Annotated in this window: 41 protein-coding genes and 1 pseudogene (1 of these 42 running past the window's edge); 24 read left to right on the forward strand and 18 right to left on the reverse strand. The window is 71.5% G+C overall.

The window, feature by feature from the left end:
• The 6 genes in view from ACH4VX_RS13565 to ACH4VX_RS13590 are tightly spaced (at most 49 nt apart) and all read right to left on the reverse strand, a layout consistent with a single transcriptional unit that may run on beyond the window.
• A protein-coding gene (locus ACH4VX_RS13565) for an NAD(P)/FAD-dependent oxidoreductase (RefSeq protein ID WP_398367548.1) crosses the window boundary here: on the reverse strand, positions 1-120 show its 5' portion. Its footprint begins 1,299 nt before the window's first position; only the first 120 of its 1,419 coding nucleotides appear in the window; the start codon lies at positions 118-120; its stop codon lies off the left edge, out of view.
• Between the two features lie 36 nt (positions 121-156).
• Positions 157-984: an ABC transporter permease gene (locus ACH4VX_RS13570; protein WP_398367549.1), complete on the reverse strand. Its 828-nt coding sequence runs from the start codon at positions 982-984 to the stop codon at positions 157-159.
• A complete protein-coding gene (locus tag ACH4VX_RS13575) occupies positions 985-1,911 on the reverse strand; it encodes an ABC transporter permease (RefSeq protein ID WP_398367550.1) in 927 nt (308 codons plus the stop codon).
• The gene (locus ACH4VX_RS13580; RefSeq protein WP_398367551.1) at positions 1,908-3,101 is read right to left on the reverse strand and encodes an ABC transporter ATP-binding protein; all 1,194 of its coding nucleotides are present in this window, start codon (positions 3,099-3,101) and stop codon (positions 1,908-1,910) included. Before ACH4VX_RS13580 ends, ACH4VX_RS13575 begins: the two co-directional genes overlap by 4 nt.
• Before the next feature lie 4 nt (positions 3,102-3,105).
• Positions 3,106-4,353: a spermidine/putrescine ABC transporter substrate-binding protein gene (locus ACH4VX_RS13585; RefSeq protein WP_398367552.1), complete on the reverse strand. Its 1,248-nt coding sequence runs from the start codon at positions 4,351-4,353 to the stop codon at positions 3,106-3,108.
• A gap of 49 nt (positions 4,354-4,402) precedes the next feature.
• Positions 4,403-5,938 (reverse strand): gamma-aminobutyraldehyde dehydrogenase, encoded by a 1,536-nt coding sequence (locus ACH4VX_RS13590; protein WP_398367553.1) that lies wholly within the window; start codon positions 5,936-5,938, stop codon positions 4,403-4,405.
• Positions 5,939-6,136: 198 nt separating this feature from the next.
• Between ACH4VX_RS13590 and ACH4VX_RS13595 the strand changes: the two genes are divergently transcribed.
• Positions 6,137-6,706: an NADAR family protein gene (locus ACH4VX_RS13595; RefSeq protein ID WP_398367554.1), complete on the forward strand. Its 570-nt coding sequence runs from the start codon at positions 6,137-6,139 to the stop codon at positions 6,704-6,706.
• 64 nt (positions 6,707-6,770) lie between these two features.
• Here ACH4VX_RS13595 and ACH4VX_RS13600 read toward each other — a convergent pair whose 3' ends face one another.
• Both ACH4VX_RS13600 and ACH4VX_RS13605 read right to left on the reverse strand, forming a co-directional pair.
• Positions 6,771-7,229, reverse strand: coding sequence for a DUF4190 domain-containing protein (locus tag ACH4VX_RS13600; protein ID WP_398367555.1), 459 nt, complete (start codon positions 7,227-7,229; stop codon positions 6,771-6,773).
• 194 nt (positions 7,230-7,423) lie between these two features.
• Positions 7,424-10,264, reverse strand: coding sequence for a glycoside hydrolase family 3 C-terminal domain-containing protein (locus ACH4VX_RS13605; protein ID WP_398367556.1), 2,841 nt, complete (start codon positions 10,262-10,264; stop codon positions 7,424-7,426).
• 359 nt (positions 10,265-10,623) lie between these two features.
• On the opposite strand from ACH4VX_RS13605, the gene ACH4VX_RS13610 reads away from it, so the two are divergent.
• The 7 genes and pseudogenes from ACH4VX_RS13610 (at position 10,624) to ACH4VX_RS13640 (ending at position 19,736) form a co-directional block, all read left to right on the forward strand.
• On the forward strand, positions 10,624-12,318 hold the full coding sequence (locus ACH4VX_RS13610; RefSeq protein ID WP_398367557.1) for an extracellular solute-binding protein: 1,695 nt from the start codon (positions 10,624-10,626) through the stop codon (positions 12,316-12,318).
• Positions 12,319-12,345: 27 nt separating this feature from the next.
• Positions 12,346-13,380, forward strand: coding sequence for an ABC transporter permease (locus ACH4VX_RS13615; RefSeq protein WP_398367558.1), 1,035 nt, complete (start codon positions 12,346-12,348; stop codon positions 13,378-13,380).
• Positions 13,377-14,312: a carbohydrate ABC transporter permease gene (locus ACH4VX_RS13620; RefSeq protein WP_398367559.1), complete on the forward strand. Its 936-nt coding sequence runs from the start codon at positions 13,377-13,379 to the stop codon at positions 14,310-14,312. The genes ACH4VX_RS13615 and ACH4VX_RS13620 overlap by 4 nt, the downstream gene beginning before the upstream one ends.
• Positions 14,313-14,541: 229 nt before the next feature.
• Positions 14,542-14,811, forward strand: a pseudogene (locus ACH4VX_RS13625) (1,4-beta-glucanase); the annotation flags it as partial.
• Entirely contained in the window at positions 14,811-16,781 is a 1,971-nt protein-coding gene (locus ACH4VX_RS13630; protein WP_398367560.1) for a beta-galactosidase, read from the forward strand. The pseudogene ACH4VX_RS13625 and the gene ACH4VX_RS13630, both read left to right, overlap by 1 nt.
• On the forward strand, positions 16,778-18,988 hold the full coding sequence (locus ACH4VX_RS13635) for a glycosyl hydrolase family 95 catalytic domain-containing protein (RefSeq protein ID WP_398367561.1): 2,211 nt from the start codon (positions 16,778-16,780) through the stop codon (positions 18,986-18,988). The genes ACH4VX_RS13630 and ACH4VX_RS13635 overlap by 4 nt, the downstream gene beginning before the upstream one ends.
• A gap of 34 nt (positions 18,989-19,022) precedes the next feature.
• The gene (locus tag ACH4VX_RS13640; protein WP_398367562.1) at positions 19,023-19,736 is read left to right on the forward strand and encodes a hypothetical protein; all 714 of its coding nucleotides are present in this window, start codon (positions 19,023-19,025) and stop codon (positions 19,734-19,736) included.
• Between the two features lie 65 nt (positions 19,737-19,801).
• Here the strand turns inward: ACH4VX_RS13640 and ACH4VX_RS13645 are convergent, their stop codons facing one another.
• The gene (locus tag ACH4VX_RS13645; protein ID WP_398367563.1) at positions 19,802-20,812 is read right to left on the reverse strand and encodes a LacI family DNA-binding transcriptional regulator; all 1,011 of its coding nucleotides are present in this window, start codon (positions 20,810-20,812) and stop codon (positions 19,802-19,804) included.
• Positions 20,813-21,130: 318 nt separating this feature from the next.
• Between ACH4VX_RS13645 and ACH4VX_RS13650 the strand changes: the two genes are divergently transcribed.
• From ACH4VX_RS13650 to ACH4VX_RS13680, 7 genes are all read left to right on the forward strand, one after another.
• Entirely contained in the window at positions 21,131-23,080 is a 1,950-nt protein-coding gene (locus tag ACH4VX_RS13650) for an acyl-CoA dehydrogenase family protein (RefSeq protein ID WP_398367564.1), read from the forward strand.
• 110 nt (positions 23,081-23,190) lie between these two features.
• On the forward strand, positions 23,191-24,453 hold the full coding sequence (gene dxr / locus ACH4VX_RS13655; RefSeq protein ID WP_398367565.1) for a 1-deoxy-D-xylulose-5-phosphate reductoisomerase: 1,263 nt from the start codon (positions 23,191-23,193) through the stop codon (positions 24,451-24,453).
• 8 nt (positions 24,454-24,461) lie between these two features.
• Positions 24,462-25,754, forward strand: coding sequence for a M50 family metallopeptidase (locus ACH4VX_RS13660; protein ID WP_398367607.1), 1,293 nt, complete (start codon positions 24,462-24,464; stop codon positions 25,752-25,754).
• Positions 25,755-25,938: 184 nt separating this feature from the next.
• Entirely contained in the window at positions 25,939-27,096 is a 1,158-nt protein-coding gene (gene ispG, locus ACH4VX_RS13665) for a flavodoxin-dependent (E)-4-hydroxy-3-methylbut-2-enyl-diphosphate synthase (protein ID WP_398367566.1), read from the forward strand.
• Between the two features lie 201 nt (positions 27,097-27,297).
• Positions 27,298-28,146 carry a GNAT family N-acetyltransferase gene (locus tag ACH4VX_RS13670; protein WP_398367567.1) on the forward strand — a complete coding sequence of 283 codons (849 nt, stop codon included), beginning with the start codon at positions 27,298-27,300 and terminating at the stop codon, positions 28,144-28,146.
• Between the two features lie 27 nt (positions 28,147-28,173).
• A complete protein-coding gene (locus ACH4VX_RS13675; RefSeq protein ID WP_398367568.1) occupies positions 28,174-28,740 on the forward strand; it encodes a GNAT family N-acetyltransferase in 567 nt (188 codons plus the stop codon).
• 79 nt (positions 28,741-28,819) lie between these two features.
• On the forward strand, positions 28,820-30,520 hold the full coding sequence (locus ACH4VX_RS13680; protein ID WP_398367569.1) for a proline--tRNA ligase: 1,701 nt from the start codon (positions 28,820-28,822) through the stop codon (positions 30,518-30,520).
• 214 nt (positions 30,521-30,734) lie between these two features.
• On the opposite strand, the gene ACH4VX_RS13685 is transcribed toward ACH4VX_RS13680, so the two are convergent.
• Genes ACH4VX_RS13685 through ACH4VX_RS13695 form a run of 3 tightly spaced genes read right to left on the reverse strand, consistent with a single transcriptional unit; the run spans position 30,735 to position 32,686 of the window.
• Positions 30,735-31,640, reverse strand: a complete 906-nt coding sequence (locus tag ACH4VX_RS13685) for an aminoglycoside phosphotransferase family protein (protein ID WP_398367570.1) — start codon at positions 31,638-31,640, stop codon at positions 30,735-30,737.
• Between the two features lie 45 nt (positions 31,641-31,685).
• A complete protein-coding gene (locus ACH4VX_RS13690) occupies positions 31,686-32,165 on the reverse strand; it encodes a ferritin-like domain-containing protein (RefSeq protein ID WP_398367571.1) in 480 nt (159 codons plus the stop codon).
• Positions 32,162-32,686 carry a hypothetical protein gene (locus tag ACH4VX_RS13695; RefSeq protein ID WP_398367572.1) on the reverse strand — a complete coding sequence of 175 codons (525 nt, stop codon included), beginning with the start codon at positions 32,684-32,686 and terminating at the stop codon, positions 32,162-32,164. The genes ACH4VX_RS13690 and ACH4VX_RS13695 overlap by 4 nt, the downstream gene beginning before the upstream one ends.
• Positions 32,687-32,890: 204 nt before the next feature.
• Between ACH4VX_RS13695 and rimP the strand changes: the two genes are divergently transcribed.
• From rimP to ACH4VX_RS13740, 9 genes are all read left to right on the forward strand, one after another.
• Positions 32,891-33,391 (forward strand): ribosome maturation factor RimP, encoded by a 501-nt coding sequence (rimP, locus tag ACH4VX_RS13700; RefSeq protein WP_398367573.1) that lies wholly within the window; start codon positions 32,891-32,893, stop codon positions 33,389-33,391.
• Positions 33,392-33,394: 3 nt separating this feature from the next.
• Positions 33,395-34,381: a transcription termination factor NusA gene (nusA, locus tag ACH4VX_RS13705; RefSeq protein ID WP_398367574.1), complete on the forward strand. Its 987-nt coding sequence runs from the start codon at positions 33,395-33,397 to the stop codon at positions 34,379-34,381.
• A 102-nt stretch (positions 34,382-34,483) separates the two neighbouring features.
• Positions 34,484-34,765 (forward strand): YlxR family protein, encoded by a 282-nt coding sequence (locus tag ACH4VX_RS13710; protein WP_398367575.1) that lies wholly within the window; start codon positions 34,484-34,486, stop codon positions 34,763-34,765.
• 185 nt (positions 34,766-34,950) lie between these two features.
• On the forward strand, positions 34,951-38,064 hold the full coding sequence (infB, locus tag ACH4VX_RS13715; RefSeq protein WP_398367576.1) for a translation initiation factor IF-2: 3,114 nt from the start codon (positions 34,951-34,953) through the stop codon (positions 38,062-38,064).
• Positions 38,065-38,267: 203 nt separating this feature from the next.
• Entirely contained in the window at positions 38,268-38,561 is a 294-nt protein-coding gene (locus ACH4VX_RS13720; RefSeq protein WP_398367608.1) for a DUF503 domain-containing protein, read from the forward strand.
• Positions 38,562-38,610: 49 nt separating this feature from the next.
• Complete coding sequence (gene rbfA / locus ACH4VX_RS13725) at positions 38,611-39,060, forward strand: 30S ribosome-binding factor RbfA (protein WP_398367577.1); 450 nt, start codon at positions 38,611-38,613, stop codon at positions 39,058-39,060.
• Positions 39,057-39,962 carry a tRNA pseudouridine(55) synthase TruB gene (gene truB, locus ACH4VX_RS13730; RefSeq protein WP_398367578.1) on the forward strand — a complete coding sequence of 302 codons (906 nt, stop codon included), beginning with the start codon at positions 39,057-39,059 and terminating at the stop codon, positions 39,960-39,962. Before rbfA ends, truB begins: the two co-directional genes overlap by 4 nt.
• Before the next feature lie 249 nt (positions 39,963-40,211).
• Entirely contained in the window at positions 40,212-44,126 is a 3,915-nt protein-coding gene (locus ACH4VX_RS13735) for a trypsin-like peptidase domain-containing protein (RefSeq protein WP_398367579.1), read from the forward strand.
• Positions 44,127-44,190: 64 nt separating this feature from the next.
• Positions 44,191-45,144: a bifunctional riboflavin kinase/FAD synthetase gene (locus ACH4VX_RS13740; RefSeq protein ID WP_398367580.1), complete on the forward strand. Its 954-nt coding sequence runs from the start codon at positions 44,191-44,193 to the stop codon at positions 45,142-45,144.
• A 264-nt stretch (positions 45,145-45,408) separates the two neighbouring features.
• Here ACH4VX_RS13740 and ACH4VX_RS13745 read toward each other — a convergent pair whose 3' ends face one another.
• The 6 genes from ACH4VX_RS13745 to ACH4VX_RS13770 form a co-directional block, all read right to left on the reverse strand.
• Entirely contained in the window at positions 45,409-46,395 is a 987-nt protein-coding gene (locus tag ACH4VX_RS13745; protein ID WP_398367581.1) for an ABC transporter ATP-binding protein, read from the reverse strand.
• Positions 46,392-47,399 (reverse strand): ABC transporter ATP-binding protein, encoded by a 1,008-nt coding sequence (locus tag ACH4VX_RS13750; RefSeq protein ID WP_398367582.1) that lies wholly within the window; start codon positions 47,397-47,399, stop codon positions 46,392-46,394. Before ACH4VX_RS13750 ends, ACH4VX_RS13745 begins: the two co-directional genes overlap by 4 nt.
• Positions 47,396-48,310: an ABC transporter permease gene (locus tag ACH4VX_RS13755; RefSeq protein ID WP_398367583.1), complete on the reverse strand. Its 915-nt coding sequence runs from the start codon at positions 48,308-48,310 to the stop codon at positions 47,396-47,398. The genes ACH4VX_RS13750 and ACH4VX_RS13755 overlap by 4 nt, the downstream gene beginning before the upstream one ends.
• A complete protein-coding gene (locus tag ACH4VX_RS13760; protein ID WP_398367584.1) occupies positions 48,307-49,380 on the reverse strand; it encodes an ABC transporter permease in 1,074 nt (357 codons plus the stop codon). Before ACH4VX_RS13760 ends, ACH4VX_RS13755 begins: the two co-directional genes overlap by 4 nt.
• A 16-nt stretch (positions 49,381-49,396) precedes the next feature.
• Positions 49,397-51,259: an ABC transporter substrate-binding protein gene (locus ACH4VX_RS13765; RefSeq protein WP_398367585.1), complete on the reverse strand. Its 1,863-nt coding sequence runs from the start codon at positions 51,257-51,259 to the stop codon at positions 49,397-49,399.
• Positions 51,260-51,518: 259 nt separating this feature from the next.
• A partial coding sequence (locus tag ACH4VX_RS13770) for an AAA family ATPase (protein WP_398367586.1) occupies positions 51,519-53,342 on the reverse strand: 1,824 nt, incomplete at its 5' end.

Below are 53,342 nucleotides of genomic sequence, written 5' to 3' on the forward strand. Positions count from 1 at the left end.
GGTCTCGGTGCCGGTCAGGGCGGGCTCGGGTCCGGGCCTGCCGGGATCGTCCAGCCAGTAGGGGACCGGCCGGGCTTCGGAAAGGGATCTCGTCCAACGGCTCATGGCGCTCGGGGCCATGATTTCAACTCCCTACAGGGGACAGCGGCTGTGTTTCTATGCCTTCTGCCGGTTACGGCGGTTGCCGACGACCATGGAGAACAGGACCAGGAGAACGGCGATGACGAACATGGCCGTACCGATGACATTGACCTGTACGGGAGTTCCGCGCTGCGCGGAGCCCCAGACGAACATCGGGAAGGTGACGGTCGAGCCGGCGTTGAAATTGGTGATGATGAAATCGTCGAAGGAGAGCGCGAAGGCGAGCAGCGCGCCCGCCGCGATTCCGGGGGCGGCGATCGGCAGCGTGACCCGGAGGAACGTCTGGACCGGGCCGGCGTACAGGTCCTGCGCGGCCTGCTCGAGGCGGGGGTCCATCGACATCACGCGCGCCTTCACGGCGACCACGACGAAGCTGAGGCAGAACATGACGTGGGCGATCAGGATCGTCCAGAAGCCCAGCTGGGCACCCATGTTGAGGAACAGGGTGAGCAGCGAGGCCGCCATGACCACCTCGGGCATCGCCATCGGCAGGAAGATCAGCGAGTTCACGGCGCCGCGGGCACGGAAGCGGTAGCGGACCAGCGCGAAGGCGATCATCGTGCCGAGGAGCGTGGCACCGAGCGTCGCCCACAGCGCGATCCGGAGGCTGAGCGTCAGCGAGCCGCACATCCCGGAGACACCGCAGGGATCTCGCCAGGCCTCGGTGGAGAACTCCTGCCACTGGTAATTGAAGCGCCCCTTCGGATTGTTGAAGGAGAACACCGTGACGACGACGTTCGGCAGGAGGAGATACGCGAGGGTCAGCAGTCCCGCGATGACGACGAGACGGCGCTTGAGCCAGTTGACGCTCGTGCCGAATATACGACTCTGTCGTGTGTCCATTTAAACCAGATCCTCCGTCCCGGACCTGCGAATGTAGAGGGTGACCATGATGAGGATCGCGGCCATCAGGATGAACGAGAGCGCCGCCGCCGTCGGATAGTCGAGGATCCGCAGGAACTGCGACTGGATGACGTTGCCGACCATGCGGGTGTCGGTGGAGCCGAGCAGGTCCGCGTTGACGTAGTCGCCGGTGGCCGGGATGAACGTCAGCAGCGTGCCGGAGACCACGCCCGGCATCGACAGCGGGAAGGTGACCCTGCGGAAGGTGGTCGACGGCTTGGCGTACAGGTCGTTCGCCGCCTCGTGCAGCCGGGGATCGATCCGCTCCAGCGAGGTGTAGAGCGGCAGGATCATGAACGGCAGGAAGTTGTACGTCAGACCGCAGACCACCGCGAGCGGCGTGGCGAGCACCCGGTCGCCGACGGTCCAGCCGAGCCACGCCGTGACGTCCAGGACGTGCAGCGTGTCCAGGGCGCCGACCAGCGGACCGCCGTCGGCGAGGATCGTCTTCCAGGCGAGCGTGCGGATCAGGAAGCTGGTGAAGAACGGCGCGATCACCAGGATCATGATCAGGTTCCGCCAGCGTCCCGCGCGGAAGGCGATCAGATACGCCAGCGGGTAGCCGAGCAGCAGGCACAGCACGGTCGCGGAGGCCGCGTAGAGCACCGAGCGGACGAACTGCGGCCAGTAGTCGGACAGGGCGTCCCAGTAGGTGGCGAAGTGCCAGGTGACCTGGTACCCCTCCTCCAGGGAGCCCGTCTGCACGGACGTGGAGGCCTGGTAGATCACCGGCAGCGCGAAGAACACGGACAGCCAGAGCAGGCCGGGCAGCAGCAGCCAGTACGGGGTCCAGCGGCCCCGCTTGCGCGGTGGTTTCCGCTCCGGCGGGGCGGGCGCCAGGGGCGGCGCCTCGGCGACCGTCGTCATCGGGCGACCTCTTCCTCGACCGTCTCGACGCCCGCGGAGCCCACTGTCCCGGCAAGCAGGGACTGGGCCGCGTCCAGGCCGAAGGTGTGCGCCGGGTTCCAGTGCAGGACCACCTCGGCGCCGGGCGCCAGCCGGGCGTCGCGGTCGATGTTCTGGACGTACACCTCGAAGTCGGCGCAGACCGGGCTGTCGACGACGAACTGCGTGGAGACGCCGATGAAGCTGGCGCCGGCGATCCGGCCGGTGATCCGGTTGCGGCCCTCGGGTATCCCGCCGGCGTCGTCGGTGTGGGTGAGGGAGATCTTCTCCGGGCGCACCCCGACCAGCACCTTGCCGCCGGTCGTCGTGGGCGCGCTGTTGCGGGCCTCGGGCAGCACCAGCTTGCCGCCGCCCGCCTTGAGGATGATCTCGTCGCCGGACCTGGTGTCGACCTCGGCCTCGATGAAGTTGGAGGTGCCGAGGAAGTTGGCGACGAAGGTGGTCCGCGGATTCTCGTACAGGTCGGTGGGCGGGCCGAGCTGCTCGACCCGGCCGACGTTCATCACGGCGACCGTGTCGGCCATGGTCATGGCCTCCTCCTGGTCGTGCGTGACATGCACGAAGGTGATGCCGACCTCGGTCTGGATGCGCTTGAGCTCCAACTGCATCTGGCGGCGCAGCTTCAGGTCGAGGGCGCCGAGCGGTTCGTCGAGCAGCAGCACCTTGGGGTGGTTGATCAGCGCGCGGGCGACGGCGACGCGCTGCTGCTGGCCGCCGGAGAGCTGGTGCGGCTTCTTGCGGGCCTGTTCACCGAGCTGCACCAGCTCCAGCATCTCCTCGACCTGCTTCTTCACGCTCTTGATGCCGCGCCGGCGCAGACCGAAGGCGACGTTCTCGAAGATGTCGAGGTGCGGGAAGAGGGCGTAGGACTGGAAGACCGTGTTCACCGGCCGCTTGTACGGCGGCAGCGCGGTGACGTCCTGGTCGCCGAGGTGGACGGTGCCGGACGTGGGCTCCTCCAGGCCGGCGATCATCCGCAGGGTGGTGGTCTTGCCGCAGCCGGACGCGCCGAGCAGGGCGAAGAAGGAGCCCTGCGGCACGGTCAGGTCCAGCGGGTGCACGGCGGTGAAGGAGCCGTACGTCTTGCCGATGCCGGTGAGGCGGACGTCCCCGCCGTGGCCGGTCGTGGTGGTGTCTTCGGTCGTCTTCATCTCGTCACGCCCCAGTGAGCTTCGCGAACTTCTCTTCGAATTCCGTTTCTTCCTTGGAGCTCAGGGAGCGGAAGGCACGGGACTTGGCCTGCATGGCCCGGTCGGGGAGGATCAACGGGTTGTTCGCCGCGTCCTCGTCGATCTTCGCGAGGTCGTCCTTCACTCCGTCGACGGGACAGACGAAGTTGATGTAGGCGGCGAGCTCGGCGGCCGGCCGCGGCTCGAAGTAGTAGTCGATCAGCCGCTCGGCGTTCGTCTTGTGCCGGGCCTTGTTGGGGATCAGCATGTTGTCGCTGGACGTCATGTAGCCGCTGTCCGGGATCAGGAACTCGATGTCCGGGTTGTCCGCCTTGAGCTGGACGACGTCACCGGCCCAGGCGAGACAGGCGGCGAAGTCGCCCTTGGTGAGGTCGGCGGTGTAGTCGTTGCCGGTGAAGCGGCGGACCTGCCCCTTGTCGACGGCCTTCTGCAGGCGGGCGATCGCCGCGTCGTAGGCGTCGGCGGCGAACTTCGCCGGGTCCTCGCCCATGTCGAGCAGGGTCATGCCGACGGTGTCGCGCATCTCGGTGAGGAGGCCGACGCGGCCCTTGAGCCTCGGGTTGTCCAGCAGGTCGGAGAGGGTCTTCACCTCGACGCCGTCCAGCGCCTTCTTGTTGTAGGCGATGACCGTGGAGATGCCCTGCCAGGGGTACGAGTAGGCGCGGCCCGGGTCCCAGTCGGGGTTGCGGAACTGGGCGGACAGGTTGGTGAAGGCGTTCGGGAGGTTGGACGGGTCCAGTTTCTGGACCCACCCGAGACGGATCAGGCGGGCGGCCAGCCAGTCGGTGAGGACGATGATGTCGCGTCCGGTGTCCTGGCCCGCGGCGAGCTGCGGTTTGATCTTGCCGAAGAACTCGGTGTTGTCGTTGATGTCCTCGGTGTACTTGACCCTGATGCCGGTGCGCTTCGTGAACGCGTCCAGCGTGGGGTGCTCGCGCCCGCTGTCGTCGACGTCCATGTACTCGGTCCAGTTGGAGAAGTTGACGGACTTCTCCTCCTTCGAGTGGTCCTCCGCCGGGACGCCGCCCTGGGTGTTTCCGGCGGCGGGGATGCCACAGGCGCTCAGTGCGCCGAGCCCGCCGACCATCAGCGCGCTGCCCGTGGAGGCGCGCAGCAGGGAACGACGGCTCAGTGCCGCCCTTCCGTTGCGGAAACTGCGCCGTACAGCGGCCTCCTGGGCCGGTGAGAGGCGGTCGGGCTCGTACTGCTCCATGCGCGTGGTGCCCTTTCGGGAGGGTGGCCGCGGTCGGGCGGCCTGGCTGCTATCGGTCCCCGAAGATGGTGCGGTGCCAGTCCTTGCGGACCACCGCCGTGTTGTCGAACATGACGTGCTTGATCTGCGTGTACTCCTCGAACGAGTACGCGGACATGTCCTTGCCGAAGCCGGACGCCTTGGAGCCGCCGTGCGGCATCTCGCTGATGATCGGGATGTGGTCGTTGATCCACACGCATCCCGCCTTGATCTCCCGGGTGGCCCGTCCCGTCCGGTACACGTCCCGGCTCCACGCGGAGGCGGCGAGCCCGTACGGGGTGTCGTTGGCCAGCGCGATGCCCTCGTCGTCGGTGTCGAAGGGCAGGACGACCAGCACCGGACCGAAGATCTCGGACCGCACGACCTCGCTGTCCTGCGCCGCGTCGGCGATGAGGGTGGGGCGATAGTACGCGCCGTTCTCCAGCTCGCCCAGGGGTGCCTCGCCGCCGGTCACCACGCGCGCGTAGGCGCGCGCCCGGTCGACGAAGCCGGCCACGCGGTCGCGCTGGACGTGCGAGATCAGCGGGCCCAGGTCGGTGCCGGGGGCGAAGGGGTCACCGAGCCGGACGGTCTCCATCAGGGCGGCTGTGCGCTCGACGAACGCCTCGTAGAGCGGGCGCTGCACATAGGCGCGCGTGGCGGCCGTGCAGTCCTGCCCGGTGTTGATCAGCGCGCCCGCCACGGCGCCGTTGACGGCGGCGTCGAGGTCGGCGTCGTCGAAGACGACGAAGGGGGCCTTGCCGCCGAGCTCCAGGTGGAGGCGCTTGACGGTGGCGGTGGCGATCTCGGCGACCCGCTTGCCGACGGCGGTGGAACCGGTGAAGGAGGTCATGGCCACGTCGGGATGACCGACCAGGTGCTCGCCCGCCTCCTTGCCGGTGCCGGTGACGATGTTGATCACACCGTCCGGGATCCCGGCGTCGGTGGCGGCCTGCGCGAAGAGCAGCGAGGTCAGCGGGGTGAGCTCGGCCGGCTTGAGGACGACGGTGTTGCCCGCGGCGATCGCCGGGAGGATCTTCCAGGCGGCCATCTGGAGCGGGTAGTTCCAGGGGGCGATGGAGCCCACGACACCGATGGGCTCGCGGCGGACGTAGGAGGTGTGGTCACCGGAGTACTCGCCGGCCGACTGGCCCTGGAGGTGGCGGGCGGCCCCGGCGAAGTAGGCGATGTTGTCGATCGTGCCCGGGACGTCGAACTCGCGGCTCAGCTTCAGGGGCTTGCCGCACTGGAGCGACTCCGCGCGGGCGAAGTCCTCCGCGCGGTCGGCGACCACGGCGGCGAACCGGTGCAGGGCGTCGGACCGCTCACCGGGAGTGGCACCGGCCCACCCCGCAAACGCCTCCCGCGCGGCGGCGACGGCCGCGTCGACGTCGTCGGTGCCGGCGAGTTCGTACGTGTACACCTCCGCGCCGGTGGCCGGGTCGACGACCGTGTGGGTGCGGCCGGAGGTGCCCTTGGCCGGGCGGCCCGCGATGAACTGCGCGCCGTCCGCGAACCGGTCCTGGGCGGGGCATCGTTCCGGGGTGGTGCTGCCCGGGTTGTACATGTCGCTCTCCTCCGTGTCCCCGAAGGGGGCGGCGTGGCTCCAGCTCGATTTGAGTGCCGATCCTGACAGAGCGATGGGACTCCAACAAGTGATTCCGTTGTTGCCTTTTGGTTACGCGACGGAATCTGTCGACCAGGTGTCGAGTGACTGCGGAAAAGGCAGGACGGAGTGTCCGTGGTTGCTGCCAGACTCGCGTGCATGGAGAGGATCACGGGGGCGATGGAGTCACGGGAGACGCTGATCGAGGCGGTCCGCGCCGGGGCGAGGATCAAGTACCTGCACTTCTGGGGGCACCGGCCGCTGCCCGACGGCCGGATCGGGGCGAGCTGCCTGAGTCAGTGGTGGCCGTCGCCGTTCACGGTGGACGGAGTGGAGTACGCGACCGCCGAGCACTGGATGATGGCGGCCAAGGCCCGGCTGTTCGGTGACCCGGAGGGGGAGCGGCGGGTGCTGGCCGCGGGGCACCCCTCGCAGGCGAAGAAGGCGGGGCGGCTGGTGCGGGGCTTCGACGAGGAGATGTGGCGGCGGGAGCGGTTCGGCATCGTCGTCGAGGGCAGCGTGCACAAGTTCGCGGCCCGTGAAGACCTGCGGGGTTTCCTGCTGGGCACGGGCGAGCGCGTACTGGTCGAGGCGAGCCCGGTGGACCGGGTGTGGGGCATCGGTCTCGCGGCGAACGACGAGGGGGCGATGGACCCGGAGCGCTGGCGCGGCCCGAACCTGCTGGGATTCGCGCTGATGGAAGCGCGCAGACGACTGCGGACCGGCTGAACGGGAGCCTTCGCACACGACGCGGGGCCGGTCCGTTCGGACCGGCCCCGCGTCGGAGGGGCGTTCAGGACGCGGCGCCGATGCCTCCCATGACGCTGGCGAACAGCAGGACGCCGAGCAGCGGCAGGATCACCGTGGCCACGATGCCGCAGATGAGCCCGGCGGTCGCCGGGCCCTTGTTGGTGGCCTCACCGCGGTTCGCCTTCCCCCGGCCGACGGCGCCGAAGATGATCGCCAGGATGCCCAGGATCACGCCGAAGAACCACAGGAAGAAGGTGAGGCTGCAGACCAGGCCGATGATGCCCAGCACCAGTCCGGCGGTACCCAGGCCGTTGCTCGGCTGCATGGGCATCGCGTAGCCGGGCGTCTGCGGATAGGGCGCGGGGGGCATGCCCTGCGGGGCGGGAGCCGAGGGGTAGCCGTAGGACGGGGCGGACTGCGGATAGCCGTAACCGGGACCCGGCTGCTGCGGGGGCTGGGACGGCGGCCCGAACCCACCGGGTGCGGGATTGGTGCCGGACATGAAAACGCTCTCCCCTCCGTTAAACCTGACCCCGGCATCATAGGGACTGCGCGGCTTCCCCAAGAGCGGATTCCAGGGGCCCGGACCGCCTCCCGAAGCGGCGTCCGGGGAGGGTCCTCGCCCGACGGAAAGGGGCCCGGCACCGGTTCCCACCGGTGCCGGGCCCCTTCATCGCGCCGGCCGCGTCCGGACCCTCAACCGGAGAAGCCGACGTGCGCGAGCCGCAGCGGGCCGCGCAGTCGCAGGCGCACGTCGTGCACACCGTCGGCGACGGTGAGGGACGCGCGGAGCGTGCTGTAGTCGTACGGACCCGGCGTGGGCGCCTGCGGGGACAGCTCGGCGAGCACCGGGCCGCCGTCGAGGGACAGTTCGACCGTGCCCTCGCCGGAGACCTCGACGGTCACCTCCGTCACCCCGCCACCGAAGTCGCAGCCCCGGAAGAGGAGCTCGCCCTCCTTGCCGGCCACGGGGGTGACCGCGTCGCCCGCCTGCCTGCTCCGGTCGACGATCTCGGTGCCGCTCTGCTCGTCGAAGTCGGCGCCGTCCAGACCGCGGTCGAGGAGGGCGCGCGGAGCGGTCGGCTCACCCTCCAGCGTCAGGGTGGCCCGTGCCCGCACGTCCTTGCTGGAGGCCCCGGCCAGCAGTTCGTACGCCCCCGGCTCCACCCGCCACCGGCCCACCGCCACGTCCCAGAACGCGAAGGCGGACAGCGGCAGCACGAAGGACAGCTCGGCCGACTCCCCGGGCGCCAGCGTCACCCTCCGGTGCGCCAGCAGTTCGCGGCGCGGACGCGGGACCGAGGGGTCCACGGCCCGGGTGTAGAGCTGGGGCACCTCGTCGGCGGTGACCTCACCGGTGTTGGTGACGGTGAAGGAGACGTGCACCGCCGGCCCGACGACGTCCGCCGTCAGCTCCCCGTAGGAGAAACCCGCGTACGACAGGCCGTGCCCGAAGGGGAACAGCGGCGCGCCCTCGAAGTACAGATAGGTCTGCCGGCTGCCGATCACGTCGTAGTCCAGGAGGTCCGGCAGGTCGGCGTCGTCGGCGTACCAGGTCTGCGGCAGCCGGCCGGCGGGGGAGACGTCACCGGCGAGCACCCGGGCCAGCGCGGTGCCCGCGGCCTGTCCGCCGTGCGCGGTCCACAGCAGCGCAGGGAGGTCCGCCGCGTCCACCGCGTACGGGTAGGCGGAGGTCAGCACCAGCACCGTGTTCGGGTTGGCGGCACGGGCCGCGCGCAGCAGCAGCTCCTGCTGGGCGGGCAGCCGCAGCGTCGTACGGTCCTCGGTCTCGCGCCCGTTGATGTGCGGATCGTTGCCGGCGACCACCACGACCACGTCGGCGCCGGCCGCGGCGCGCGTGACCGCGTCCTGACCGCGCTCGACGACGACCAGCTCGAAGACCTCGGGATCCTCCTCGGCAACCTTCACGCCGTCGGCGGCGACCTGCACGTGGCGTCCTGTCCCCACATGCCGAAGGAGGTGACCGTCCCCGTGCGGTTCCAGCCGGAACGTCTCCTGCACGATCCAGCCGCCCGGCTGGTCGGCGGAGGCGCGGACGTACCCGTCCTCGGCGACCGAGAGGTAGCGGCCGTCGGGTGCCCGCAGGGTGAGCACGCCCTCGCCCCAGTCGGCCAGGGCGAGCTCGGTGCCGTCCGCCCCGGCGGTGAGCGGCGGCAGGTCGGTGCGGCCCGCGAGCAGCGCCGGGTCGAGGGCGCCCTCGGCGCCGCGCGCCGTCTCGGGGGCCTCGGGGGCCGGCGGGACGTGCAGAAACGTACCGGCGGAGGTCTTCAGCAGCACCCGGTCCATGCCCTCGGCGAACTCCACGCGCTCGGCGCCGAAGCGCTCGTAGAGGCCCTCCAGCGGGGTGACGCGGTGGATGAGGCTGCCGCTGTACCAGTCGAGCTTGCACTCGTCGGCGAGCAGTCCGACGACCGCGACGCGGGTGTCCGGGGCGAGCGGCAGCGGGCCGTCGTTCTTCAGCAGGACGATCGCCTGCTCGGCGGCCTCCTGGGCGAGCGCCCGGTGCTCCGGGGTGTCGAAGGGCTGCTCCCCGGTGTACGGGTCCGCGCCCGGGTCGAACTCGCCGAGCCGGAACCGCACCGAGAGCTGGCGGCGCACGGCCGTGTCGATGTCGGCCTCCGTCAGCAGGCCCCGCTCCAGCGCGCCCCTGATACGTCCGATGATCGTCGAGCTGTCGGTGCCGTGGTCGGTGAAGCTGTCGACCCCGGCCCGCAGGGCCGCCGCGGTGGCCTCCTCGTGGGTGTCGAAGTAGTGCTCGGAGTCGACCAGGTTGGACGGCGCTCCGGCGTCCGAGCAGACCAGCAGGTCCTCTTCGGTCCAGGCGCGCAAGTGCTCGCGCAGATACGGCGACACATGGTTCGGGCGGCCGTTGACCAGGTTGTACGCCGGCATCACCCCGGCCACCGTGCCCGCCTCGACCGTCTCCCGGAAGGCGCGCAGGTCGTACTCGTGGAGCACGCGCGGGCGGACGGAGCTGGAGGTGGTGTCGCGCTCCGTCTCGTTGTTGTGCGCCAGCCAGTGCTTGAGGACGGGGGCCGTGCGCCAGTAGGCCGGGTGGTCGCCGCGCAGGCCCTGGGTGTAGGCGGTGGCGATCGCCGAGGTGAGCTTCGGGTCCTCCGAGTAGCCCTCCTCGTTGCGGCCCCACAGGGGGTGGCGCAGCAGGTTGACGGTCGGCGCCCAGACATTGAGGCCGACGCGGTCGTCGCGGGTGCGCATCGCGCGGGTCTCCCGGGACACCGCCTCGCCCACCCGGCGCACCAGCTCCTGGTTCCAGGTGGCGCCCAGGCCGACGGCCTGCGGGAACACGGTCGCCGGGCCCATCCAGGCGACGCCGTGCAGGGCCTCCTGTCCGGTGCGGAAGGCGGCGACGTCCAGGCGCTCGACGGCCGGCCCGAACTGGTGCAGAAATCCGATCTTCTCGTCGAGGGTGAGCCGCGACAGAAGGTCGTCGATGCGCTTCGCGAACGACAGAGTCGTATCGCGGAAAGGCGGCGTAGGCGGCGTTTGTGCGGTCACGTGGAGTTCCCCTCGGGGTGGAGCGGCGAGGCGCTTTCGAAGCGCTTCGATGCTCATTCGCGGTGGGGGTGGGTGTCAAGGGATCCGAGGGCAACAGATCGGATGCTTTGTGGACGATGTGTGCCTGATATGTCCGCATCGCCATCGCGCATACATCCGAGGAATCTTGGATGCGACCCTTGTGTGCCCCCAGGTGTTCACTTAACCTCGCAGCAACATCGAAGCGCTTCGACTGCGAGGCCCGCCTTTCCGGCGCACCTTCCGCCGAACCACCGCTTCGGCTCAGCGAGTTCCACTGAAGACACCACAGCCGACAGCCACCTGCCGGGTGTCCTGGTGCGCCATGAAGGGTTGACGCAATGACGCCGAACGCCGCCCCCAACTCCTCCGGGCCCAGCCGGAGAAGCTTCCTCGCCTCCACGGCGGTCGCCACCGCAGCGGTGGCGGGAGGAATGCCGCTGCTCGCCGCGTGCGGCGGGTCCGACGGAGGCTCGCGGGACGGCACCACGTCGGGCAAGGACGCCAAGAAGATCCTCCCGGCGTACGTGGCGAGCAACGTGGTCACGCCCGACATCCCCAGCAAGAACGGTTCCGCGGTCGGCTTCACAGGCAAGCTCGACCTGGCGGGCCTGAAGACGTCGGTGCCGAAGAAGCTCGGCAAGGGCGGCGAGGTCACCATCATGTCGCCGTTCTGGGGCTCCCCGCCCAAGGACGGCAACGCCTACTACACGTCGATGAACGACCTCATCGGCGTCGACGTGGTCTGGCAGAACCAGGACGGCAACACCTACGACCAGAAGCTCGGCGCCGTCCTCGCCTCCAGCGAGGTGCCCGACGTGGTGGTCGTGCCCGGCTGGAACATGACGGGCAAGATCCCCAGCGCCATCATCGGCAAGTTCGCCGACCTCGGCCCCTACCTGTCCGGCGACGCGGTCAAGGACTACCCGAACCTCGCGGCGATCCCCACCGACGCCTGGCAGCGCTCCATCTTCGGCGGCAAGCTGCGCGGCCTGCCCATGCCCTCCTCGTACGTCACCGGCATCGTCCCGCTCTACCGCCAGGACATATTCGAGAAGGAGGGCTACGAAGTCCCCCGCTCGTGCGACGAGTTCATGGCACTGGCCAAGGACGCCACCAACGCCAAGGCCAAGCGCTGGGCCTGCCTGGACATGAAGTGGACCGCCTTCAACGCCTTCGGTGTGCTCTCCGGCGAGGAGAAGTCGCTCGGCTGGAACGAGGTCGACGGCAAGCTGGTCTACCGCATCGAGACCGAGGAGTACCTCGAGGCCCTGGAGTGGACGCGCAAGCTGTTCGCCGCCGGCGTCGTGCACCCCGACGCCAAGCTGGGCAAGAGCAACGCCAGCGACCCGGGACCCAAGTTCGCCGCCGGTGAGTTCCTCATCTACAACCAGGACTCCTCGCAGTGGTGGAGCCGCACCGCCGAACAGGCCACCCAGAACCCCGAGTTCAAGATCTGGGGCATGGACATCTTCGGCCACGACGGCGGCGACCCCACGCTGTGGGCCAAGAACCCGGCCGGCATCTTCGCCTTCATCAACAAGAAGGCCTCCGAGGCCGTGATCCGTGACGTGCTGGCCGTCGCCAACGTCACCGCCGCGCCGTACGGCACCAAGGAGTACATGGCCACCAACTACGGCGTGGAGGGCACCCACTACACCGTCAAGGACGGCGTGCCCACCAAGACCGACCAGGGCAACCTCGACGTGATGAACGCCTTCGTGATGGTCGCGAGCCCCGCCCCGACCATCGCCCACCCCGACTTCCCCGAGGTCGCCAAGGGACAGGTGGAGTGGCAGCAGCGGATGGGCGGCTTCACCAAGAAGTCGGCCTTCTACGGCATGCAGATCACCGAGCCCTCCCGCTACACCAACCTCTCCAACAACTTCGAGCAGCTGGAGGACGACGTCGTCCGCGGCCGCAAGAAGGTCAGCGACGTGCAGCAGGCCGTCTCCGACTGGAAGAGCAAGGGCGGGGACGAGCTCCGCGACTGGTACAAGAAGATCCTTGACGAGAACGGCTCGGCGGCCGGCTGACCAGGTACCGAGGCAAGGAGAACCGCCGTGTCCCACAGCACGGTGCCTCGGACCGACACCGAGGCCGAAGCGAAGGAGAACCCCCCGGCGGCGCACGGCGGCGCCACCGGGGCCACGAAGAAGCCACCCGCCGGGAAGCTCAGCCTCCGGTTGAGGTTCAGACGCGATCGTGTCCTGCTGCTGATGACACTGCCGGCCGTGCTGCTGGTGCTGCTCTTCAACTACGTTCCGATCCTCGGCAACGTCGTCGCGTTCCAGGAGTACGACCCCTACATCAGTGACAACGGGGTCGTCTCCATCCTGCACAGCCCTTGGGTCGGTCTGGAGAACTTCCAGCGGATCTTCGAGGACTCCGCATTCTGGAACGCGGTGCAGAACACGCTGGTGCTGTTCTTCCTCCAGCTGGTGCTGTACTTCCCGATCCCCATCCTGCTCGCGCTGCTCATCAACAGCGTGGTCAGGCCCCGGGTGCGGGCGGTCTCGCAGGCGATCCTCTACCTGCCGCACTTCTTCTCGTGGGTGCTGGTCGTCGCCGTCTTCCAGCAGTTGTTCGGCGGTGCCGGGCTGCTGTCCCAGATACTGCGCGACCACGGGTACGACGGGCTCAGCCTGATGACCGACCCGGAGACCTTCAAGTTCCTGGTCACCGCGCAGAGCGTGTGGAAGGACGCGGGCTGGGGGATCATCGTCTTCCTCGCCGCGCTGGCCTCGGTCAGCCCCGACCTGTACGAGGCCGCCGCGATGGACGGCGCGAACCGCTGGCGCCGCATGTGGCACGTCACCCTGCCCGCGCTGCGTCCGGTGATCGCCCTGCTGCTGGTGCTGCGCGTCGGTGACGCCCTGACGGTCGGCTTCGAACAGATCCTGCTGCAACGCGACATGGTCGGACCGGACGCCTCGGAGGTCCTCGACACCTTCGTGTGGTGGAACGGTGTGCGCAACCAGGACTTCGGCTACGCGGCCGCCGCCGGCCTCGTCAAGGGCGTCATCAGTCTCGGCCTGGTCCTGATAGCGAACAAGGTGGCCCATCTCATGGGCGAGCAGGGGGTGTACAAGAAGTGACCGCCGTCATCGACAAGCCCGCACGCACGCCCGGCCGCTGGGCGGCCCCGCCCCGGCCGGTGTGGGAGGAGAAGCCCAGCGGGGTCGGGCTCGCGGGCAAGGGGCTGGTCCTGTTCCTCGCCTGCCTGGCCATCCTGTTCCCGCTGTGGATCGTCGTGGTCACCAGCCTGTCCACGCGCAAGGCCATCGACGAGGCCGGCGGGCTGGTGATGATCCCGACGGACATCACCTTCGTCGCCTACCAGGAGCTGCTCAGCGGCGGCCAGGTCACCCGGGCCACGCTCGTCAGCATCGGCGTCACCCTCGTCGGCACCCTCTTCTCGATGGCGGTGTCCGTGCTGTGCGCCTACGGACTGTCCCGCAGCGGCTCCGTCGGCCACCGCTGGATCCTCATGGTGCTGCTGGCCACGATGTTCTTCAGCGCCGGCCTCATCCCCACCTATCTGCTGGTGCAGTCCCTCGGCCTGACGGACAGCTATCTCGCGCTGATCCTGCCCAGCGCGATCAGCGTCTTCAACATCCTGGTGCTGCGCGGCTTCTTCATGGGCATCTCGCAGGAGCTGATCGACAGCGCCCGCATCGACGGCGCCGGGGACCTGCGCATCCTGCGGCAGATCGTGCTGCCGCTCTCCCGAGCGGTCGTCGCGGTGATCACGCTGTTCTACGCCGTCGGCTACTGGAGCGCCTGGTTCAACGCCTCGCTGTACCTGAACGACCAGGACATGCTGCCCCTGCAGAACGTCATGATCCAGCTGGTGCAGAAGCAGGAGGCACCGGTCGGCCTGGGCCAGGCGATCAAGACCGGTGAGCTGTCCGGTCTCGCCGTGCAGATGGCTGTCATGGTGATGGCGTTGCTGCCGGTGGCCGTGTTGTCGCCGTTCGTCCAGAAGCACTTCAAGAAGGGCATGCTCACGGGGGCCGTCAAGGGTTAGCACCCTTGGTCTTCTCGGGGGAGCTGTGTCGTTGTCCGGCCGCACGTTCGTCGTGGTCGATCGCGCCCACGCGGCGGAGCCGCACAGCGACACAGCCCCGCGCCCCTTCCAGGTTTCTCCGCTCACCCCGATGATGAGGTCCCCTGCCATGTTCGCGTTCTCCCTCGACCGGCGTGCCGTTCCCGCCGGGGCCGCCGCGGTCACCGGTCCTCCCCGTCTCGCCGGTCACGCGAAGGCGGAGAGCTGCCGGGCCTTCCGCACCCCCGGCTTCGGCAAGGCCGCCGACGGCGCCGGCCACCCGGCCGTCCACCGGGTCGGCTCCGCCGGGACCGTCACCGCCGTCCACCGCTCCGACGACGAGGCGAAGACCCGGGCGCGGATCGACGACGACCACCGAGGGGGCCGGACCGGTGAGACCGTCCCCGGCGACCCACGCGTGTCCGGCCGGTTCCGCCTGGCCGCCAACGGTCGCGGCATCCAGTACGGGGAGCCCGTCTGATGCCGGACCTGAGCGACGCCACCCGTGGCCGTCTCCTCTACGGCGGCGACTACAACCCCGAGCAGTGGCCCGAGGAGATCTGGCACGAGGACGTCCGCCTGATGAGGGAGGCCGGCGTCAACTCCGTCACCCTCGGCGTCTTCTCCTGGTCGAAGCTCGAACCCCGCCCCGGGGAAAGGGCCTTCGGCTGGCTGGACCGCCTGATGGACCTGATGCACGAGAACGGCATCGGTGTCGTCCTCGCCACCCCGACCGCCTCCCCGCCGCCCTGGATGGGTCACCTCCACCCGGACACCCTGCCCCGTGACGCGGAGGGCCGGACCGAGTGGTGGGGCGGACGCCAGCACTTCTCGCACTCCAGCGCCACCTACCGCCGTCACGCCGCCGCCATCACCGAGGACCTGGCCGCCCGCTACGGCAGCCACCCGGCCCTCACCCTGTGGCACATCAACAACGAGTACTGCACCTACGACTGGGGCGACGAGGCCGCCGCCCGGTTCCGGGTCTGGCTGCGCCACCGCTACGACACCCTCGACGCCCTCAACACCGCCTGGGGCACCGCCTTCTGGAGCCAGGGCTACGCCGACTGGGCCGAGGTGCTGCCGCCCCGCCACGCGCACTACCTGAAGAACCCCACCCAGGTGCTGGACTTCAAGCGCTTCACGTCCGACATGCTCCTGGAGTGTTACACCGCCGAACGCGACATCGTCCGCCGGCACACCCCGCACCTCCCGGTCACCACCAACTTCATGCCGCTGTGGGCCGGACAGGACGCCTGGCGCTGGGCCGAGGAGGAGGACGTCGTCTCCGTCGACCTCTACCCCGACCCGCGCGACCCGCTCGGTGCCCAGAGCGGCGCCCTGGTCCAGGACATGACCCGCTCCCAGGCCCGCGGCCCCTGGATGCTGATGGAGCAGGCGGCCGGGCCGGTCAACTGGCGCCGGGTGAACCACCCCAAGCCGCGCGGCCTCAACCGCCTGTGGTCCCTGCAGGCCGTCGCCCGCGGCGCGGACGCCGTCTGCTACTTCCAGTGGCGCCAGTCCCGGCAGGGCGCGGAGAAGTTCCACTCCGGGATGGTCGGCCACGCGGGGGAGCAGGGACGTACGTACCAGGAGGTCAAGCGACTCGGCGCGGACCTGGCCCGGATCGCCCCGCACGTCACCGGCGGCGGCATCGCCGCCGATGTCGCCGTGCTGCACGACTGGCACTCCTGGTGGGCCGGCGACCAGGAGGCCCGGCCCTCCCACGAGGTCGACTACCCGCAGGTCCTGAGCGCCTGGCACCGCGCGCTCTGGCAGGCGCACCTCACCACCGACTTCGCCCACCCCGGACACGACCTGTCCGGCTACCGGCTGGTCGTCGTCCCGCAGCTCTACCTCCTCACCGACACGGCCGTCGACAACCTCCTGGCCTACGTACGCGGGGGCGGCACCCTCGTCTGCGGGTTCCTGACCGGCGTCGCCGACCAGGACGACCGGGTGCGGCCCGGCGGCATGGACGACCGGCTGCGCGAACTCTTCGGCATCCGCACCCTGCACGAGTGGTGGCCGCTGGAGCCGGGGGAGACCGCCGACTGCGAGGGCGGTCTGCGCGGCACCCTGTGGTCCGAGGAACTGGAACCCGACGGCACCGCCGACGAGACCGTCCCCTACAAGGGCGGGGAACTCGACGGACTGCCCGCGGTGCTGCGCAAGGGCCGCGCCTGGTACGTCTCGACGCTCCCCGAACCGGAGGCGCTGCGCGCGCTGCTGTCCCGCGTCGCCGCCGGAGCGGGCGTCCGCCCGGTGCTCGACGGACTCCCGGACGGAGTCGAGGCGGTCCGCCGCGGGGGCCTGCTGTTCCTGCTGAACCACGGCCGCGAGCCGGTCGCCGTGGACGTCCCGGGAACCCACCACGACCTGCTGACGGAGGCGACCGTGACCGACCGGATCACCCTCGACCGCTACGGTGTGGCGGTGCTTGCGCCATGAGCGCCACACCCGTACACGGAACCTGGGAACCACGACCGGCCGCCCGCTGGGAGGACGCCTTCCTGAGCGGCAACGGCCACCACGGCGCCCTCGTGTTCGGCGATCCGAACGACGACCGGACCGTCGTCACCCATCACACCCTCGTCCGCCCGGGCGAGGGCGACGACCAGGACCGGCTGCCGCCCCGGCTGGCCGACGGACTGTCCGACCTCCAGGACCGGCTCCTCGCCGGTGACGCGACCGCCGCCGAGGGCTTCACCGACGGCCGTCCGCTCCAGGGGGTGCGGCCCTTCCACCCCGCCTTCCAGGTCCGCGTGCGCCGCCCGGACGACGACCCGGACCGGGGCGGATACCGCCGTACGGTCGACTTCGCGACCGGCGTCGTGGAGGCGACCCGCGCCGGCTGGACCAGCCGGGTCTTCGTCTCCCGCGCCGACGACGTGATCGTCCAGTACGTCACCGGCCCCGGACTCACCCTCGACGTCTCCCTGGACCACCGGCTCCCGAGCGCCCCCACCGGCCTGGGCGTCGGCCACGGAGCGGTCCTCACCCCCGAGGGCGCCCTGCTGAGCCTGCGCGCCCGCTACCCGGGCAGCGACCTCGCCTGCACCGGCGTCACCCTGGTCGCCGTCACCGGCGGCCGGACGGCGCTCGCCCCGCCGGGCGTGCACCTCGAGGGCGTGCGGTCCGTGCTGCTGCTCACCCGGGTGCGGCGGCACACCGGGGAGGCCGACGTGGTCGCCGAGGGCCGCGCCCTGCGTGACCTGCTCGACGAGGGACGGGCCTCGTACGACGACCTCCTCGCCCGTCATCTGCCCCTGCACCGCACCGCCTATGAACGCGTCACTCTGGACCTCGCCGCCGATCCGGACGAACGCACCCTGCCGGGCTCGGAGTTGCTCACCCGGCCGCGCGGCGCCGCCCTGCTCGAACGGCTCTTCGCGGCCGGCCGCTACCACCTGCTGTCCTCCAGCGGCCTGTTCCCGCCCCGGCTCACCGGACTGTGGACCGGTGACTGGGACACCGCCTGGTCCGGTGCCTTCACCAACGACGCCAACCTCAACCTCCAGACCGCCTCCGCCGCCGCGGCGGCCCTCCCCGAGGTCACCGAGGCCCTGGCCGCCCTGATCCGGCGCCAGTTGCCCGACTGGCGGGACAACGCCCGCGCGGTGTTCGGCGCCCGGGGTGTCGTCGCGCCCGCCCACAGCGACGGCGAGTCGGGGCACTCGTACCACTTCAGCCGCGAGTACCCGCTGCACCTGTGGACCGCCGGCGCCGACTGGCTTCTCAAGCCCCTCGTCGACCACGACGAGACCCGCGGCGAACGCGACCCGCACACCGCCGCCGCGCTCGCCGAAGTCGCCCTGTTCTACGAGGACTTCCTCACCCGCACCGACAGCGAGGGCCGACTCGTCGTCGTCCCCTCCTACTCGCCCGAGAACCGGCCCGCCAACGCCGGCTGGGGCACCGTCGACGCGGCCATGGACCTCTCCGCGGCCCGGCACGCCCTGCGAACCGCCGCCGCGTACCACCCGGAACACGCCGACCGCTGGCGGGCGCTCGCCGACCTCCTCCCGCCGCACCGGATCAACGCCGACGGCGCACTCGCCGAATGGGCCCGGCCGGACCTGGAGGACTCCTACGACCACCGCCACCTCAGCCACCTCTACGGCGTCTGGCCGCTGGACGAGATCACCCCCTACGACACCCCGGACCTGGCCGCCGCCGCGCACCGTGCCCTGGAACTGCGCGGCGCCGAGAACGACTCCGCGCACGGCCATCTGCACCACGCGCTGATCGCGGCCCGCCTCCGGGACGGCGAGCGGGTCACCCACGCGCTCGGCCAGGTCCTCGACGGCGACTTCTTCCACGCCTCCCTGATGAGCGCGCACTACCCGCACCGCCACGTCTACAACGCCGACGCCGCCCACACCCTGCCCGCCGTGCTGATCGAGGCACTCGTGCAGTCCACCCCCGACCGGCTGGTGCTGCTGCCGGCGCCGCTCCCGGCGTACCCGAGCGGGCGACTGCGCGGGGTCCTCACCCGCTTCGGCGCCTCGCTCGATCTCACCTGGTCCCCGGACGGTGCCACCGCCGTCCTGCGGCCCACCCGCACCCACCGCATCGACCTGTGGACTTCCGCCGGCGTCGAGCCCCTCGGCCTGGTCGCCGGAGAAGACCGCGTCCTGACGTTGAAGACGCGGTGACCCCGCAATTCCCCCCACCCATGGAAGGAATCCCATGGCACCAAGCACCTTGAGCAGGATCACCAAGGTCCTGCTGGCGCCCGCCCTCGCGCTCGGCGCGACGGTCGGTCTCGCCTCCGCCCCCGCGCACGCCGCCGTCTGGAGCTCCTGCGACCAGTGGGGCAACACCAATCTGAACGGTTACACGCTCTACAACAACATCTGGGGCTCCGGCGCCGGAGCCCAGTGCGTCTGGGCCAACTCCGGCACCAACTGGGGCGCGTGGGCCGACCACCCCAACACCGGTGGCATCAAGTCCTACCCGAACGCCAAGAAGGTGATCAACAAGTCGATCACCTCCCTCGGTTCGCTCACCAGCAGCTACAACGTCACCGTCCCCTCCTCGGGCGCGTACAACACCTCGTACGACATCTGGGACACGGACTACGACTACGAGATCATGCTGTGGGTCAACCACAACGGCGCCGTGGGCCCGCTCGGCAGCTCGCAGGGCACCGTGAGCCTCGGCGGCCACACCTGGAACGTGTACAAGGGGAACAACGGCGCCAACGAGGTCTTCTCGTTCCTGCGCACCTCGGACTCGAACTCCGGCACCGTCAACATCCTCCCGATCCTCAAGTGGATCAAGGACACCAAGGGCTGGATGGGCAACGAGACCATCGGTGACGTGCAGTTCGGCTACGAGATCACCTCGTCGGCCGGCGGGCTGGACTTCCGCACCAACAACCTGACGGTCAGCGGCGGCTGACCCGGCGCGCGGTATGCCGAGGGGCCGGTCCCGGCGGGACCGGCCCCTCCACACGCGCGGGGTGACTACTGGACGGGCGCGGGGCCCGAGCTCGCGCGGACCGTCAGTTCGGGCGCGATCAGCAGGACCTCGTCGCCGCCCCGTCCGTCGAGCTTGGCGACCAGCTGTTCCACGGCGAGCCGGCCCATCTCCTGCGCGGGGACGGCGACCGACGTCAGTCGCACCGAGGCCTGCACGGCGACCTGTTCCGGACAGATCGCGACCACCGAGACGTCCTCGGGCACGGCCCGCCCCTGCTGCCGCAGCAGGGCGAGCAGCGGTTCCACCGCCGACTCGTTCTGCACGACGAAGCCCGTGGTGCCGGGGCGCTCGTCGAGGATCCGGGCCAGGGTCACGGCCATCGCGTCGTACCCGCCCTCGCACGGCCGGTGCAGCAGCCGCAGCCCCAGCTCCCGCGCCCGGCCGCGCAGCCCGTCCAGGGTGCGCTCGGCGAAGCCGGTGTGCCGTTCGTAGACCGCCGGGGCCTCGCCGATGACGGCGATGTCGCGGTGCCCGCGCTTGGCCAGGTGCTCCACGCACAGCGCACCGGTGGCCTTGAAGTCGAGGTCGACGCAGGTCAGCCCGGTGGTGTCGGCGGGCAGCCCGATCAGCACGGCGGGCCGGTCGGTCTCCCTCAGCAGTGGCAGCCGCTCGTCGTCGAGTTCGACGTCCATCAGGATCATGCCGTCGGCGAGCCCGCTGCCCGCGACCCGGCGCACCGTGTCCGGGCCCTCCTCGCCGGTGAGCAGCAGCACGTCGTACCCGTGGGTGCGGGCCGTGGTGGCCACCGCGATGGCGATCTCCATCATCACCGGTACGTACATGTCCGTACGCAGCGGGATCATCAGCGCGATGATGTTCGACCGGCTGCTGGCCAGGGCGCGGGCCCCGGCGTTCGGGTGGTACCCGAGCTCGCGGATGCTCCGCTCGACCCGCTGCCGGGTGTTCACGGAGATGGACCGCTTGCCGCTGAGGACATAGCTCACCGTGCTCGCGGAGACTCCGGCGTGCTGGGCGACCTCGGCGAGGGTGACCATCCAGTCTCCAAGCTTGTGAAGCGCTTCGACAGTGCGCAGGATTTAAAGAGGGCGGGTGAGGGTGGTCCGACAGTAGCTCCACAGGCTGACGGGTGTCCAGAGGGTGTCGAAGCGCTTCGACAGCTTTCTCCGGGGCCGGATCGGGCCAAAGGGGCACCGGAGGAATTGTCCCTCACTCCGGCCGCCCGCCGAGAGCGGGAGTGTCGGCCGAACGGCCGCACGAAGGGTGGCGGGGCGGCTGCGAATCGGGTACATACGATCGAGTAGCACCAGTCAGTAATGTAATGACACCATCCCATTCGCGGCGAGGTGAGCCTCATGTCCGCAGCACCCGAGACACCCCGGTCTCCGTCTCGACCCACCGTCACCGAACGTGAGGCCCGCCAGGTGGCGGAGGCCGCCCGGGAACAGGACTGGCGCAAGCCCAGCTTCGCCAAGGAACTGTTCCTCGGCCGCTTCCGGCTCGACCTGATCCACCCCCACCCCCTGCCCTCCGACGAGCACGTCCAGCGCGGCGAGGAGTTCCTCGCCAAGCTCCGCGACTTCTGCGAGACGAAGATCGACGGCGCCCGGATCGAGCGCGACGCCCTGATCCCCGACGACGTGATCACCGGGCTCAAGGAGCTCGGCGCCTTCGGCATGAAGATCGACACCAAGTACGGCGGCCTGGGCCTCACCCAGGTCTACTACAACAAGGCCCTCGCCCTGGTCGGCTCCGCCAGCCCGGCGATCGGCGCGCTGCTCTCCGCACACCAGTCGATCGGCGTGCCGCAACCGCTGAAGATCTTCGGTACGCGGGAGCAGAAGGAGACGTTCCTGCCGCGCTGCGCCCGCACCGACATCTCGGCCTTCCTGCTCACCGAGCCCGACGTCGGCTCGGACCCGGCCCGGCTCGCCACCACCGCCGTACCGGAGGGCGAGGAGTACGTCCTCGACGGGGTGAAGCTGTGGACCACCAACGGCGTGGTCGCCGACCTCCTCGTGGTCATGGCGCGCGTACCGAAGTCCGAGGGCCACCGGGGCGGCATCACCGCGTTCGTGGTCGAGGCGGCCTCCGAAGGCGTCACCGTGGAGAACCGCAACGCCTTCATGGGCCTGCGCGGACTGGAGAACGGCGTCACCCGCTTCCACCGGGTCCGCGTCCCCGCCGCCCACCGCATCGGTGAGGAGGGCCAGGGCCTGAAGATCGCCCTGACCACGCTCAACACCGGCCGGCTGTCCCTGCCCGCGATGTGTGTCGGGTCCGGCAAGTGGTGCCTGAAGATCGCCCGTGAGTGGTCGGCGGCCCGGGAACAGTGGGGCAAGCCGGTGGCGCTGCACGAGGCCGTCGGCTCCAAGATCGCGTTCATCGCGGCGACCACCTTCGCCCTGGAGGCCGTGGTCGACCTCTCCTCGCAGATGGCCGACGAGGACCGCAACGACATCCGCATCGAGGCCGCCCTCGCCAAGCTGTACGGCTCGGAGATGGCCTGGCTGATGGCCGACGAACTGGTCCAGATCCGCGGCGGACGCGGCTTCGAGACCGCGGCGTCCCTGCGGGCGCGCGGCGAGCGGGCGGTCCCGGCCGAGCAGATGCTGCGCGACCTGCGCATCAACCGCATCTTCGAGGGCTCCACGGAGATCATGCACCTGCTGATCGCCCGCGAGGCCGTCGACGCCCACCTCTCGGTCGCCGGTGATCTGATCGACCCCGAGAAGTCCCTCGGCGACAAGGCGAAGGCGGGCGCGGGAGCGGGCCTCTTCTACGCCAAGTGGCTGCCGAAACTCGTCGCAGGACCCGGACAGCTCCCCGGCGCGTTCGGCGGGTTCAAGCACGGCGTCGACCTCTCCGGGCACCTGCGCTACGTCGAACGCGCCTCCCGCAAGCTCGCCCGCTCCACCTTCTACGCCATGTCCCGCTGGCAGGGGAGGATGGAGACCAAGCAGGGCTTCCTGGGCCGGATCGTCGACATCGGCGCCGAACTGTTCGCGATGAGCGCCGCCTGTGTCCGCGCGGAACTCCTGCGCGGCCGCGGTGACCACGGCCGCGAGGCCTACCAGCTCGCCGACGCCTTCTGCCACCAGGCCCGCATCCGCGTCGAGGAACTCTTCGGCCGTCTGTGGACCAACACCGACGACCTCGACCGCAAGGTCGTCAAGGGCGTGCTCTCCGGCACCTACGAGTGGCTGGAGCAAGGCATCATCGACCCCTCGGACGACGGCCCCTGGATCGCGGACACGACGCCGGGGCCCGCACAGCGGGAGAACATGCACCGCCCGATCAGGTGACAGTCGGCTACAGGCCGCCCGGTGGCGCCGGCCACCGGGTCGGCTGACCTGCCACGTACTGGAACGACACCCCTGTCCTTCGGGGCACCCGGTACGGCCACAATGGGGGGATGAGTGACAGCCCAGCCCCCCTCGCCGACCCGCACCTCGTCCACGACCCCGTAGCGGGAGACGGCCCGAAGGACGTGGTGATCCTCGGCTCCACCGGGTCGATCGGCACCCAGGCCATCGACCTCGTGCTGCGCAACCCCGACCGCTTCCGGGTCACCGGCCTGTCCGCCAACGGCGGGCGGGTCGCCCTCCTGGCCGAGCAGGCGCACCGGCTGCGGGTGCGCACGGTCGCCGTGGCCCGCGAGGACGTCGTACCGGCGCTGCGCGAGGCGCTGTCCGCGCAGTACGGGGCGGGGGAGCCGCTGCCCGAGATCCTGGCCGGGAAGGACGCGGCCGCCCGGGTCGCCGCCTCCGACTGCCACACGGTCCTCAACGGCATCACCGGCTCCATCGGTCTCGCCCCGACCCTCGCCGCCCTGGAGGCGGGCCGCACCCTCGCGCTCGCCAACAAGGAGTCGCTCATCGTCGGCGGCCCGCTGGTCAAGGCGCTCGCCGAGCCCGGTCAGATCATCCCGGTCGACTCCGAGCACGCCGCCCTCTTCCAGGCGCTGGCCGCCGGCACCCGCGCCGACGTCCGCAGGCTCGTCGTCACCGCCTCCGGCGGCCCCTTCCGCGGCCGTACCAAGGAGCAGCTGGCGGACGTCACCGTCGAGGACGCCCTCGCCCACCCCACCTGGGCCATGGGCCCGGTCATCACGATCAACTCCGCGACCCTCGTCAACAAGGGCCTGGAGGTCATCGAGGCGCACCTGCTGTACGACATTCCCTTCGACCGCATTGAGGTCGTCGTGCACCCGCAGTCGTATGTCCACTCGATGGTTGAGTTCACGGACGGATCGACACTGGCCCAGGCGACGCCCCCCGACATGCGCGGGCCCATCGCCATCGGCCTCGGCTGGCCCGAAAGGGTCCCCGACGCGGCCCCGGTCTTCGACTGGAGCAAGGCGTCCACCTGGGAGTTCTTCCCTCTCGACAACCAGGCGTTCCCCTCGGTGAACCTCGCCCGGCACGTCGGCGAGCTCGCGGGAACCGCCCCGGCGGTGTTCAATGCCGCGAACGAGGAGTGCGTGGAGGCGTTCCGCTCCGGCGCGCTGCCCTTCAACGGGATCATGGAGACCGTCACCCGGGTGGTCGAGGAACACGGCACCCCGGCGGCGGGAACCTCACTGACCGTGTCGGACGTCCTCGAAGCGGAGACCTGGGCGCGGACGAGGGCCCGGGAACTGACACACCGGACGGCGAGCGCGGAGGCGCGTGCATGACGACCCTGATGTTCATCCTCGGCATAGTCGTCTTCGCGGCCGGCCTGCTGTTCTCGATCGCGTGGCACGAGCTGGGCCATCTGTCCACGGCCAAGATGTTCGGCATCCGCGTGCCCCAGTACATGGTCGGCTTCGGCCCCACCATCTGGTCGCGGAACAAGGGTGAGACCGAGTACGGCGTCAAGGCGATCCCGTTCGGCGGCTACATCCGCATGATCGGCATGTTCCCCCCCGGTCCCGACGGCCGGCTGGAGGCCCGCTCCACCTCACCGTGGCGCGGCATGATCGAGGACGCCCGCTCCGCCGCCTTCGAGGAGCTCAAGCCCGGCGACGACAAGCGCCTGTTCTACACGCGCAAGCCGTGGAAACGGGTCGTCGTGATGTTCGCGGGTCCGTTCATGAACCTGATCCTCGCGGTCGCGCTGTTCCTCACCGTGCTGATGGGCTTCGGCATCCAGCAGCAGACCACCACCGTCAGCTCGGTCTCGCCGTGCGTCATCTCGCAGAGCGAGAACCGCGACGAGTGCAAGAAGTCCGACCCGCAGTCCCCGGCCGCCGCGGCCGGTATGGAGAACGGTGACAAGATCGTCGCCTTCGACGGGGTCAGGACGGACGACTGGGCCACCCTCTCCGACCTCATCCGCGACAGTGCCGGCAAGGACGTGCCGATCGTCGTCGACCGCAAGGGCCAGGAGGTGACACTCCAGGCGTCGATCGCCACCAACATGGTCGCCAAGAAGGACGGCAACGGCGCCTACGTCGAGGGCGAGTACGTCAAGGCCGGCTTCCTCGGCTTCAGCGCGGCCACCGGTGTCGTCAAACAGGACCTCGGCGACTCCGTGACCTGGATGACCGACCGGGTCGGCGACGCCGTCGACTCCCTGGCCGCGCTGCCGTCCAAGATCCCCGCCCTGTGGGACGCGGCCTTCGGCGACGGCCCGCGCGAACCCGACTCCCCGATGGGCGTCGTCGGCGCGGCCCGGGTCGGCGGCGAGATCGCCACCCTCGACATCCCCGCCTCGCAGCAGATGGCGATGTTCGTGATGCTGCTCGCCGGCTTCAACCTCTCCCTGTTCCTGTTCAACATGCTCCCGCTGCTGCCGCTCGACGGCGGACACATCGCGGGCGCCCTGTGGGAGTCGCTGCGCCGCAACCTCGCCAAGGTGCTGCGCCGCCCCGACCCGGGCCCCTTCGACGTGGCGAAACTGATGCCGGTGGCCTACGTGGTGGCCGGGATCTTCGTCTGCTTCACCATCCTCGTCCTGATCGCGGACGTGGTGAACCCGGTGCGGATCTCGTAGCCCCGGGCCGCGACACCCGCCGTTCACGACGGCCCGGAACCCTTGGGGTTCCGGGCCGTCGCCCTTTGGGCGGGTTTACCGGCGCGATGTGCCCGGGCGTTGGCCAGTGCCGTAATCTCGGAGCCCGGAGCCCGCTGCTCACGGGGAGCCGGACCTTGATCCACGACTTGGGGTTGCACAGCAGATGACTGCGATTTCTCTCGGCATGCCGTCCGTTCCGACCAAGCTCGCCGAGCGGCGGAAGAGCCGGCGGATCCAGGTCGGATCCGTGGCGGTGGGTGGTGATGCCCCGGTGTCCGTGCAGTCGATGACGACCACGCGTACGTCCGACGTCGGCGCGACCCTCCAGCAGATCGCCGAGCTGACCGCGTCCGGCTGTCAGATCGTGCGGGTGGCCTGTCCCACGCAGGACGACGCCGACGCGCTGGCGATCATCGCCCGCAAGTCGCAGATCCCGGTGATCGCCGACATCCACTTCCAGCCCAAGTACGTCTTCGCCGCGATCGAGGCCGGCTGCGCGGCGGTGCGGGTGAATCCGGGCAACATCAAGCAGTTCGACGACAAGGTCAAGGAGATCGCCAGGGCGGCCAGGGACCACGGCACCCCGATCCGCATCGGCGTCAACGCCGGCTCGCTGGACCGGCGTCTGCTCCAGAAGTACGGCAGGGCGACCCCGGAGGCGCTGGCCGAGTCCGCCCTGTGGGAGGCGTCCCTCTTCGAGGAGCACGACTTCCGGGACATCAAGATCTCCGTCAAGCACAACGACCCGGTCGTGATGGTCGAGGCCTACCGTCAGCTCGCCGCCCAGTGCGACTACCCGCTGCACCTCGGCGTCACCGAGGCCGGGCCCGCCTTCCAGGGGACCATCAAGTCGGCCGTCGCCTTCGGGGCGCTGCTCTCCCAGGGCATCGGCGACACCATCCGGGTCTCCCTGTCGGCCCCGCCGGTCGAGGAGATCAAGGTCGGCATCCAGATCCTTCAGTCGCTGGGGCTGAAGGAGCGGCGCCTGGAGATCGTCTCCTGCCCGTCCTGCGGGCGTGCCCAGGTCGATGTGTACAAGCTGGCCGAGGAGGTCACCGCGGGTCTGGAGGGCATGGAGGTGCCGCTGCGGGTGGCCGTGATGGGCTGTGTGGTCAACGGGCCGGGCGAGGCCCGGGAGGCCGACCTCGGCGTGGCCTCCGGCAACGGCAAGGGGCAGATCTTCGTGAAGGGCGAGGTCATCAAGACCGTGCCCGAGTCGAAGATCGTTCAGACGCTGATCGAGGAGGCGATGAAGATCGCCGAGGAGATGGAGAAGGACGGCGTGACGTCGGGCGAGCCGCAGGTCTCGGTGGCCGGCTGACCATGCCGGCCGGCAGCGGCCGGCCCGTCCGGGGTGCCCGTCCGGGGTGCCCGTCTGGGGTGCCCCTCCGGGGTGCCCCTCCGGGGGAGCCCGAGGACGAGGCCCGTTCAGGACCGAACCGGGGTCCGGGGGCGGCGGCTCCCGGATTCCGCAGGTACAGTGCGGAGAAATCAGCAGACCCCAGTGTGTGAGGCCCCGCACGTGTTGACGCAGACCACATCCCGGGTCCTCGAACCGAGCGACCTGGACGCCGCCCTCGCCGTACTCGACCGTGAGCCGGTCGCGAACGCCTTCGTGACGGCCCGCGTCCAGATCGCGGGCCTGGACCCGTGGCGGCTCGGCGGCGAGATGTGGGGCTGGTACGAGGGAGGCGTCCTGACGTCCCTGTGCTACGCCGGCGCCAACCTGGTGCCCATCTGCGCCACCCCCCGGGCCGTCCGCGCCTTCGCCGACCGTGCCCGCCGGGCCGGCCGCCGCTGCTCCTCCGTCGTCGGCCCGGCCGAGCCCACCGCCGCGCTCTGGCGACTGCTCGAACCCCAGTGGGGCCCGGCCCGCGAGGTCCGCACCCGCCAGCCCCTCATGGTCACCGACCGCATGTCCGACCGCATAGCCCCGGACCCCTACGTCCGCCGCGTCCGCAAGGACGAGCTGGAGACGATCATGCCGGCGTGCGTGGCGATGTTCACCGAGGAGGTCGGCGTCTCCCCGCTGGCCGGCGACGGCGGTCTGCTCTACCAGGCCCGGGTCGCCGAACTCGTCGGCGCAGGCCGCTCCTTCGCCCGCTTCGACGCCGACGGCAAGGTCGTCTTCAAGGCCGAGATCGGCGCCACGACCGGCCGCGCCTGCCAGATCCAGGGCGTCTGGGTGGCCCCCGAGCACCGGGGCAGGGGCGTCGCCGCACCCGGCATGGCGGCCGTCCTGCGCTACGCCCTGACGGAGATGGCGCCCGTGGCGAGCCTCTACGTCAACGACTTCAACACGCCCGCCCGCAGGACGTACGAGAGGGTGGGCTTCCAGGAGGTCGGCGCCTTCATGAGCGTGCTGTTCTGACGAGGCACGCCCTGTAGTCTCCCCGGCATGCTGCGATTTCCCGGTCACGGCCGCCCCCACCCCGACGACATCGTGATCGGCCCCCTCGACCTCCCCGGCCACGTCGACGAGGCGCTGGCGGTGCAGGCGGTGGCGTTCGGGCTCGGCCCCGACGAGGTGGCCGTACGCCGGCAGATCGTGCTGCGCCACATGACCCTCCCGGGCGCCCGGGCCTTCGGCGCCACCGTCAAGGGCCGCCTGGCCGGTTTCGTCTACGGCATGCCCAACGACCGCACCCACTGGTGGTCCACCGTCGTCGAGCCCTATCTGCGCGCCCGGGGCCACGACGACTGGCTCGACGACTCCTTCGTCATCACCGAGCTGCACGTCCACCCCCGGCACCAGAAGCACGGCATCGGCCGCGCCCTGATCACCACGATCACCGACGGCGCCGAGCAGCCCCGCTCGATCCTCTCCGCGATCGACATCGAGAGCCCGGCCCGCCACCTGTACCGCTCGCTCGGCTACCAGGACCTCGCCCGCCAGGTCCACTTCCCCAGCGCCCCCAAGCCGTACGCCGTCATGGGCGCCCCGCTGCCGCTCCTGCGCGGATAGCGGACAATCGATTTCCGCCGCCGCGTCCCGCCCGGCTAACCTCCTGTCATCACCCAGACGCAGCAGGAGTACGTGAACCATGGCGAACGCACCGGTCCAGCGCATGTCCCAGTTGATGGCGAAGACGCTGCGCGACGACCCGGCGGACGCCGAGGTCCTCAGCCACAAGCTTCTGGTCCGCGCCGGCTATGTGCGCCGCACCGCCGCCGGCCTCTGGAGCTGGCTGCCGCTCGGCAAGAAGGTCCTCGGCAACATCGAGCGCATCGTCCGTGAGGAGATGGACGCCATCGGCGCCCAGGAGGTCCAGCTCCCCGCCCTGCTGCCGCGCGAGCCGTACGAGGCCACCGGCCGCTGGGACGAGTACGGTCCCGAACTGTTCCGCCTCCAGGACCGCAAGGGCGGCGACTACCTCCTCGGCCCCACCCACGAGGAGATCTTCACCCTGCTGGTGAAGGACCAGGCGTCCTCCTACAAGGACCTGCCGGTGATCCTCTACCAGATCCAGTCCAAGTTCCGGGACGAGGCCCGCCCCCGCGCCGGCATCCTGCGCGGCCGCGAGTTCCTGATGAAGGACTCCTACTCCTTCGACCTGGAGGACGAGGGCCTGGCGAAGTCGTACGCCCTGCACCGCCAGGCGTACCAGAAGGTCTTCGAGCGCCTGGGCCTGGACTACCGCATCTGCGCGGCCACCGCCGGCGCCATGGGCGGCTCCAAGTCCGAGGAGTTCCTCGCCCCCGCCGAGGCCGGCGAGGACACCTTCGCGGACTGCCCCACCTGTGACTTCGCCGCCAACACCGAGGCGATCACCTACGAGCTGAAGCCGGTCGACGCCGCCGGTGTCCCGGCCGCCGAGGACATCCCCACGCCCGGCACCCCGACCATCGAGACCCTCGCCGCGTCGCTCGGCGTCGAGGCCTCGGCCACGCTGAAGAACCTGCTGGTCAAGGTCGACGGCGAGATCGTCGCCGTGGGCGTCCCCGGTGACCGCGAGGTCGACATGGACAAGGTCGAGGCGCACTTCGCCCCGGCCGTCGTGGAGATGGTCACCGAGGCGGACTTCATCGCCCGCCCCGACCTGGTGCGCGGCTACGTCGGCCCGCAGGGCCTGGGCGAGGTGACGTACGTCGCCGACCCGCGCGTGGCGCCGGGCACCGCCTGGATCACGGGCGCCAACAAGGCCGACACGCACGCGAAGAACGTGGTCGCGGGGCGCGACTTCGAGGTCGACGCGTACGTGGACGTCGTGGTGGTGCGGGAGGGCGACCCCTGCCCCAAGTGCGGCACCGGTCTCAAGCTCGACCGCGCCATCGAGATCGGTCACATCTTCCAGCTGGGCCGCAAGTACGCCGACGCCCTCAAGCTCGACGTCCTCGGCCAGAACGGCAAGCCGGCCCGCGTCACCATGGGCTCCTACGGCATCGGCGTCTCCCGCGCGGTGGCGGCGCTCGCCGAGCAGACCGCCGACGACAAGGGCCTGTGCTGGCCCGCCGAGGTCGCCCCGGCCGACGTCCACGTGGTCGCCGCGGGCAAGGCCCTCCAGACCGAGCTGGCGCTGGACGTCTCCGAGAAGCTGTCCGCCGCGGGCCTCCGCGTCCTGGTCGACGACCGCCCCGGTGTCTCCCCGGGCGTCAAGTTCACCGACTCGGAACTGATCGGCGTCCCCCAGATCCTGGTCGCGGGCCGCCGTGCCGCCGAGGGCATCGTCGAACTCAAGGACCGCCGCACCGGCGAACGCGAGGAACTGACGGTCGACGAGGCGGTGTCCCGCCTCACCGCCTGACACCCCCGCACCGCCCCGGCTGCGGTCGGCCGGGGCGCCGCAGCTGCGGGCAGTCGTGTCTCCTCCCAGTGCCTCAAGGGCCTGGGCTGGGGTCCCACCTTTGGGGAAGACACCTCGCAAGCGCCGGTCTGCGCGTCCCACCTCCGCCCCGCCCCGACGCCCTGCCGCGACACCGGCAGGGCGTCGGGGCTGCCGACGTCCAAGCGCCCAAGCGTCAAAGCCAGCCGGCGAACTCCAACAACAGTTCCGCGTCCCGCTCCCGCCCCACGCGCCGCGCCCGTACCCCCGACTCCACCGCCCGGAACAGCGTCCAGCCCAGCAGCCGCTCCCGGTCCACCTCCAGCGACTCCGCCAGCCGCTTCACCCGCCGCCGAGTCGTCGTCGCCCCCGAGGCCTGCGCGATGAGGTCCTCCACCCGGTCCCGCACCAGCCGCGCCAGATCGAACGCGTGCTCGCCGACCACGGGGTCCGGCCCCACCGCCAGCCACGGCATCCGCTCCCCGGACAGCACCTTGCTCTGCCGGAACGTCCCGTGCAGCAGACTCAGCTCGGGCGGCGCGGCCACCAGTTCGTCCCGGGCCGTCAGCGCCGCCTCCACCAGCGGAGCCACCTCCGGGTCGGCCGCCGCGCTCGCCCGCATCGCCCGCGCCTGCCGCTCCGTCCGCTCGGCCACCGTCTCGAAGCCGTGCCCGTCCGGCGGGTCCACCCAGAGCCGGCGCAGCGTCCCCGCGGCCTCCAGCAACGCCTTGGCCTCCGGCAACGACCGCACCGACACGTCCGGATGCAGCCGCTCCAGCAGCAGCACCCCCTCGGTCGCGTCCGACACCGGATCCAGCAGCTGGACCGCTCCCAGACCGCCCCAGTGGGCCAGCGCGGCCCGCTCGCTCCCCGGACGCGCCCGGCGCGGCGCCAGCTTCAGTACGGCGGGCGTCCCGTCGGCCGTCCGCACCAGCACGACCAGGCTGCTGCGCCCGCCGGGCACCTGCACCCGCTCCACGGTCAACTCACGCTGTGTGACGGCCTCGCGCGCCGCCTCCGGCAGCCCCTCCAGCCAGTCGTCACCCTCGGGCGCCGTCTCACCGAGCGCCCTCACCAGACGCTTCGGCGGTTCGAAAACCATGCGCGAGTCGTTCCCTTCCTGCTGTACGCGGTGCCCGCCGCCCCGTCACGCCGTCGGCGCCGGGGTCCCCGAAGCCGTACCGTCCCGCTCGGCGAGCCCAGGGAAGGCTACGCTCTCGCCGCTCCAGCGCACCGACCGCACCGCCGCCTCCCGCATCACCTCGGCGGCCCCCAGCCGCTGCTCGCCCCCGCTCGCGCGCACCAGATCGGCGTACACGCCGGCCACCCTGTCCTCCAGTTCCGCCGCCAGCCGGACCGCCGCGGCCGCGTCCGGCACCGGGAACGGCAGCGCGTAACCCGCGGCGGCGGCGACGGGCGCGCCCCCCGCGTCCTTCACCGCGCGCACCAGCGCGTCCCTGCGCGCCCGGTGCGCGTCGTACGCCGCCCGAGCCTCGGTGCGCCGCTCCTCGCCGATCCGCCCGCCGACGACCCCGTAGCCGTACACCGCCGCGTGCTCCGCCGCCAGGGCGGCCTGGAGGGCCCGCAGTTCCCGGTCCTTCGCCTCGCGCGACTCGCTCACCGTCATGCCTCCGTCAGCAGGTACACATGTGCCGCGCCGGCCGCCGCCACCGAGGCCAGCAGCCGGGCCAGCTCGCCCGGCGCGTCCAGCAGCGCCTTCGCGTGCCGGCCGGCGATCTCCCGCTCGGCGGCGGCGAGTCCGGCCAGGGCGTCCTTCTCCTTCGCGGGCACGGCGGGCGTGGTCGCCGACGGGGAGGCCGAGGTCGAGCCCGACCCGGACGGCGACGGCTCCGCCGCGTCACCGAACGCCTTCGCGTGCCGTACGACCTCCGCGCGCAGCGGACGCAGCCGCTCCGCCAGCTTCGGATGCGCGGCCACGACCGCGTCGTACCGCTCGGCCAGCTCCCTGCTGTCCCGGGCCGCACGCGCGCGTGCCCGGTCGGCGGCCGAGGGACGGCTGCCGCCGGAGGCGCCGGAGTCCTCGGACCCGGCGGAGCAACCGGCCACCAGCAGGGCTGCCGGGGCAACGGCGAGCAGACTCCTTCTGCGCGGCCCCGAACGGGCGCGCGGAGACGGGGGGAACGACACGGCAGACGTCCTCGGGGGCTCGTACGAACGTAGCGACGGAAGGTGGGGCGAGGCCCGTGATCACCGTACCCGTGTGCCCGCGCGGGGGCGCTCAGCGGCACCCTCCGTGACCGGGTGGACAGCAACACCCTCTGCGACCGGATACCCTTTGACCAGACACGCGCACCGTCCCACAACAGCACACGCGGCCGAGGAGTCACCCGGATGAGCACCACCCAGAGCGAGAGGCTTCGAGAACTTCTGGAACCGCTCGTCAGCTCCCAGGGCCTGGATCTCGAAGAGATCGCCGTGGACGCGGTCGGCCGCAAGCGTGTGCTGCGCGTCGTCGTCGACTCCGACACCGGAGCGGACCTCGACCGGATCGCCGATGTGAGCCGCGCGCTCTCGGCGAAGCTCGACGAGACGGACGCGATGGGCAGCGGGGAGTACACCCTCGAGGTCGGAACCCCGGGTGCGGAGCGCCCTCTCACCGAGCACCGGCACTACGTGCGCGCCACCGGCCGCCTGGCCCGGTTCCAGCTTGCCGAGGGCGGCGAACTGGTCGCCAGGATCATCGAGGCGGACGACGACGGTCTCGACCTCGAGGTGCCCGGGGTGAAGGGCCGCAGGGCCACCGCGCGCAGACTCGCCTTCGACGACATCACCAGGGCGCGCGTCCAGGTCGAGTTCAACCGCAAGGACAACGAGAAGGAAGAGGAGGCGTAATAAGTGGACATCGACATGAGTGCCCTTCGGCTCTTGGTACGGGAGAAGGAGATCTCCCTCCACCTGCTGGTCGAAGCGATCGAATCGGCCCTCCTCATCGCCTATCACCGCACCGGGGGAAGCCGCCGGCACGCGCGCGTGGAGCTCGACCGGGAGACCGGACATGTGACCGTGTGGGCGAAGGAGGACCCCGAGGACATCGAGGAGGGCCAGGAGGCCCGCGAGTTCGACGACACCCCGTCCGGCTTCGGCCGTATCGCCGCCACCACGGCCAAGCAGGTCATCCTGCAGCGCCTGCGCGACGCCGAGGACGACGCGACGCTCGGCGAGTACGCCGGCCGCGAGGGCGACATCGTCACCGGAGTGGTCCAGCAGGGCCGCGACCCGAAGAACGTGCTGGTCGACATCGGCAAGCTGGAGGCCATCCTGCCGGTGCAGGAGCAGGTGCCCGGCGAGACCTATCCGCACGGCATGCGGCTGCGCAGCTACGTCGTCCGGGTGGCCAAGGGGGTGCGCGGCCCGTCCGTCACCCTGTCGCGCACGCACCCCAACCTGGTGAAGAAGCTCTTCGCCCTGGAGGTGCCGGAGATCGCCGACGGGTCCGTCGAGATCTCCGCGATCGCCCGCGAGGCGGGCCACCGCACCAAGATCGCCGTACGCTCCACCCGCTCGGGCCTGAACGCCAAGGGCGCCTGCATCGGCCCCATGGGCGGTCGGGTGCGCAGTGTCATGGGCGAGCTGAACGGCGAGAAGATCGACATCGTCGACTGGTCCGACGACCCGGCCGAGATGGTGGCGAACGCGCTGTCACCGGCCCGGGTCTCCAAGGTGGACATCGTCGACATGGCGGCCCGCTCGGCCCGCGTGATCGTGCCGGACTACCAGCTGTCCCTGGCGATCGGCAAGGAGGGGCAGAACGCCCGCCTCGCCGCCCGTCTGACCGGCTGGCGGATCGACATCCGGCCGGACACGGAACAGGCCGGGGAATAGATCCAAGCCGCCGGTCGCTGAGATCACGACAGCTTTGCGCGCGGCAAGTGTTCGATTCTTGCCCCGAAGGGGTGAGGTCGGCCCGGGGAGGTAGACTAAGGAGTGTCTGGCCGGACACGTGCTGGCGTACGCCCCGAGCGCACCTGCGTGGGGTGCCGGGAGCGAGCGGTCAAGAGCGAGCTGCTGCGGATCGTGGTGATCGAGGACGCGTGCGTCCCGGATCCTCGCGGTACGCTGCCCGGCCGGGGTGCGTATGTACACCCCGCCCCGGTCTGTCTCGACCAGGCGGTGCGCCGCAGGGCGTTCCCGCGGGCGCTCCGTGTCCCGGGACCGCTCGACGTAAAGGCGTTGCGCCACTACGTCGAGCAGGCACAAGGTTGCTGAGCAGCGGCTCTCCGCCGACTGGACAGGCAACACGTAAGAACATGCCGCACGGAAGTCCCCGTGCGGCCTGGTACCTCGCGAGTCGAAAGCAGGTCGAGATTGCGATGAGCACTCGATGAGTACGCGATGAGTACGCCCATGAACTAGCGACGGTCCGGACGCAACCCGGACCTCAGAGGAGCGAAGTGGCTAAGGTCCGGGTCTACGAACTCGCCAAGGAGTTCGGTGTGGAGAGCAAGGTCGTCATGGCCAAGCTCCAGGAACTCGGTGAATTCGTCCGTTCGGCGTCTTCGACCATCGAAGCGCCCGTAGTACGCAAGCTGACTGACGCCTTCCAGCAGGGCGGGGGCAACGGCAAGTCCGCCGCGAAGCCCGGTGCGCCCCGCAAGGCGGCCCCCAGGCCCGCCGCGCCGTCCCCGGCGCAGGCTGGGGGCTCCTCCCACGGCGTCAAGCCAGTGGGGGAGCGTCCGGCCGCCCCGAAGCCGCCGGCCGCAGCACCCAAGCCCGCCGCGGCCCAGCCGCCGGCGGCTCCGTCGGCGCCCGCGCCGGCGGCCCCCGGTTCGCGTCCGACGCCGGGCCCGCGGCCCGCGCCGCGTCCGGCTCCGGCGGCCCCGGAGTTCCAGGCCCCGCCCGCGGCGGCGGCTCCGGCTCCGTCCGGTTCGAAGCCCGGCGGCGCGCGTCCCGGTGCGCCCAAGCCCGGCGGTCGTCCCGCCGGTCAGGGCCAGGGTGGTCAGGGGCAGGGCGGTCAGGGCCAGGGTGGTCAGGGTCGTCCGGCCGGTCAGGGTCAGCGCCCCGGTGGCGGCGCTCCGCGTCCGGGCGGTCGCCCGGCCGGTCCGCGTCCCGGTAACAACCCCTTCACCTCCGGTGGCTCCACCGGCATGGCCCGTCCGCAGGCGCCGCGTCCGCAGGGCGCGCGTCCCGGTCCGGGTGGTCCCGGCGGTGCCGGTCCCCGTCCGCAGGCCCCCGGTGGCCAGGGCGGCGGTCCGCGTCCGCAGTCTCCGGGCGGGCAGCGCCCGACCCCGGGCTCGATGCCGCGTCCGCAGGGCGGTCCCCGTCCCGGCGGCGGCGGCCCCGGCGGTCCGCGTCCGAACCCCGGCATGATGCCGCAGCGTCCCGCTGCCGGCCCGCGTCCCGGCGGTGGCCCCGGTGGCCGCGGTCCGGGCGGTGCGGGTCGTCCCGGTGGTGGCGGCGGCGGTCGTCCCGGTGGCGGCGGCGGTTTCGCCGGTCGTCCCGGTGGTCCCGGTGGCGGTGCCGGTCGTCCCGGTGGCGGCGGCGGTTTCGCCGGTCGTCCCGGTGGTGGCGGTGGCTTCGCCGGCGGCGGTGGCCGTCCCGGCTTCGGTGGCCGTCCCGGCGGTCCCGGTGGCCGCGGTGGCACGCAGGGCGCCTTCGGTCGTCCCGGTGGTCCCGCGCGTCGTGGCCGCAAGTCGAAGCGGCAGAGGCGCCAGGAGTACGAGGCCATGCAGGCCCCGTCGGTCGGCGGCGTGATGCTGCCTCGCGGCAACGGCGAGGCCATTCGCCTGTCGCGCGGTGCGTCCCTCACCGACTTCGCGGAGAAGATCAACGCCAACCCGGCGTCGCTCGTCGCGGTCATGATGAACCTCGGCGAGATGGTCACCGCGACCCAGTCCGTCTCCGACGAGACGCTCCAGCTCCTCGCGGGCGAGATGAACTACACGGTTCAGATCGTCAGCCCGGAGGAGGAGGACCGCGAGCTGCTCGAGTCCTTCGACCTGGAGTTCGGCGAGGACGAGGGCGACGAGGAGGACCTGGTGGTCCGCCCGCCGGTCGTCACCGTCATGGGTCACGTCGACCACGGTAAGACCCGACTGCTCGACGCCATCCGCAAGACGAACGTCATCGCGGGCGAGGCGGGCGGCATCACCCAGCACATCGGTGCCTACCAGGTCGCGACCGAGGTCAACGAGGAAGAGCGCAGGATCACCTTCATCGACACCCCGGGTCACGAGGCGTTCACCGCCATGCGTGCCCGTGGTGCGCGGTCGACGGACATCGCGATCCTGGTCGTCGCGGCCAACGACGGCGTCATGCCGCAGACGGTCGAGGCGCTCAACCACGCCAAGGCGGCCGAGGTCCCGATCGTCGTCGCGGTCAACAAGATCGACGTCGAGGGCGCCGACCCGACCAAGGTGCGCGGTCAGCTGACCGAGTACGGCCTGGTGGCCGAGGAGTACGGCGGCGACACCATGTTCGTCGACATCTCCGCCAAGCAGGGTCTGCACATCGACAGCCTCCTCGAGGCCGTCATCCTCACCGCGGACGCCTCGCTCGACCTGCGGGCCAACCCCACGCAGGACGCGCAGGGCATCTCGATCGAGTCCCGGCTCGACCGCGGCCGCGGTGCCGTGGCGACCGTCCTCGTCCAGCGAGGCACGCTGCGGGTCGGCGACACGATGGTGGTGGGCGACGCCTACGGCCGCGTGCGCGCCATGCTCGACGACAACGGCAACAACGTCGCCGAGGCGGGCCCGTCGACGCCGGTCCAGGTCCTGGGCCTGACCAACGTCCCGGGTGCGGGCGACAACTTCATCGTCGTCGACGAGGACCGTACGGCCCGTCAGATCGCCGAGAAGCGCGCCGCCCGTGAGCGCAACGCCGCGTTCGCCAAGCGCACGCGTCGCGTGTCGCTGGAGGACCTGGACAAGGTGCTCAAGGCCGGTGAGATCCAGCAGCTGAACCTGATCATCAAGGGTGACGCCTCCGGTTCGGTCGAGGCCCTCGAGTCCTCGCTGCTCCAGCTGGACGTCGGCGAAGAGGTCGACATCCGCGTCCTGCACCGCGGCGTCGGTGCGGTCACGGAGTCCGACATCGACCTGGCGATGGGCTCCGACGCCATCGTGATCGGCTTCAACGTGCGCGCCGCAGGGCGTGCCGCGCAGATGGCCGAGCGCGAGGGTGTGGACGTCCGGTACTACTCGGTCATCTACCAGGCGATCGAGGAGATCGAGGCGGCCCTCAAGGGCATGCTCAAGCCGGAGTACGAAGAGGTCGAGCTGGGTACGGCGGAGATCCGCGAGGTCTTCCGCTCGTCCAAGCTGGGCAACATCGCGGGTGTTCTCATCCGCTCCGGCGAGGTCAAGCGCAACACCAAGGCGCGCCTGCTGCGCGATGGCAAGGTCATCGCGGAGAGCCTCAACATCGTGGGCCTGCGTCGCTTCAAGGACGACGTCACCGAGATCCGCGAAGGCTTCGAGGGTGGTATCAACCTCGGAAACTTCAACGACATCAAGGTCGACGACGTCATCGCGACGTACGAGATGCGCGAGAAGCCGCGGGTGTAACACCCCACGGTGTGTACCGGCCGGCGGGACCCACCCGGGTCCCGCCGGCCGGCGCGTGTGTGCGCCAAGGCCCGGCGGCGCGGCCGGCGGAGCACAATATCCGTCGATCACCGCGTCCCCTTCGTTGTACGGTTCTGATGTCCCCGCCCACCACGGACGGCGGGGCCATCGATCCCGTGCCGGCGGGTGAACCGGTTGCACACATGTATGTGGGGACGCTGTCCTTCGACCTCCTCCTCGGCGACGTACATTCGCTGAAGGAGAAGCGCTCCGTCGTCCGCCCGATCGTCGCCGAGCTCCAGCGCAAGTACGCGGTGAGCGCGGCCGAGGTGGATCACATGGACCTCCATCGCAGGGCGGTCATCGGCCTGGCCATGGTGTCCGGCGACACGGGGCACCTGAGAGACGTACTGGACCGGTGCGAGCGGCTGGTCGCCGGGCGCCCCGAGGTGGAACTGCTGTCCGTCAGGCGGCGCTTCCACGGTGAAGACGACTGACGACCACAGCCCAGAGATACGCAGACAGGAAAGAACGGGAGACGGACCAGTGGCCGACAACGCGCGGGCGAAAAGGCTGGCGGACCTCATCCGAGAGGTGGTGGCCCAGAAGCTGCAGCGCGGGATCAAGGACCCGCGGCTCGGCTCGCACGTCACCATCACGGACACCCGGGTCACGGGTGACCTCCGGGAGGCGACCGTCTTCTACACGGTGTACGGGGACGACGAGGAGCGCAAGGCCGCGGCGGCCGGACTGGAGAGCGCCAAGGGCGTCCTGCGCTCCGAGGTGGGCCGGGCGGCGGGCGTGAAGTTCACACCGACCCTGGCCTTCGTCATGGACGCGCTCCCGGACACGGCACGCAACATCGAGGACCTCCTCGACAAGGCGCGCCAGTCCGACGCGAAGGTGCGCGAGGCGTCCGCGGGCGCCGCGTACGCCGGCGGGGCCGACCCGTACCGCAAGCCGGAAGACGACGAGACGGACGACACCGCCGAATGAACCGGAAGCACACCACGCCCGACGGCCTTGTCATTGTCGACAAGCCGTCGGGCTTCACTTCGCACGACGTGGTCGCCAAGATGCGCGGTATCGCGCGCACCCGGCGCGTCGGCCACGCCGGCACCCTCGACCCGATGGCGACGGGCGTCCTCGTCCTCGGCGTCGAGAAGGCGACCAAGCTCCTCGGCCACCTCGCGCTGACCGAGAAGGAGTACCTGGGCACCATCCGGCTCGGGCAGAACACGCTCACCGACGACGCCGAGGGGGAGATCAGCTCCTCCACCGACGCCTCCGCGGTCACCCGCGAGGCCGTCGACGCCGGCATCGCCGAGCTGACCGGCGACATCATGCAGGTGCCGTCCAAGGTCAGCGCCATCAAGATCAACGGGGTGCGCTCCTACAAGCGGGCCCGGGAGGGCGAGGAGTTCGACATTCCCGCCCGGCCGGTCACCGTCTCCTCGTTCTCCGTGTACGACGTCCGGGAGGCCGTCGCCGAGGACGGCACCCCGGTGCTGGACCTGGTGGTGTCGGTCGTCTGCTCCTCCGGCACCTACATCCGCGCCCTCGCCCGCGACCTGGGCGCCGGCCTGGGCGTCGGCGGGCACCTCACCGCACTGCGCCGCACCCGCGTCGGCCCGTACAAGCTGGACTCCGCGAGGACGCTGGACCAGCACCAGCAGGAACTGACGGTGATGCCGATCGCAGAGGCCGCCACGGCCGCGTTCCCGCGCTGGGACGTCGACGACCGGCGGGCCGGGCTGCTCACCAACGGGGTGCGGCTGGAGATGCCCGAGGAGTACGCCGGCTCCGGAGCCGTGGCCGTGTTCGGCCCCGAGGGCCGGTTCCTGGCGCTCGTCGAGGAGCAGCGGGGCAAGGCCAGGAGCCTGGCCGTCTTCGGCTGATCCGGTCCCGCGGATCCGCCCGTGGAGCGGCGTCACGGGGATGGACATGCCGCCGCTCCACGGTCCCCCTCGGTTCCCCCACCCCTAGGGTGTATCCATCCACCCCCGCCTGTTCACCCGTAAGTGCGGGCGCTCGGAGTGAACCGGGGGAGCGGAAGGGGGCGTGTTCACCGGACGATCTGTCCCGCTGATCATCCCGGCCCTACTGTCGCAGCCAAGGGCACGGATGAGTGACGGGAGGCTTCGGCGATGTCGTCCCCCTACGAACCCCGTCACGAACGGGACACCCCGGACGGGCCTCCGGGGCTGTTCGACGTCCTGGTCCGGCTGCACGACCTCGCCGGCCGGCCGCGCGGAACCGGCTTCGTGGCCGATCACCACGGCACGGTGATCACCAGTCACGAGGCGGTCGACGGTCTGCCCCGGCTCGTGCTGCACGCGGCGGCCGGCCGCCAGTGCGTGGTGACCGCGGACGCGGTGACCCCGCTGCCCGCGCTCGGCCTGGCCCTGGTCCGCAGCGAGGGGCTCGGCGTCGCACCGCTGCCGGTCACCGCGCGGCGCACCGTCCGGCCCGGCACCTATGTGCGGATCGCCGCCGGAGGCTGGCGCGAGGCGCGCGTGCTGGGGACGAGCCCCGTGACCTACACCGCCACCGACCGCGCGTATCCCCTCGACAGCGCCCTGGAGCTGGCGGTCGGCACCGCGGGCCGGGACGCGCTGCGGCTCGGCGGCGGCGCCGCCGGCGGCCCGGTGCTCGACGCCGCCACCGGCACCGTGCTCGGCGTCCTGGGCACCGCGCTCCGCTCGGACGACCGCGACGAGGGCTTCGCCGTACCGCTGCCTCCCCCGGCCTGTGCCGAGGGCCCGCTCGCCGAGCTGCTCGCCGAGAACGTGGCGACGGTCCCGGCCCACGGAGCCGATCTCAACCTCGCCGGGCTGGTGCGGCTCACGGCCGTCCCGGTCGGACGGGACGGGCCGCCCGGTGCCGTGGAGCCCGTCGACCGGCCCGCCGTACTCGCGGAGCTCGCCGCGTTCGAGCGGGGCGGGGCCACCGTGCTGGGCCTGGTCGGACCGCCCGGCAGCGGTCGCACGACGCAACTCGCGGAGCTCGCCGCCCGCCGTCACCGCGCGGGCCGGCCCACGCTCCGGCTGCGCGGTGCCGACCTGAGCGAGGACGACGGCTCGGTCGCGGACGCCGCCCGCCGGGCGCTGGACCGGGCCGCCGCTGTCGTCGCCGCCTCCCGCGCCCCGTTCCCGGCAGGCCCGGACGCTCTCGGTGACGTGAGCCCGGAGCGCCTGGCCGAACTCGCCCGCACGGCCGGCCGCCCCCTGCTGCTCCTTCTCGACGGCCCCGAGGAGACCCTGCTCGACAGGCCGGCCGAGTGGACCGCCGGGACCGCGCGGTGGCTGCGGGCCACGGGGACCCGGCTGGTGGTGGCGTGCCGTGCGGAGCACTGGGAGGGGGCGGGGTTCCCGGAAGAGCTGCTGCACGCCGGCGCACCACGCCCCGACGGGCTCCCCGCCTGTGTGGCCCTCGGCGACCTCACCGCCGAGGAGGCCCGCGAGGCGCGCGCCCGCCACGGCATCCCCGAGGGCGCGGTGGCCGACGCCGACGCCCGCCACCCCCTGACCCTGCGGATGCTCGCGGACGTCCGGTCCGCCCTCGCCGGCACCACTCCCGACGCCCCCGTCGACCGCGACGACGTCTTCTCGGCCCACCTGGACCTGATGTGCCTGCGGATCGCCGTCCGCCTCGCCGACGGGACCGGGGCCCGCGGCACCGCCGTACGCCGGCTCGCCGCCAAGGTCGCCGGACAGGTGCACGAAGCCGCCCGGCGCAGTCTCGGCGCGGGCGAGCTGGACCGGGAGGCGTTCGAGGCGGTGTTCCCCCGGGGGCCCGCCCCCGACCGGCTCGGCGGCGGCACCGGCTGGGCCTCGGCCGTGCTCGCCGAAGGGCTCTTCGTCCCGGCCGGGACGACCGGCTACCGGTTCGCGGACGAGGAACTGGCCGACTGGCTCCACGGCGCCCACCTCGACGTGGACGACGCCCTGCGCGCCCTGGTCCACACCGTCCCCGCCACCACGGCCCCCCACGTCGGCCGCCTCCCGCGGCCCGCCACCGCCGAGGACGGCTCCCCGCTGCCCGGCCACCGGCCCCGGCCCGCCGACGCTTCCGACGACCGGGACGCCGCTGACGGCCTTCCCCCGCTGTCCGGCCGCTGGGCCGATCCGGCTGCTGATCGCGGTGCTCCGCCCGTTGTCGCCTTCGACCCGTGGACCGTTGTCGGTCCCGACCCCTGGGCCGTCGCCGACACCGATTACCGGCCTGCTGACGACGGCCTTCTCCCGGCACCGTCCTTCCACCGCGGCCGTGCGGCGGCCGGCGCCCACCCGGAACCCGCCGCCGGCGACGGCGGTGCCGGTGTGGCTGTCGGCCGCCCGACACCGCCCGCCGCCGGCTCCGATGTACGGTCACGGTCCGCAGCCGGCCTCCGTCTCCCACCGGCCGACCGTCGGCCGGCCCCCGACGCCGGAGCCGTCCTTCCGGCCGTCACCCCCGTCCCGCACCACCGCATCGGCGCCGTCGTCGAGGCCCTGCTGTTTCTCGCGCGGCGGTACGGGAGCCGGCGGCTCTCCTCGCGGCTCACGGATCTGGTGCACGCCCTCGACGCCGGCCCGGGTTCCTGGTGGGCGGCCCGCCTGCTCGGCGGGACCCTCGCGTGCGTGGCCGACGCGACGCCGTACACGGACGTGCTGCGGCTGCTGGCCGACCGTCTCGTGGCCTGGCGGGAACAGCGGCGGGGCGGGGTGCCGACCGAGCTGGGGCCCGCCTTCTGGGCCGCTCTCCGGCTGCCGCTGGAAACGCGGTGCGCACTGCTGCGCCGGCTCGTCCACGCCGACGGCCCGCCGTGCGAGAACGGGCCCCGCTTCCTCGACGCCACCGCCCGGCTGCTCGCCGCCGACCCCGTCGCCGTACTGCCGTACCTCATCCGCTGGTTCGAGGACGAGCGGCCGCTGCCCGCAACCCCGCACGCGACCGTGGCGACCGCCGCGCAGGCGCTGCTGCACACCCACCGGCACGCGGCCCCGGACGCGCTGACGGAGGCGCTCGCCGACAGCACGCACCGGCGGGCCGACCAGCTGCTCACCGTGCTGACGGAGGAGGAGCCCGCCGCGATGTGCAGGGCCGTCGACCGGTGGGCGAAGGACGAACGACCCGCACGCCGGGCCACGGCCGTCGCCCACGGACTGCGGGTCGCGCCGTACGCCCGCGACGACACCGACCGCACCCTGCTGAGGTACGCGGCGCTCGCCGTCCTCGTCCGCACCGCCGACCGCGATCTGCACGGCGGCGCCCTCGCCCTCCTCGTCCGCGACCCGAACAGCAGGGACCGTCACCTCGCGCGGACCCTGGAGCGCTTCGCGGCCGGCGACCCCCACCTCCCGCCGAGCGCGCTCACCCCCGCCCTCGACACCCACCCGGAGCCCGTCCTCGACGCCTTCCGGACCAGGCTCGGCGGAACCGACGCGGGTGAGACGTTCCGCGCCCTCGCCGACGCCACCCCACCCGCCCTGGCCCGCCCGGTCGCCGCACTCGTACGGGAGACGGTGGAGCGGCGGCCGGAGCTGACGGGACACGTGGCCGCGTACGCCGACGGACGACTGGAACGGGGCCCGGCCGCCCGCGCCGTACTGAGGCCCCTGCTCACCGGCCTGCTCGACGGCGGCCCGCAACCGCTCCGGGTGGCCCTCGCCGGCGTCCTCGCCGGCCCCGGGACACCGGCCTCCCGCCCGCTGCGCCGTGAACTGCTGGACACCCTGCTCGCCCGCGAGTCCGACCCCGCCGTCCTGGAGGCGGTGCTGCTCGCCGCGGTCCGGAACACCGGCCCCGAGCCGCGCGTCCTCGTCCACCGCACCGGGCTGCTCCTCGTCCGTACCGCGGAGGGCGCCGCCCGCTTCGACCGCTGCCTGGCCGACCTGGGCCGTCATGTGCCGGGCTTCGCCGCCGCCCTGGCCGGCTGGCTGACGGAGGCCCCGCGCGAGTGGACCACGCTCGTCGGGCCCGCCACCCGCCGGACGATCGAGAACCCGGCCGGCACGTGCACCCCGTCACACAGCCCCCATGCCGATGCGGGCCCCCGGCACGCGGCATGGCACCCTTAGAGCTGCGCAGAGAAGTCCATGGACCCGGGTTCGTTCGACAAGGTTTCGACAAGGAGCAGGCACAGTGCAGCGCTGGCGTGGCTTGGAGGACATCCCCCAGGACTGGGGACGCAGCGTCGTCACCATCGGCTCCTACGACGGGGTCCACCGCGGGCACCAGCTGATCATCCGCCATGCCGTGGACCGCGCCCGGGACCTCGGCGTCCCCGCCGTCGTCGTCACCTTCGACCCGCACCCCAGCGAGGTCGTCCGCCCCGGCAGCCACCCCCCGCTGCTCGCCCCGCACCACCGGCGCGCCGAACTCATGGCCGAGCTGGGCGTCGACGCGGTCCTCATCCTCCCCTTCACCACCGAGTTCTCGAAGCTGTCCGCCGCCGACTTCGTCGTCAAGGTGCTGGTCGACAAGCTGCACGCCAGGGCGGTCGTCGAGGGCCCCAACTTCCGCTTCGGCCACAGGGCCGCGGGCAACGTGGAGTTCCTCACCGAGCAGGGCGAGGTCTACGACTTCGACGTCGAGGTCGTCGACCTGTACGTGAGCGGTGAGGCGGGCGGCGGCGAGCCGTTCTCCTCCACGCTCACCCGCCGCCTGGTCGCCGAGGGCGAGGTCGAGGGCGCCGCCGAGATCCTGGGCCGCCCGCACCGGGTGGAGGGCGTGGTCGTCCGGGGCGCCCAGCGCGGCCGCGACCTGGGCTTTCCCACGGCCAATGTCGAGACCCTCCCGCACACCGCGATCCCCGCCGACGGCGTCTACGCCGGCTGGCTGCACGCCCAGGACGAGGCCATGCCGGCCGCGATCTCCGTCGGCACCAACCCCCAGTTCGACGGCACCGAGCGCACGGTCGAGGCGTACGCCATCGACCGCGTCGGCCTCGACCTGTACGGGCTCCACGTCGCCGTCGACTTCCTGGCCTTCGTGCGCGGCCAGGCCAGGTTCGACACGCTGGAGGCGCTGCTGGAGCAGATGGCCGAGGACGTCAGGCGCTGCAAGGACCTCGTGGCCGCGGCCGAGAAGCCGTAGGGCCTGCCCGGCGGATCACGCCGCAGACGCGGGGTCCGGCACGCCCTCCCCAGAAGGGGCCCCAGCGGCGTTGTCGTCGGTCGCCGACTCCCCCTCGCTCGGCTTCGCCCGCGCGGGGGACCCCCATCGCGTCGACTCCCTCCTCCGCCTTGCAGCCGCACGCTCGGCTTCGCCCGCGCGGGGGACCCCATCGCCCCCGCTCACCTGTGCTTCGAAGCGCCGCCGGTTTCCTCCGGATTGGTCCGCCGGACAGGCCCTGGCCGGTCAGCCCTTCCCGGCGTGCGCCCAGTGGCACGCCACCTGTGCCGCGCCGCCCCCGTCGAGGATCTCCGGGTCCTGGCCCCGGCACGCCTCCGCCACCCCCGCCCGGTCCGCCTCGCCGCCCGCCAGGATCTGGCAGCGGGCGTGGAACCGGCAGCCGGACGGGACGCGGGACGGGTCCGGGGGCTCGCCCGTGAGGACCACCGGCTCGCCCGGCGCCTCGGGCAGCACCGACAGCAGGGCCCGGGTGTACGGATGCCGGGGTTCCGTCAGGACCCGCTCCACCGCCCCGGTCTCCACGATCCGGCCCAGGTACATCACCGCGACCCGGTCGGCGATGTTCCAGGCCAGCCCCAGATCGTGCGTGACCACCAGCGCGGACAGGCCCAGTTCGGCGCGCAGCCGCAGCAGCAGGGCCAGGATCTCCCCGCGTACGGACGCGTCCAGCGAGGCCACCGGCTCGTCGGCGACGAGGAGTTCGGGTTCCAGCACCAGCGCGCCCGCGATCACCACACGCTGCCGCTGACCGCCGGACAGCTCGTGCGGATAGCGCAGGAAGAAACGCTCCGGCGGGCGCAGCCCGGCCCGGGACAGGGCGTCGGCGACCATGGCCCGCTCGTCACCGCCGTGGCCGTGGATACGCAGCCCCTCGGCCACCGCGTCGTACACCGTGTGCCGCGGATTGAGCGAGCCGCTCGGGTCCTGCAGCACCAACTGCACGCGCCTGCGGTACGCCTTCAGGGAGCGGCCGGAGTACTCCAGCGGCCGTCCGTCGAAGGTGACCCGGCCCGCGGTCGGCTCGACCAGACCCAGCAGGGCGCGGGCCAGCGTCGTCTTGCCGCAGCCCGACTCACCGACGAGGGCGACGATCTCACCGGGACGGATGTCCAGATGGACACCGTCCACGGCCCGGGCGTCCGGGGCCCCGTGCCGGCCCGGGAAGGTGACGTGTACGCCCTCGGCACCGAGGAGCGGGGAAGAGGTGGTCATGGGGTGCTGCGCCTCGCTTCCTCCAGGGAATCCGGTTCACCGGCCGCCGTACCTTCCGCGGCGACCCGTACGCACGCCACCCGCCGGTCCGGCCCCGCGTCCCGCAGTGGCGGGTCCTCCGTGGCGCAGGAGGCCGGCGCCACCGGGCACCGTGGATGGAACGTGCAGCCCGACGGCAGCGCCGCCGGGTCCGGCGGATCGCCCGGCAGGCCACGCGGCGCGAAGCGCGACGCCGGGTCACCGATGCGCGGGAACGCGGCCGACAGCGCCTGGGCGTAGGGGTGGCGGGCGGCCTCGTACACGTCTCCCGCCGGGCCCTCCTCCACCACCCGGCCCGCGTACATCACCGCGAGCCGGTCGCAGGTGCCGGCGAGGACCGCCAGATCGTGACTGATCATGATCAGCCCGACGTCCTGGTCCGCGACCAGCCGTTCGATCAGCCGCAGGATCTGCGCCTGGATCATCACGTCCAGCGCGGTCGTCGGCTCGTCGGCGATGATCAGCCGCGGATCGCAGGCCAGCGCCATGGCGATCATGACGCGCTGCCGCTGACCGCCGGACAGCTCGTGCGGGTAGGCCGTCGCACGGGGGGCCGCCAGACCGACCTGCTCCAGCAGCTCCCCGGTCTTCTTCCGCGCCCCGGCCGGGGTCGCCCTCCGGTGCAGCAGGACCGGCTCGGCGATCTGGTCGCCGATGCGCCGCACGGGGTTGAGGGAGTGCATCGCCCCCTGGAACACGATGGACGCCCCGGCCCACCGGACCGCCCGGACCCGGCCCCACTTCATGGCCAGCACGTCCTCACCGTCCAGCAGGATCTCGCCGCCCACCCGGGTCCCCGCCGGCAGCAGCCGCAGCAGTGCCAGTGCCAGGGTGGACTTGCCGCAGCCCGACTCCCCGGCGATCCCCAGCTTGCGGCCCGCGTCCAGCCGTAGATCCACCCCGCGCACGGCGGCCGCCCCGCCCGGGTACGTGACCGTCAGCCCTCTGACGTCGAGCAGACTCAACGGGACACCCCCAGCCTGGGGTTGAGGACGGACTCCACGGCCCGTCCGCACAGTGTGAACGCCAGCGCCACCACGGCGATGGCGATGCCCGGTGGCACCAGGTACCACCAGTGTCCGGCGCTGATCGCACCCGCCTCCCGCGCGTCCTGCAGCAGCCCGCCCCACGACACCACCGTCGGATCACCGAGTCCCAGGAAGGCCAGCGTCGCCTCCGCCAGGATCGCCGAGGAGATGATCAGCGTCGTCTGCGCCAGCACCAACGGCATCACATTGGGCAGCACATGCCGGGACATGATGTGCCAGTGCCCGCCACCGAGTGCCCGCGCCCGCTCGATGTACGGCCGGGTCTCCACCGCCAGCGTCTGCGCCCGCACCAGCCGGGCCGTCGTCGGCCAGGTCGTCACCCCGATCGCCACGACGATCGTCAGCAGCGAACGGGACATCACCGTGGCCAGCGCGATCGCCAGCACCAGCGTCGGCATCACCAGGAACCAGTCGGTGATCCGCATCACCACCGTCGCGTACCAGCCCCTGAAGTGTCCCGCCGTCACCCCGATCACCATGCCGATCATCACCGACAGCACGGCCGCGAGCAGCCCCACCAGCAGCGACACCCGCGCACCCCAGATCACCAGGCCGAGCAGGTTCCGCCCGAACCGGTCGGCGCCGAAGGGCAGCTCACTGCTCGGGCTCTCCAGCGGGCTGCCCGGCGCGTCCGTCACGTCGTCCACGTCGGAACCGACGAGCAGCGGAGCGGCCAGGGCGAGCAGCGCGAACAGCGCGAGCGTGGTGAGGCCGAAGAGACCGGCCCGGTGTGTGCGGTACCGCCGCCAGAAACGCGCGACCGAGGCCCGGCGCCGCTGCCACGCCATGGCGCGAGGGCGCGCGGCCGGCACCTTCTCCGTCGTCATCGGACCACCCGGGGATCGAACAGCGGATAGATCAGATCGGCGAGCGTGTTCATCACGATCACCGCGGCGGCGAACACGAAGAACAGCCCCTGCACCAGCGGCAGATCGGGCACGCTCAGCGCCTGGTAGAACAACCCGCCGAGGCCCGGCCAGGAGAAGACCGTCTCCACCAGGATCACACCGGCCACCGTCCGTCCGAGGTTGATGAAGATCAGCGTCACGGTCGGCAGCAGCGCGTTGGGCACCGCGTGCCGACGCCGTACGAGGTCGTCGCGCAGCCCCTTGGCCCGCGCGGTCGTCAGATAGTCGCTGCCCATCTCGTCCAGCAGCGCCGACCGTGTCACCAGCAGGGTCTGCCCGTACTCCACGGCCACCAGCGTCACCACCGGCAGGACCAGGTGGTGCGCCACGTCCACGACGTACGCGAAGCCCTCCTCACCGCCCGACTCCATGCCACCGGTCGGGAACAGCCCCGGCAGCGGGCCGATCCCCACCGACAGCGTGATGATCAGCAGCAGCCCCAGCCAGAACGACGGCAGGGAGTAAAGGACCAGCGCCAGCCCCGTGTGGAACCGGTCCCCGAACCGCCCGTGCCGCCACGCCGACCGGGTGCCGAGGACGATGCCGAGCACCGTGTACAGCACGAAGGCGGTGCCGGTGAGCAGCAGCGTGTTCGGCAACGCCTCCGTGATCTTGTCGACCACGGGCGCGTTGAACTGGTACGACGTTCCCAGATCGCCGGTGAGCGCCTTGCCGCAGTAGTCGGTGAACTGCTGCCACAGCGGCAGATCCAGTCCGAACTGTTCCCGGTAGGCGGCCAGTTGCCCGGCCGACACCTGACGGCCGCCGGTCATGAACTTCACCGGGTCGCCGGGGATCAGCCGGAAGAGGAAGAAGCTGGTGACGAGGACGGCGAGGAGGGACACGGCCGCGCCGGTCACCTTGCCCGCCACGTACCGGGGACAGGCGGTGGTGACACGGCGGCCGGCCGTCGCCGGCCCGTCCTTCGACGGGCCGGCGGCGGCACCCGTGCCCCCGCCGGCGGATGCGGATGGCGCGTCGGAGGTCATGAGTCCCGTCCGCCGTCTACTCGCGGTCCTCGGCCGTGGCCCGTCGCCGCATCGCGACGAACGCCCCCAGCCCCGCGAGGACGACGACACCCGCGACGATCCCGACGACCACGCCCGTCGACGACGAATCGCCGCCCGCGTCACCGGAGTCCGCCGGCACCGCCGACCACCAGCTCCAGTAGCCGTCCTGGCCGTAGATGTTGCCCGCCTTCGCCGGCATGGTGGTGATCGACTCGATCTGGTCCGTGCGGTACGCCTCGACCGCGTTCGGATACGCCATGACATTCATGTACCCGAGGTCGTACAGCCGCGACTCCATCTGCCGGACGATGTCCGCCCGTTTGCCGGCGTCGTACTCGGCGAGCTGCCGGCCGTACAGCTCGTCGTACGTCTTGTCGCAGATGAAGTTGTCGGTCGCGCCGGTCTCCTCCGGGGTCGCCGGGAGCGCCGCGCAGGTGTGGATGGACAGCACGAAGTCGGGGTCCGGGTTGACCGACCAGCCGTCGAAGGCCAGGTCGTACTCACCGGCGAGCCAGGGATCGGTCACGTTGTCCAGGCAGTTGAGCGTCACCCCGATACCGAGGTCGCCCCACCACTCCTCGAGGTACTGGCCGATCGCCTTGTCGTTCGGGTCGGTGGCGTGGCACAGCACGCGGTAGTCGATCGGCTTGCCGTCCTTGCCGACCCGCCTGCCGTCGCCGTTCTTCCTGTAGCCGGCCCGGTCGAGCAGCCGGGCCGCCTCCGCCGGGTCGTACGCCAGCTCCTGGCCGGCCGACGGCTCCCAGAAGTACTGCGAGAAACGCGGCGGGATGTAGCCGGCGCCCTCCACGGCGTGCCCCTGGAACACCTTGTCGATGATGGTCTTCCGGTCCACCGCCATGAACAGCGCGTTGCGCACCCGCTGGTCGAGCAGCGAGGGGTGCCCGTCACCCATCTTCTCGCCGTTCTTCGCCTTGGCGCCCGGGTTGGTGGCCAGCGCGTAGAAGCGGCGGCCCGGAGCGTCGTTGACCCGGATGTTCTTCTCACTCTTCAGCGAGGCCGACTGGGCGGGCGTGAGGGACGGCGACCCGGCGACGAACGACACCTCGCCCTTGCGCAGCGCCGACACCGCCGCGTCCTGGTCCTTGTAGTAGCGGAAGACGAGTTCGTCGAACTTGGGGGCCCCGCGCCAGAAGTCCTTGTTGGCCTTCAGCCGCACGTAGCTGTCGGCCTTGTAATCGGTGAGGACGAACGGCCCGTTGCCGACGACGGGGAAGTCCTTGTCGTTGTTGAACTCGGAGTAGTCGTCGACCTTCTCCCACACGTGCTTGGGCACGATCGGCACGTCCAGCGCCGTCATCGTGGCCTGTGGCTTCTTCAGCTCGATGACCAGCCGGGTGGGGCTCGGCGCGGTGACCTTCTCGAAGTTGGCGACGTAACTGCCGTTCGCGGTGGCGGCGCCCGGGTCGGACATCATCGTGTTGAACGTCCAGGCCGCGTCCTGGGCGGTGGCCTGCTCGCCGTCCGACCACGCGGAGTCCGGGCGGATGGTGTACGTCCAGGTCAGCTTGTCCGGCGACGACTCCCACTTGGTGGCCAGCCCCGGGATGACGTGGTTGTCCTCGGGGTCGTAGTTCGTCAGGTACTCGTAGGTGAGCCGGTGGATGCTCGTACTGAGCAGCCGTACCGCCAGGAACGGGCTGAGCGAGTCGACGCTCTGTGCCACCGCGACGGTCAGCACCTTCTTGCCGTCGTCGGCCGCCCGGGCCTGCTGCGGCGCCGGGTTGAGCGGGGTGGCGAGCCCGGCGCTGAGGGTGAGTGCGGCGGCGCCGGCCGCCATGACGAGCCGGGTGCGGCCCGGGGTGCGGTGGTGACCGCCGTACTGATCGTTCGTGTCCATGGTCGCTGACCTCGCGTCATCGCTCGCACGGGAAGGACGGGTTGGATCAGATGAGTGTGTCTATCAGCGGCCACTGCGAGCGTCAACGGCGCGAACACCCCATGTGGCCTGCGGAAACAACGAGTTGGCGTACATGGTGCGCTCATTGGTCGAGACCGGTGACGCACTGCTGGCCAGGACCTGACGAGGGGTTTCGGCCCCGCACGCGGAAGCGGCCCCTCGAAAGGGGCCGCTCGGCCGAATGGATGGACGCGGTGCCTTACTGCCGGCCGGGGTGGGGAGGATGGGGCCGGCCCTGGCCCGGGACCTGCGGGTACGGGTAGCCCGGCTGGGCCGGGGGCTGTCCGGGCTGCGGCTGCTGGGGATACGGGCCCGGCTGGCCGGGGACGGCCTGACCGGGCATGGGCTGACCGGGCATGGGCTGACCCGGGACGGGCTGGCCGGGGAAGGGCTGGCCCGGCATCGGCGGGGCGGCGACCGGCGGCGGGTTGCCGTCGGAGGTCCACAGACCGTGCGACTGCTGATGCCGTACAAAGTCCTCGGCGACCAGCGCCGCGAGGTTGAAGTACGCCTCCCGCACCTTCGGCCGCATCATGTCGAGGTCGACCTCCGCACCGGCGGACAGATGCTCGTCGAACGGTACGACGAGCACGCCCCGGCACCGGGTCCGGAAGTGCGCCACGATGTCGTCGACCTTGATCATCTTGCCGGTCTCGCGCACCCCGGAGATCACGGTGAGGGAGCGCGAGACGAGGTCCGCGTACCCGTGCGCGGACAGCCAGTCCAGCGTCGTGCTGGCACTGCTCGCACCGTCCACGGACGGCGTGGAGATGATGATCAGCTGGTCGGCGAGGTCCAGCACACCGCGCATGGCGCTGTAGAGCAGACCCGTACCGGAGTCGGTGAGGATGACCGGGTACTGCTTGCCGAGCACGTCGATCGCGCGCCGGTAGTCCTCGTCGTTGAAGGCCGTGGACACGGCCGGGTCGACGTCGTTGGCGATGATCTCCAGCCCGGACGGCGCCTGTGAGGTGAACCGCCGGATGTCCATGTACGAGTTGAGGTACGGGATCGCCTGGACGAGGTCACGGATGGTGGCCCCGGTCTCGCGCCGCACACGGCGGCCGAGCGTACCGGCGTCCGGGTTGGCGTCGATCGCGAGGATCTTGTCCTGCCGCTCGGTGGCGAGGGTGGCGCCGAGGGCGGTGGTGGTGGTCGTCTTGCCGACGCCGCCCTTGAGGCTGATGACGGCGATGCGGTAGCAGGACAGCACCGGCGTACGGATCAGCTCCAGCTTCCGCTGCCGCTCGGCCTCCTCCTTCTTCCCGCCCAGCTTGAAACGCGAACCGCCGGCCGCGGGGCGGCTGCTCTTCGCCTTCTGCTTCTTGCTGTTGAGCAGCCGGTCCGAGGACAACTCCACGGCAGCGGTGTAACCGAGGGGCGCCGCACCGGGGTTGGTCGGCTGCCGCTGGTCGTGCTGAATGGGCTGTGGCCAGGCAGCCCCGGTCCGCGGATCGACGGGCTGCTGCGGCGGCTGCCCCTGCTGAGGCACGGCGGGCTGCTGCGGTTGCTGCTGAGGGAAGCCGTGACCGGCGGGCTGAGCCGGGGCGGCCCCCGGCTGAGGGAAGCCGTATCCGGCCTGCGGACCGGGCACGGGCGGGGTGCCGGGCTGGGGGAGACCGTACCCGGCGTGCGCGTTGGGAGCGGGGGCGCTCTCGGGCTGCTGTGCGGGAGGCGTCGGGACCGCCGCGCCGGGTTGCGGGAAGCCGTATCCGGCCGGGGTGTTGGGTGCCGGTGCGGGCGGAGTCTCGGGCTGCTGTGCGCGGGGCTGCGGGAATCCGTATCCCGCCTGCGGGTCGGGTGCGGGGGCGGCTTCGGGCTGTGGGTTCGCCGCGCCGGGGGCGCCCACGGGCGGGAAGCCGTATCCGGCGGGCTGGGCCGGGGGCGTCGGGACCGCCGCGCCGGGTTGCGGGAAGCCGTATCCGGCTGGGGTGTTGGGTGCCGGTGCGGGCGGAGTCTCGGGCTGCTGTGCGCGGGGCTGCGGGAATCCGTATCCCGCCTGCGGGTCGGGTGCGGGGGCGGC

The organism is Streptomyces sp. NPDC020731 (assembly GCF_044334705.1).
GTDB lineage: Bacteria > Actinomycetota > Actinomycetes > Streptomycetales > Streptomycetaceae > Streptomyces.

What these genes read in the sequence shown, in the direction of transcription:
- ACH4VX_RS13570 (WP_398367549.1), bottom strand. Translation starts at nt 984, where the DNA reads ATGGACACACGACAGAGTCGTATATTCGGCACGAGCGTCAACTGGCTC.
- ACH4VX_RS13575 (WP_398367550.1), bottom strand. Translation starts at nt 1,911, where the DNA reads ATGACGACGGTCGCCGAGGCGCCGCCCCTGGCGCCCGCCCCGCCGGAG.
- ACH4VX_RS13580 (WP_398367551.1), bottom strand. Translation starts at nt 3,101, where the DNA reads ATGAAGACGACCGAAGACACCACCACGACCGGCCACGGCGGGGACGTC.
- ACH4VX_RS13585 (WP_398367552.1), bottom strand. Translation starts at nt 4,353, where the DNA reads ATGGAGCAGTACGAGCCCGACCGCCTCTCACCGGCCCAGGAGGCCGCT.
- ACH4VX_RS13590 (WP_398367553.1), bottom strand. Translation starts at nt 5,938, where the DNA reads ATGTACAACCCGGGCAGCACCACCCCGGAACGATGCCCCGCCCAGGAC.
- ACH4VX_RS13595 (WP_398367554.1), top strand. Translation starts at nt 6,137, where the DNA reads ATGGAGAGGATCACGGGGGCGATGGAGTCACGGGAGACGCTGATCGAG.
- ACH4VX_RS13600 (WP_398367555.1), bottom strand. Translation starts at nt 7,229, where the DNA reads ATGTCCGGCACCAATCCCGCACCCGGTGGGTTCGGGCCGCCGTCCCAG.
- ACH4VX_RS13610 (WP_398367557.1), top strand. Translation starts at nt 10,624, where the DNA reads ATGACGCCGAACGCCGCCCCCAACTCCTCCGGGCCCAGCCGGAGAAGC.
- ACH4VX_RS13630 (WP_398367560.1), top strand. Translation starts at nt 14,811, where the DNA reads ATGCCGGACCTGAGCGACGCCACCCGTGGCCGTCTCCTCTACGGCGGC.
- ACH4VX_RS13635 (WP_398367561.1), top strand. Translation starts at nt 16,778, where the DNA reads ATGAGCGCCACACCCGTACACGGAACCTGGGAACCACGACCGGCCGCC.
- ACH4VX_RS13640 (WP_398367562.1), top strand. Translation starts at nt 19,023, where the DNA reads ATGGCACCAAGCACCTTGAGCAGGATCACCAAGGTCCTGCTGGCGCCC.
- ACH4VX_RS13645 (WP_398367563.1), bottom strand. Translation starts at nt 20,812, where the DNA reads ATGGTCACCCTCGCCGAGGTCGCCCAGCACGCCGGAGTCTCCGCGAGC.
- ACH4VX_RS13650 (WP_398367564.1), top strand. Translation starts at nt 21,131, where the DNA reads ATGTCCGCAGCACCCGAGACACCCCGGTCTCCGTCTCGACCCACCGTC.
- dxr (WP_398367565.1), top strand. Translation starts at nt 23,191, where the DNA reads ATGAGTGACAGCCCAGCCCCCCTCGCCGACCCGCACCTCGTCCACGAC.
- ACH4VX_RS13660 (WP_398367607.1), top strand. Translation starts at nt 24,462, where the DNA reads ATGTTCATCCTCGGCATAGTCGTCTTCGCGGCCGGCCTGCTGTTCTCG.
- ispG (WP_398367566.1), top strand. Translation starts at nt 25,939, where the DNA reads ATGACTGCGATTTCTCTCGGCATGCCGTCCGTTCCGACCAAGCTCGCC.
- ACH4VX_RS13675 (WP_398367568.1), top strand. Translation starts at nt 28,174, where the DNA reads ATGCTGCGATTTCCCGGTCACGGCCGCCCCCACCCCGACGACATCGTG.
- ACH4VX_RS13680 (WP_398367569.1), top strand. Translation starts at nt 28,820, where the DNA reads ATGGCGAACGCACCGGTCCAGCGCATGTCCCAGTTGATGGCGAAGACG.
- ACH4VX_RS13685 (WP_398367570.1), bottom strand. Translation starts at nt 31,640, where the DNA reads ATGGTTTTCGAACCGCCGAAGCGTCTGGTGAGGGCGCTCGGTGAGACG.
- ACH4VX_RS13690 (WP_398367571.1), bottom strand. Translation starts at nt 32,165, where the DNA reads ATGACGGTGAGCGAGTCGCGCGAGGCGAAGGACCGGGAACTGCGGGCC.
- rimP (WP_398367573.1), top strand. Translation starts at nt 32,891, where the DNA reads ATGAGCACCACCCAGAGCGAGAGGCTTCGAGAACTTCTGGAACCGCTC.
- ACH4VX_RS13720 (WP_398367608.1), top strand. Translation starts at nt 38,268, where the DNA reads ATGTATGTGGGGACGCTGTCCTTCGACCTCCTCCTCGGCGACGTACAT.
- truB (WP_398367578.1), top strand. Translation starts at nt 39,057, where the DNA reads ATGAACCGGAAGCACACCACGCCCGACGGCCTTGTCATTGTCGACAAG.
- ACH4VX_RS13735 (WP_398367579.1), top strand. Translation starts at nt 40,212, where the DNA reads ATGTCGTCCCCCTACGAACCCCGTCACGAACGGGACACCCCGGACGGG.
- ACH4VX_RS13745 (WP_398367581.1), bottom strand. Translation starts at nt 46,395, where the DNA reads ATGACCACCTCTTCCCCGCTCCTCGGTGCCGAGGGCGTACACGTCACC.
- ACH4VX_RS13755 (WP_398367583.1), bottom strand. Translation starts at nt 48,310, where the DNA reads ATGACGACGGAGAAGGTGCCGGCCGCGCGCCCTCGCGCCATGGCGTGG.
- ACH4VX_RS13760 (WP_398367584.1), bottom strand. Translation starts at nt 49,380, where the DNA reads ATGACCTCCGACGCGCCATCCGCATCCGCCGGCGGGGGCACGGGTGCC.
- ACH4VX_RS13765 (WP_398367585.1), bottom strand. Translation starts at nt 51,259, where the DNA reads ATGGACACGAACGATCAGTACGGCGGTCACCACCGCACCCCGGGCCGC.